The organism is Enterobacter cloacae complex sp. P12RS (assembly GCF_014895875.1).
In the GTDB taxonomy this organism is placed as follows: domain Bacteria; phylum Pseudomonadota; class Gammaproteobacteria; order Enterobacterales; family Enterobacteriaceae; genus Enterobacter; species Enterobacter bugandensis.
The window spans coordinates 1-56,298 of record NZ_JADBQO010000014.1; the positions used below are offsets into that span (position 1 = coordinate 1).

Annotated in this window: 53 protein-coding genes, 1 tRNA gene and 4 pseudogenes; 21 read left to right on the forward strand and 37 right to left on the reverse strand. The window is 56.2% G+C overall.

Features of this window, described 5'->3' with window-relative positions:
• Positions 1-85: 85 nt before the first annotated feature.
• The 5 genes from IM284_RS10120 to IM284_RS10140 all read right to left on the reverse strand — a co-directional run bounded on the left by IM284_RS10120 (position 86) and on the right by IM284_RS10140 (position 4,957).
• Entirely contained in the window at positions 86-1,465 is a 1,380-nt protein-coding gene (locus IM284_RS10120; RefSeq protein ID WP_041911699.1) for a carbohydrate porin, read from the reverse strand.
• A 138-nt stretch (positions 1,466-1,603) separates the two neighbouring features.
• On the reverse strand, positions 1,604-1,906 hold the full coding sequence (locus tag IM284_RS10125; RefSeq protein WP_028014979.1) for a PTS lactose/cellobiose transporter subunit IIA: 303 nt from the start codon (positions 1,904-1,906) through the stop codon (positions 1,604-1,606).
• Positions 1,907-1,911: 5 nt separating this feature from the next.
• Positions 1,912-3,288 (reverse strand): glycoside hydrolase family 1 protein, encoded by a 1,377-nt coding sequence (locus IM284_RS10130; RefSeq protein WP_047366886.1) that lies wholly within the window; start codon positions 3,286-3,288, stop codon positions 1,912-1,914.
• 17 nt (positions 3,289-3,305) lie between these two features.
• Positions 3,306-4,631 (reverse strand): PTS sugar transporter subunit IIC, encoded by a 1,326-nt coding sequence (locus IM284_RS10135; protein ID WP_028014981.1) that lies wholly within the window; start codon positions 4,629-4,631, stop codon positions 3,306-3,308.
• An 11-nt stretch (positions 4,632-4,642) separates the two neighbouring features.
• The gene (locus tag IM284_RS10140; RefSeq protein WP_014830072.1) at positions 4,643-4,957 is read right to left on the reverse strand and encodes a PTS sugar transporter subunit IIB; all 315 of its coding nucleotides are present in this window, start codon (positions 4,955-4,957) and stop codon (positions 4,643-4,645) included.
• Between the two features lie 293 nt (positions 4,958-5,250).
• Between IM284_RS10140 and IM284_RS10145 the strand changes: the two genes are divergently transcribed.
• Positions 5,251-6,201 carry a LacI family DNA-binding transcriptional regulator gene (locus IM284_RS10145; protein WP_047366887.1) on the forward strand — a complete coding sequence of 317 codons (951 nt, stop codon included), beginning with the start codon at positions 5,251-5,253 and terminating at the stop codon, positions 6,199-6,201.
• 44 nt (positions 6,202-6,245) lie between these two features.
• Here IM284_RS10145 and IM284_RS10150 read toward each other — a convergent pair whose 3' ends face one another.
• The 5 genes from IM284_RS10150 to IM284_RS10170 all read right to left on the reverse strand — a co-directional run bounded on the left by IM284_RS10150 (position 6,246) and on the right by IM284_RS10170 (position 12,977).
• Positions 6,246-6,542: a YicS family protein gene (locus IM284_RS10150; RefSeq protein ID WP_028014983.1), complete on the reverse strand. Its 297-nt coding sequence runs from the start codon at positions 6,540-6,542 to the stop codon at positions 6,246-6,248.
• A 121-nt stretch (positions 6,543-6,663) separates the two neighbouring features.
• Complete coding sequence (locus IM284_RS10155; protein ID WP_047366888.1) at positions 6,664-8,028, reverse strand: efflux transporter outer membrane subunit; 1,365 nt, start codon at positions 8,026-8,028, stop codon at positions 6,664-6,666.
• Positions 8,028-11,138 carry an efflux RND transporter permease subunit gene (locus IM284_RS10160; protein WP_047366889.1) on the reverse strand — a complete coding sequence of 1,037 codons (3,111 nt, stop codon included), beginning with the start codon at positions 11,136-11,138 and terminating at the stop codon, positions 8,028-8,030. The genes IM284_RS10155 and IM284_RS10160 overlap by 1 nt, the downstream gene beginning before the upstream one ends.
• Positions 11,138-12,259, reverse strand: coding sequence for an efflux RND transporter periplasmic adaptor subunit (locus IM284_RS10165; protein WP_045260816.1), 1,122 nt, complete (start codon positions 12,257-12,259; stop codon positions 11,138-11,140). Before IM284_RS10165 ends, IM284_RS10160 begins: the two co-directional genes overlap by 1 nt.
• A gap of 148 nt (positions 12,260-12,407) precedes the next feature.
• Positions 12,408-12,977, reverse strand: coding sequence for a TetR/AcrR family transcriptional regulator (locus IM284_RS10170; protein WP_028014987.1), 570 nt, complete (start codon positions 12,975-12,977; stop codon positions 12,408-12,410).
• 186 nt (positions 12,978-13,163) lie between these two features.
• Here IM284_RS10170 and IM284_RS10175 point away from each other — a divergent pair, with 186 nt between their 5' ends.
• The 7 genes and pseudogenes from IM284_RS10175 to IM284_RS10205 all read left to right on the forward strand — a co-directional run bounded on the left by IM284_RS10175 (position 13,164) and on the right by IM284_RS10205 (position 17,378).
• Positions 13,164-13,583, forward strand: a complete 420-nt coding sequence (locus IM284_RS10175) for a GNAT family N-acetyltransferase (protein ID WP_047366890.1) — start codon at positions 13,164-13,166, stop codon at positions 13,581-13,583.
• Between the two features lie 147 nt (positions 13,584-13,730).
• Positions 13,731-14,531 carry a lipoprotein NlpA gene (gene nlpA / locus IM284_RS10180; RefSeq protein ID WP_047366891.1) on the forward strand — a complete coding sequence of 267 codons (801 nt, stop codon included), beginning with the start codon at positions 13,731-13,733 and terminating at the stop codon, positions 14,529-14,531.
• Positions 14,532-14,653: 122 nt separating this feature from the next.
• A complete protein-coding gene (locus IM284_RS10185; RefSeq protein ID WP_047366892.1) occupies positions 14,654-15,433 on the forward strand; it encodes an MBL fold metallo-hydrolase in 780 nt (259 codons plus the stop codon).
• A 26-nt stretch (positions 15,434-15,459) separates the two neighbouring features.
• Positions 15,460-16,158, forward strand: a pseudogene (locus IM284_RS10190) (GlxA family transcriptional regulator); the annotation flags it as partial.
• A 2-nt stretch (positions 16,159-16,160) separates the two neighbouring features.
• Positions 16,161-16,394: pseudogene (locus tag IM284_RS23745) on the forward strand (VENN motif pre-toxin domain-containing protein); the annotation flags it as partial.
• A 15-nt stretch (positions 16,395-16,409) separates the two neighbouring features.
• Positions 16,410-16,918: pseudogene (locus tag IM284_RS10200) on the forward strand (polymorphic toxin type 25 domain-containing protein).
• Between the two features lie 4 nt (positions 16,919-16,922).
• Positions 16,923-17,378, forward strand: coding sequence for a hypothetical protein (locus IM284_RS10205; RefSeq protein WP_047366893.1), 456 nt, complete (start codon positions 16,923-16,925; stop codon positions 17,376-17,378).
• Between the two features lie 38 nt (positions 17,379-17,416).
• On the opposite strand, the gene IM284_RS10210 is transcribed toward IM284_RS10205, so the two are convergent.
• From IM284_RS10210 to IM284_RS10225, 4 genes are all read right to left on the reverse strand, one after another.
• Entirely contained in the window at positions 17,417-18,505 is a 1,089-nt protein-coding gene (locus IM284_RS10210; protein ID WP_047366894.1) for an AAA family ATPase, read from the reverse strand.
• Between the two features lie 145 nt (positions 18,506-18,650).
• Complete coding sequence (locus IM284_RS10215) at positions 18,651-19,610, reverse strand: DUF523 and DUF1722 domain-containing protein (protein ID WP_047366895.1); 960 nt, start codon at positions 19,608-19,610, stop codon at positions 18,651-18,653.
• A gap of 102 nt (positions 19,611-19,712) precedes the next feature.
• On the reverse strand, positions 19,713-20,123 hold the full coding sequence (gene uraH / locus IM284_RS10220) for a hydroxyisourate hydrolase (RefSeq protein WP_047366896.1): 411 nt from the start codon (positions 20,121-20,123) through the stop codon (positions 19,713-19,715).
• 99 nt (positions 20,124-20,222) lie between these two features.
• Positions 20,223-20,948 (reverse strand): MerR family transcriptional regulator, encoded by a 726-nt coding sequence (locus tag IM284_RS10225; RefSeq protein ID WP_047366897.1) that lies wholly within the window; start codon positions 20,946-20,948, stop codon positions 20,223-20,225.
• A 117-nt stretch (positions 20,949-21,065) separates the two neighbouring features.
• Here IM284_RS10225 and IM284_RS10230 point away from each other — a divergent pair, with 117 nt between their 5' ends.
• From IM284_RS10230 to IM284_RS10235, 3 genes and pseudogenes are all read left to right on the forward strand, one after another.
• Positions 21,066-21,590, forward strand: a complete 525-nt coding sequence (locus IM284_RS10230) for a lipocalin family protein (protein ID WP_047366898.1) — start codon at positions 21,066-21,068, stop codon at positions 21,588-21,590.
• 113 nt (positions 21,591-21,703) lie between these two features.
• A pseudogene (locus IM284_RS23355) lies at positions 21,704-21,817 on the forward strand (class I SAM-dependent methyltransferase); the annotation flags it as partial.
• Positions 21,818-21,848: 31 nt separating this feature from the next.
• Positions 21,849-22,304: an acetyltransferase gene (locus IM284_RS10235; RefSeq protein ID WP_047366899.1), complete on the forward strand. Its 456-nt coding sequence runs from the start codon at positions 21,849-21,851 to the stop codon at positions 22,302-22,304.
• Here the strand turns inward: IM284_RS10235 and IM284_RS10240 are convergent.
• The 4 genes from IM284_RS10240 to IM284_RS10255 all read right to left on the reverse strand — a co-directional run bounded on the left by IM284_RS10240 (position 22,294) and on the right by IM284_RS10255 (position 24,832).
• Positions 22,294-23,322 (reverse strand): virulence RhuM family protein, encoded by a 1,029-nt coding sequence (locus IM284_RS10240; protein ID WP_047366900.1) that lies wholly within the window; start codon positions 23,320-23,322, stop codon positions 22,294-22,296. The two genes, IM284_RS10235 and IM284_RS10240, sit on opposite strands and share 11 nt — an antisense overlap.
• 58 nt (positions 23,323-23,380) lie before the next feature.
• Positions 23,381-23,662, reverse strand: coding sequence for a SymE family type I addiction module toxin (locus IM284_RS10245; RefSeq protein WP_047366901.1), 282 nt, complete (start codon positions 23,660-23,662; stop codon positions 23,381-23,383).
• 369 nt (positions 23,663-24,031) lie between these two features.
• Positions 24,032-24,658, reverse strand: a complete 627-nt coding sequence (locus tag IM284_RS10250; RefSeq protein WP_052954296.1) for a DUF6680 family protein — start codon at positions 24,656-24,658, stop codon at positions 24,032-24,034.
• A 79-nt stretch (positions 24,659-24,737) separates the two neighbouring features.
• Positions 24,738-24,832 (reverse strand) — tRNA-Sec (locus IM284_RS10255).
• 289 nt (positions 24,833-25,121) lie between these two features.
• Between IM284_RS10255 and IM284_RS10260 the strand changes: the two genes are divergently transcribed.
• A complete protein-coding gene (locus IM284_RS10260) occupies positions 25,122-26,513 on the forward strand; it encodes a glycoside-pentoside-hexuronide family transporter (RefSeq protein ID WP_047366902.1) in 1,392 nt (463 codons plus the stop codon).
• A gap of 12 nt (positions 26,514-26,525) precedes the next feature.
• Complete coding sequence (gene yicI, locus IM284_RS10265) at positions 26,526-28,844, forward strand: alpha-xylosidase (RefSeq protein WP_047366903.1); 2,319 nt, start codon at positions 26,526-26,528, stop codon at positions 28,842-28,844.
• A gap of 110 nt (positions 28,845-28,954) precedes the next feature.
• Here yicI and IM284_RS10270 read toward each other — a convergent pair whose 3' ends face one another.
• The gene (locus IM284_RS10270; RefSeq protein WP_047366904.1) at positions 28,955-30,643 is read right to left on the reverse strand and encodes an AsmA family protein; all 1,689 of its coding nucleotides are present in this window, start codon (positions 30,641-30,643) and stop codon (positions 28,955-28,957) included.
• 119 nt (positions 30,644-30,762) lie between these two features.
• Positions 30,763-32,154 carry a xanthine/proton symporter XanP gene (gene xanP / locus IM284_RS10275; protein ID WP_014881972.1) on the reverse strand — a complete coding sequence of 464 codons (1,392 nt, stop codon included), beginning with the start codon at positions 32,152-32,154 and terminating at the stop codon, positions 30,763-30,765.
• Between the two features lie 225 nt (positions 32,155-32,379).
• Here xanP and gltS point away from each other — a divergent pair, with 225 nt between their 5' ends.
• The gene (gene gltS, locus IM284_RS10280; protein WP_047366905.1) at positions 32,380-33,582 is read left to right on the forward strand and encodes a sodium/glutamate symporter; all 1,203 of its coding nucleotides are present in this window, start codon (positions 32,380-32,382) and stop codon (positions 33,580-33,582) included.
• 2 nt (positions 33,583-33,584) lie between these two features.
• Here the strand turns inward: gltS and recG are convergent, their stop codons facing one another.
• The 5 genes from recG to gmk are packed head-to-tail and all read right to left on the reverse strand — an operon-like array spanning position 33,585 to position 39,452.
• Positions 33,585-35,666, reverse strand: a complete 2,082-nt coding sequence (gene recG / locus IM284_RS10285) for an ATP-dependent DNA helicase RecG (protein ID WP_047366906.1) — start codon at positions 35,664-35,666, stop codon at positions 33,585-33,587.
• 3 nt (positions 35,667-35,669) lie between these two features.
• Positions 35,670-36,359 carry a tRNA (guanosine(18)-2'-O)-methyltransferase TrmH gene (trmH, locus tag IM284_RS10290; protein ID WP_028015010.1) on the reverse strand — a complete coding sequence of 230 codons (690 nt, stop codon included), beginning with the start codon at positions 36,357-36,359 and terminating at the stop codon, positions 35,670-35,672.
• A gap of 5 nt (positions 36,360-36,364) precedes the next feature.
• Positions 36,365-38,479, reverse strand: coding sequence for a bifunctional GTP diphosphokinase/guanosine-3',5'-bis pyrophosphate 3'-pyrophosphohydrolase (spoT, locus tag IM284_RS10295; protein ID WP_045630233.1), 2,115 nt, complete (start codon positions 38,477-38,479; stop codon positions 36,365-36,367).
• Between the two features lie 19 nt (positions 38,480-38,498).
• A complete protein-coding gene (rpoZ, locus tag IM284_RS10300; protein WP_000135058.1) occupies positions 38,499-38,774 on the reverse strand; it encodes a DNA-directed RNA polymerase subunit omega in 276 nt (91 codons plus the stop codon).
• A 54-nt stretch (positions 38,775-38,828) separates the two neighbouring features.
• On the reverse strand, positions 38,829-39,452 hold the full coding sequence (gene gmk, locus IM284_RS10305) for a guanylate kinase (protein ID WP_010426438.1): 624 nt from the start codon (positions 39,450-39,452) through the stop codon (positions 38,829-38,831).
• 251 nt (positions 39,453-39,703) lie between these two features.
• On the opposite strand from gmk, the gene ligB reads away from it, so the two are divergent.
• Entirely contained in the window at positions 39,704-41,374 is a 1,671-nt protein-coding gene (ligB, locus tag IM284_RS10310) for an NAD-dependent DNA ligase LigB (protein WP_047366907.1), read from the forward strand.
• Between the two features lie 2 nt (positions 41,375-41,376).
• Here the strand turns inward: ligB and IM284_RS10315 are convergent, their stop codons facing one another.
• Together IM284_RS10315 and IM284_RS10320 are read right to left on the reverse strand one after the other, a co-directional pair.
• Complete coding sequence (locus IM284_RS10315; RefSeq protein ID WP_023334014.1) at positions 41,377-41,994, reverse strand: trimeric intracellular cation channel family protein; 618 nt, start codon at positions 41,992-41,994, stop codon at positions 41,377-41,379.
• Between the two features lie 206 nt (positions 41,995-42,200).
• Positions 42,201-43,064 carry a YicC/YloC family endoribonuclease gene (locus tag IM284_RS10320; protein ID WP_028015013.1) on the reverse strand — a complete coding sequence of 288 codons (864 nt, stop codon included), beginning with the start codon at positions 43,062-43,064 and terminating at the stop codon, positions 42,201-42,203.
• 125 nt (positions 43,065-43,189) lie between these two features.
• On the opposite strand from IM284_RS10320, the gene rph reads away from it, so the two are divergent.
• Positions 43,190-43,906, forward strand: a complete 717-nt coding sequence (rph, locus tag IM284_RS10325; protein ID WP_047366908.1) for a ribonuclease PH — start codon at positions 43,190-43,192, stop codon at positions 43,904-43,906.
• A gap of 68 nt (positions 43,907-43,974) precedes the next feature.
• Positions 43,975-44,616 carry an orotate phosphoribosyltransferase gene (gene pyrE, locus IM284_RS10330; RefSeq protein WP_041911672.1) on the forward strand — a complete coding sequence of 214 codons (642 nt, stop codon included), beginning with the start codon at positions 43,975-43,977 and terminating at the stop codon, positions 44,614-44,616.
• A 41-nt stretch (positions 44,617-44,657) separates the two neighbouring features.
• Here the strand turns inward: pyrE and slmA are convergent, their stop codons facing one another.
• The 3 genes from slmA to coaBC form a co-directional block, all read right to left on the reverse strand.
• Positions 44,658-45,254 (reverse strand): nucleoid occlusion factor SlmA, encoded by a 597-nt coding sequence (gene slmA / locus IM284_RS10335; RefSeq protein ID WP_028015015.1) that lies wholly within the window; start codon positions 45,252-45,254, stop codon positions 44,658-44,660.
• 118 nt (positions 45,255-45,372) lie between these two features.
• Positions 45,373-45,831, reverse strand: a complete 459-nt coding sequence (gene dut / locus IM284_RS10340) for a dUTP diphosphatase (protein ID WP_047366909.1) — start codon at positions 45,829-45,831, stop codon at positions 45,373-45,375.
• Positions 45,809-47,020, reverse strand: coding sequence for a bifunctional phosphopantothenoylcysteine decarboxylase/phosphopantothenate--cysteine ligase CoaBC (gene coaBC / locus IM284_RS10345; protein ID WP_120247330.1), 1,212 nt, complete (start codon positions 47,018-47,020; stop codon positions 45,809-45,811). Before coaBC ends, dut begins: the two co-directional genes overlap by 23 nt.
• A 174-nt stretch (positions 47,021-47,194) precedes the next feature.
• On the opposite strand from coaBC, the gene radC reads away from it, so the two are divergent.
• The 4 genes from radC (at position 47,195) to mutM (ending at position 49,387) form a co-directional block, all read left to right on the forward strand.
• Positions 47,195-47,860, forward strand: a complete 666-nt coding sequence (gene radC, locus IM284_RS10350; RefSeq protein ID WP_028015017.1) for a DNA repair protein RadC — start codon at positions 47,195-47,197, stop codon at positions 47,858-47,860.
• Between the two features lie 218 nt (positions 47,861-48,078).
• A complete protein-coding gene (gene rpmB, locus IM284_RS10355; RefSeq protein ID WP_002436699.1) occupies positions 48,079-48,315 on the forward strand; it encodes a 50S ribosomal protein L28 in 237 nt (78 codons plus the stop codon).
• A 22-nt stretch (positions 48,316-48,337) separates the two neighbouring features.
• Complete coding sequence (gene rpmG, locus IM284_RS10360; RefSeq protein WP_003024094.1) at positions 48,338-48,505, forward strand: 50S ribosomal protein L33; 168 nt, start codon at positions 48,338-48,340, stop codon at positions 48,503-48,505.
• 72 nt (positions 48,506-48,577) lie between these two features.
• Entirely contained in the window at positions 48,578-49,387 is an 810-nt protein-coding gene (gene mutM, locus IM284_RS10365; RefSeq protein ID WP_028015018.1) for a bifunctional DNA-formamidopyrimidine glycosylase/DNA-(apurinic or apyrimidinic site) lyase, read from the forward strand.
• Between the two features lie 2 nt (positions 49,388-49,389).
• Here the strand turns inward: mutM and coaD are convergent, their stop codons facing one another.
• The 7 genes from coaD to rfaQ form a co-directional block, all read right to left on the reverse strand.
• Entirely contained in the window at positions 49,390-49,869 is a 480-nt protein-coding gene (coaD, locus tag IM284_RS10370) for a pantetheine-phosphate adenylyltransferase (RefSeq protein ID WP_025758454.1), read from the reverse strand.
• A 3-nt stretch (positions 49,870-49,872) separates the two neighbouring features.
• A complete protein-coding gene (locus IM284_RS10375; RefSeq protein ID WP_047366911.1) occupies positions 49,873-50,643 on the reverse strand; it encodes a glycosyltransferase family 2 protein in 771 nt (256 codons plus the stop codon).
• Positions 50,643-51,917 carry a lipid IV(A) 3-deoxy-D-manno-octulosonic acid transferase gene (gene waaA / locus IM284_RS10380; RefSeq protein WP_028015020.1) on the reverse strand — a complete coding sequence of 425 codons (1,275 nt, stop codon included), beginning with the start codon at positions 51,915-51,917 and terminating at the stop codon, positions 50,643-50,645. Before waaA ends, IM284_RS10375 begins: the two co-directional genes overlap by 1 nt.
• A 66-nt stretch (positions 51,918-51,983) precedes the next feature.
• Complete coding sequence (locus tag IM284_RS10385; protein WP_047366912.1) at positions 51,984-52,973, reverse strand: glycosyltransferase; 990 nt, start codon at positions 52,971-52,973, stop codon at positions 51,984-51,986.
• A gap of 11 nt (positions 52,974-52,984) precedes the next feature.
• The gene (locus IM284_RS10390) at positions 52,985-54,085 is read right to left on the reverse strand and encodes a glycosyltransferase (protein ID WP_047366913.1); all 1,101 of its coding nucleotides are present in this window, start codon (positions 54,083-54,085) and stop codon (positions 52,985-52,987) included.
• 2 nt (positions 54,086-54,087) lie between these two features.
• Positions 54,088-55,215, reverse strand: a complete 1,128-nt coding sequence (locus tag IM284_RS10395; RefSeq protein ID WP_041911666.1) for a glycosyltransferase family 4 protein — start codon at positions 55,213-55,215, stop codon at positions 54,088-54,090.
• A complete protein-coding gene (gene rfaQ, locus IM284_RS10400) occupies positions 55,212-56,282 on the reverse strand; it encodes a putative lipopolysaccharide heptosyltransferase III (RefSeq protein ID WP_047366914.1) in 1,071 nt (356 codons plus the stop codon). Before rfaQ ends, IM284_RS10395 begins: the two co-directional genes overlap by 4 nt.
• Between the last annotated feature and the right edge of the window lie 16 nt (positions 56,283-56,298).

A 56,298-nucleotide genomic window follows, 5' to 3' on the forward strand; every position in this document is an offset into this window, starting at 1 on the left:
CCATGTCCCCGGACTGTACACCCACGGGGAGAGGGGGAAAACCGTAGGCCGGGTAAGCGTAGCGCCGCCCGGCATGTTGTTGACCTTAGAACCACGCCTCCCACATCGCGCCGACGTTGAAGTCGTCGAGCGTCTCGTCTTTGGTATTGTTCACGCGCGCGGTGCGTTCATTATCCACTTTGCCGCCGGTGACGTAGAAGCGCAGCATCGGACGGAACTCCGGCCCCATGGCGATAGACATGTTCTGCGACAGGGTCAGCTTCCAGCCCTTGTTGTCGCCGCCGTTGTCGTAGTCAACGTGCTGCCAGCCTGCTTCCAGCCAGGTAGAGTGAACGTCGTTCCACCAGTGCATCGGGCGCACGATGGCGTTGTAGTTCTTGCGGTTGTCGGTCTTATCGCGGCTGTTGTCGTAGTCGTGGAAGGCGAGGATGTACTCCACCTGCGTGGCCTGGGTGAATTTATACAGCCCTTCGAAGCTGGCGTAGACCGTGGTCAGATCTTCGGTTTTGTTGAACACGCTGTTGTCCGCGTTATCGGAGTAGCGGGCGATCACCTTGTTCACGCCGCTGTCGTTGGTGTGGCTCAGCACCACGCCGCCCTGCCAGGCGTTCAGGCGTTCGTCGCTTTCAACCGCTTTCGAATCAAAGCCATAGTTGGCGTACAGCTCCATGTCGATCGGGCCGAGCTTCATGCCGTGGATTTTGGAGGTCGCGGCGTAGTTGCCCTTGTCGCCCGTGCCGGAACCGCCGGTACAGGTGATGCGCGACGGGTTCGCTTCGTCTTCCATCACTTCCGGGCTACAGGATTCGACTGCCGCCACGGCAGCCACGTCAAACTGCACGCCGCCGATGTCGAAGTTCTTCACGCCTGCGCCCTGGCCGTCGTGGTTCATCCAGAAGTAATCGTTGATGCCCTGCTGCGGACGCTGGTGGAAGTCACGACCGGCCCAGAAGTAGGCATTTGGGTTGGAGGCCATAATGTTGGTCACCCCCGCGTAGGCTTTTTTCAGGTTAACCTCGTCGCCCCAGTGGTCGATCATCACGTTGATGTCCCAGATGGCGCCGTTGTCCCCTTTGAAGGCCTTGGAGAGCTGGAATTCCCCGCCGTTACCTTCGTTACCCAGACGACCAATCGCGGACGCGCCGTTGTAGGAACCGTCCACCGCCACGTATTTCTGATCGGCGGCCTGGAAGTGCGCGCCGTAGCGGGCGTAGCCGGTAAATTTAATGCCGAACGGGATCGCCATATCCGGGGATTGTGCCGCGCTTTGCGGCTCGGTCACCACGTCCGCTTTTTTCGCAACCGCCGCATCCATTTTGGCCTGACGCTCGGCCAAAGCTTTATCTACCGCTTTCGCCACAATGGCGTCGATTTGCTCCTGGGTAAATTCTTGTGCGAGTACGGAAATTGGGCAAAGCGCGGCGATAACCGCCATGGTTAATGGAAGTTTTTTAATCGTATTCATGGTTATCTCAATATAGTTTAATTTTATTCAGACAATAACCATCCCGCTCCGATCTGACAGAGTATGTCGCTATCATCAGAACAAGTGGATCTCTATTTAGGGTACAGAGGTATTACATTAACTTTATTTCGCCATAGACTATCTCTGATATAAATGAATAATTTCTTCAGACAGTTCACGCGCTAATAAGGAATTCATTAAATGATCCTGCGCGTGCACCATGATTAACGTCATCGGCTGGCGGCCTTCGCCTGCATCCTGCTCGATCAGTTTGGTCTGCATCTTGTGCGCCTGGCGCGCGTAGCCGTCGGCTTCGTGCAGCAGGCTTTTGGCCTCGTCAAAGTTGCCCTGACGCGCTGCGTGCAGCGCTTCAAAGCACAGGCTGCGGGACTGTCCGGCGTTGACGATAATTTCCATTACGGCTTCTTCTAGTGCGATCATCATTATTACTCTTTTTCAAAACTATTATTTAAGGCGGTGGCGGCAAACCACTCTCCGCTTTTCTTAATGGTGCGCTGCTGCGTCTCTAAATCGAGCTGGATAAATCCGTAGCGGTTTTTATAGGCATTGCACCACGACCAGTTATCAATAAACGTCCACATATGATAGCCAAGGCAATTGCACCCTTCGCTAATACCTTTGTGCAGCCACGTTAAATGCTCAGAAATAAACTCGATGCGGTATTGATCGTTAATCTGGCCATTTTCAATAAAGCGCTGTTCATTTTCGACGCCCATGCCGTTTTCAGAAATAAAGCAGCGAGGGTTGCCGTAATTGTCTCGCAGGTTAACCAGAATATCGTAAATACCCGGCTCGTAGATTTCCCAGCCGCGGTACGGATTCATCTTGCGGCCCGGCATCTCGTAGTTATCAAAGAACCACTCCGGCATAAACGGCGCCTGCGGGTTCACCGCGCTGTCGCGACACTTCACGCGGCGCGGCTGATAGTAGTTCACGCCGAGCAGGTCGATTTTCCCTTCCGCAATCAGGAAGCCGTCTTCCGGCTTGCAGGCGGGCAACTGATCGTAGGATTTCAGCAACGCCACCAGGTCGGCCGGATACTCCCCGCGCAGTACCGGGTCAAGGAAGCTGCGGTTAAACATCAGGTCCGCGATGTGCGCCGCCTTCACGTCCGCCGGGTTCTGCGAGCGCGGGTAGGACGGCGTCAGGTTCAGCACGATGCCGATCTCACCCGCGTAATGTCCGGCGCGGTAAGCCTGAACGGCCTTCGCGTGGGCCAGCACGGTGTGATACGCCACGGTGGCGGCCCGGCGGAAATCCACCACGTTGGGATAGTGGAAGTCGTACAGATAACCGCCCTCCACCGGGACGATGGGCTCGTTGAAGGTAAACCAGTGCAGCACGCGGTCGCCAAACAGCTCGAAGCAGATCTGCGCATAGCGGGCGTAAGCGTCCACCACGTCACGGTTTTCCCAGCCGCCGATCTCCTGCATCGCCATCGGCATGTCGAAATGGAACAGGGTGATAAACGGCGTGATGCCCTGTTCATTCAGCTCATCAATGACCTGATTGTAAAAATCGACCGCTTCCGGGTTCACTTCACCGATACCGTCGGGGATCAGGCGCGCCCAGCTAATCGAGGTACGAAAGCTGTTGTGGTTCAGCTGCTTTAACAGCTGAATATCCGTTTTCCAGTTTTGATAAAACGTGGAGGTCTGCTGCGGCCCCACGCCGTTGTGAAAACGGTTCGGCTCGCGGGCAAACCAGTAATCCCAAGTGGTTTCCCCCTCTCTTGCCCCTTCGGTCTGGAGAGCGGAGCTTGCGCTGCCCCACCAGAAGTTATCGGGAAATGCGTATTTCATGTCCTTTCCTCTTTGACTTAATTGCTTGCGGCTTCAGCGGTACCGACGGTTGCCTGGGCCTTCTGCTCTTCGTTTTTCATCAGCGTACGCTCATAGGCGCGCAGGAACGGCAGGTACATCAGCGCGGACATCACCATACAGACCAGGCACATTATCACCGGACTGAGCGCCCAGTTTGCCGCCCATGAGGCACCAATCGGCGCGGGGGTGGTCCACGGGGTTAATGACACCACCTGAGCCAGCCAGCCGAGCTTCGTTGCGCCGTACGCCAGGCAGGCATTGACCAGCGGAACAAACACGAACGGGATAAACAGCATCGGGTTCATGATGATCGGCGCGCCGAACAGAATCGGCTCATTGATGTTAAAGAAGCTCGGCACAATGCCCATTTTGCCGATGGTGCGCAGGTGCGTGGCGCGGCTGCGCAGCAGCAGGAACGCCAGCGGCAGCGTGGAGCCTACGCCACCAATCAGCAGGTAGTGATCCCAGAAGCCCTGCAGGTAAACGTGCGGCAGTGCCGCGCCTGCGGCGAGCGCCGCCTGGTTTGCGGAGAGGTTCGCCATCCAGAATGGGTTCATGATGCCGGTGACAATCAGCGAGCCGTGAATACCGGCAAACCAGAAGATCTGGCACAGCAGCACGGAGAGCAGTATCGCGGGCAGGGAGTCGGATGCGGATACCAGCGGCTCCAGCAGGTGCATGATCGCCTGCGGGATGATCATTCCGGTCTGCGCTTCAATGAACAGGTTCAGCGGGTGCAGCGTACCGATCACCACCATCACCGGGATCAGAATCTCAAACGAACGCGCCACGCCGGTTGGCACTTCCTTCGGCAGGCGGATGGTCACGTTGTTCTGCTTCAGCCACGCATAGACGCGGGTGGCGTAAATCGCGGTGATAAGCGCGGTAAAGATGCCCTGACCTGACAGATATTGGGTGGAGATCTTACCGTCGGCATACGGCGCGGCGACCAGCAGGAAGGCCATAAAGGCCAGCAGGCCGGACATCACCGGGTCGAGGTTAAACTGACGCCCCAGGCTCGCCCCAATCCCCACCGAAATGAAGAAGGTCATCACGCCCATGCTGAGGTTAAACGGCAGCATCAGCTGTTCGCGGTAGGTCTGGGAGAAATCCAGCCAGCCGCGGGCGAAGCTGTTGGTGGTATCCGCCGAGAACGGCGGGAAGATGAACACCAGCATAAACGAGCCGATGATCATAAACGGTAGCGCGGCGGTAAAGCCGTCGCGGATGGCAATCACATACTTTTGCTGACCCAGCTTTGCGGCCAGCGGGGTAATTGACTGCTCAATCACCGCGACCATGGATTGATATAACGAACTCATGTGAACACCTTTTAGTGTGCCGCTTCGATGAGCGACAGAGCATAGTCCAGTACTTTATCGCCACGCTGCATGCCGTAGTCCATCATATCGATGGGCTGCACCGGAATGCCTTTCGTAGCCGCCTTGTCTGAGAGTGTCTGTAACATGTATTTCACTTGCGGTCCGAGAAGTACCACCTGGTATTGCGGAAACTGCGTATCAAATTCGGAAACACCGTACGCATCAATCTTCACCGGCAAACCACGTTCTTTCGCGACATCGACCATTTTGCTGACCAGCAGGCTGGTGGACATCCCGGCAGAGCAACACAGCATAATCTTGAACATCGACAACCATCCTCAAAATGTAAATAGTTATTGCGAGGATGATTGGACATGATACGGAAACCGGTTTCCATTTATAAAAAGCAGAACTGTGATAACCATCAAGATCCAATGCTTATGAGGCTAATTAACCGGATGTGGGTCACATAATTTGGCTGTTTTGACATCATTTTGAGTGGAAACGGAAAATCGGTTTCCATGAAAAACGGAAACGGATATACTCCGTTCTGGCTATAATGTGAGCCGTAGCGGTTATGGAATTTGCAGGCGCGAGGTTAGCCTGCCAGGGGAAAGAGATGTCGACAATCAATGATGTATCACGTCTGGCCGGGGTGTCTAAAGCCACGGTATCGCGAGTGTTGAGTGGGTCACGTGGCGTTAAGGAAGCCAGCCGTCAGGCCGTGCTGAAGGCGGTGGATGAGCTGAACTACCGGCCTAACGTGATTGCCCAGTCGCTGCTGAGCCAGTCGACGGGCTGCATTGGGGTGATTTGCGCGCAGGAAAACATTAACCAGACCACCGGTTATCTTTACGCGCTGGAAAAACAGCTCAGCCAGCATCAAAAACACCTGCTGCTGCGCTTCGCCCATAGCAAAGCGGAAGTGATGAATGCTCTTGAAGAACTCTCCTGCGGCCTGTGTGACGACATTCTGGTGATTGGCGCCCGTTTCCCGCTGGACGTGGATATGGAAAACGTCATCCTTGTGGACTGCATGGAGGCCGATAACGCCAACAGCATTAAGTTCGATCACGCCTTTGCCGCCGAAACCGCCTGTAACTATCTGACCAGCCAGGGGCGTCGCCAGATTGCGCTGATCCACCCGCACGGCAGCGGGTTTGCCGACCAGGTGCTGCTTGGCTATAAGCACGCGCTGGAGAAAAATTTCCTGCCCTTTAATCGCAACCTCGTCTTTATGGACGCAACCTCCTCGTCCGTTGCGCTTCAGGAATTACTCAACAACGCGTCCACGCTGAACTTCAACGCGCTGCTGGTGGCGGACGAGCAGGAAGCCCAGCGGGTGATCCCGCAACTGCAGGCGTTTAATAAATCCGTACCGGACGACATTATGGTCTTTAGCCTGGCCGGATCGCTGCACCTGCCGGGTATTCCGGTGATCCCGGCGATTGAATATTCAATGGATGCCATGGCGGCGCGTATCGTAAGCTGGCTGACGGAGAAAACGCAGATGCTCGGGTCCTATGTTCTGCGCGGGGATCTCATCATTCCGGACGTGCGGAAGCGTTAAAACATTTTCCAGGCCGGGTAAGCGCAGCGCCACCCGGCGAGAACTCAATAATCTTCCAGACAATCCACCTGACCAACCGCAGCCCAGTAGGCGTCCAGGTTGTCGCGCTTCACGGCGGTGATGGCGTTTTTGATCAGCAGCTGATTGGCCTCGGACGACAAAATCATCTCCTGCCAGGCCTTATCGCTCTGCTTTTTCTGTGGCGTACAAGTTTTCTTAATATCTTTCAGGACCTGTTGCTTAATCTGCGCCTCTTTCGCCGGATCGTCCTTTTCCTGAGCATGGACAAACGCGGCGAAGAGCAGACAAACCAGCAGGCAGACCAGGTGCGCAGCTTTCATCAACAACCCCCTTTAGACGTCACAGGCTTCCCATGAAATATATCGTTACATTCAGTGTAGCGATTCCAGTCGAAAGTATGATTTTCTCTTTTCTGCGCATGAGAACCGCCCACCGATAAGGTTACTGGATCCCCCCGCCCAGCGACTGCCACAGCGTGATGCGGTTCTCCAGGTCGGTTTGCTGCAGCGCAATCAGCGATTCCTGCGCCGACCACAGCGACCGCTGCGCGGTCAGTACCGTCAGATAATCCCCCGCGCCCGCCTTATAGCTGCGCGTTGCCACATCCAGCGTTTTTTGCTCGGCCGCCACGTATTCTCGCTGGGCATCAAGCTGCTCGCTGAGCGTTTCACGGCGCGCCAGCGCGTCGGCCACGTCTTTAAACGCGCTCTGGATGGCTTTTTCGTAGGTCGCAATTAACCCTTTTTTCTCGGCTTCTGCATAACGCAGCTGCGCCAGATTGTTGCCACCGCTGAACAGCGGCAGGGTGATGGACGGCGCGAATGACCAGACCTTCATCCCGTGGCTGAACAGGGAGGAGAGCGAGTCGCTGCCGACGCCCGCGCTGGCGGTCAGTGAAATGGTCGGGAAGAAGTTGGCGCGCGCCGCGCCGATATTGGCGTTGGCGCTCAGCAGGTTATGTTCCGCTTCCTGAATGTCCGGGCGGCGCAGCAGCGCGCTGGAGCTGACGCCCGCCGGGATCAGCGTGATGGCGTTGTTGCTCAGGCTCTCCAGCGTACCGGGCAGCAGGTTCTCCGGCACCGTATCGCCCGCCAGCAGATTGAGGGCATTTTTATCCTGCATCACCAGCGTCCGGTAGCTTGCTACGCTGGCGCGCGCCTGCTGGTAAACCGCCATCGCTTCACTGACGTCCGTAGCCGCCGCGACGCCCACTTCCTGCTGGCGCTTCACAATCTTCAGCGAGTTTGCCGCGCTCTCCATTGTGGATTTCGCCAGCGCCAGGTTGCTGTTATCCGCCGCCAGCGTCACCCAGGCCGTGGTCAGCTCGCTAACCATCGTCAGGCGCGTGTTCTGCGCGGTGAACTCGCTGGCAAGCCAGGTTTCACGCGCGGCGCGGGAGAGGCTCTGGTTGCGGCCGAACAGATCCAGCTCGAAGCTGGAGACCGCGCCGTTGGCTTCGTCGCTTGTCGCAACACTGCTTGCCAGCGTGCGGCTGCGGGTGTGGCTCAGCTCGGCGTCCACCGTCGGAAACAGGGACGAGCGCGTTTCACCGTACTGTGCGCGGGCGGCGTCGATATCCGCGATCGCTTTTTGCACGTCGCGGTTGCTGTTCAGCGCCATCGTCACCACGCTTTTCAGCCTCGCGTCGTTCATCACCTGCTGCCACTGGCTCACCACGGCGGTGGCTTCGCCGTGCGCGCCGGGCAAGGTCGCCGGGACGGGAGCGTCCGGGCGTTGATAGGTAGGGTCTAACGACACACACCCTGCGCTCAGCAGGGCTAACGCTAAAACAGTGACACGAAACATTATGACCTCCGGTTCGCGTGTTTACCGGAGAACAGACGTTTCACCAGTACAAAGAATAAAGGGACGAAGAAGATCGCCAGCAGCGTCGCGGCCAGCGTTCCGCCGATAATGCCGGTACCAATTGCCACGCGGCTGTTGGCACCTGCGCCGGTTGCAACGGCCAGCGGCGTCACCCCTGCGATAAACGCCAGCGACGTCATGATGATGGGACGCAGACGCGTCTGGGCGGCACGCAGGGCGGCGCGCGTCAGGGAGTAACCTTCTGCGACTTTGGCTTCTGCAAACTCGACAATCAGGATGGCGTTCTTCGACGACAGGCCGATAGTGGTGAGCAGCGCCACCTGGAAGTAGACGTCATTACTCAGGCCGCGCAGGGAGGCGGCAAGCGCCGCACCCAGCACCCCAAGCGGGATCACCAGGATGACCGAAATCGGCACCGACCAGCTCTCATACAGCGCCGCCAGGCACAGGAACACCACGAGAATGGAAAGGGCATACAGGCTCATCGCCTGACCGCTTGCCAGTTTTTCCTGCAAAGACAAACCGCTCCACGCCCAGGTGCTGCCGGACGGCAGGCTGTTTGCCAGCTGCTCCATTTTGCTCATCGCCGTGCCGGAGCTCGCGCCGCTGGCGTTTTCGCCCTGTATCTCATACGCCGCCGAGCCGTTGTAGCGCACCAGGCTTTCCGGGCCATACTCCCAGCGCGTGGTGGCGAAGGCGGAGAACGGGGTCATGGTGCTGTCGCTGCCGCGCACATACCATTTGTTGAGATCGGACGGCACGGCGCGATAGTCGCTGTCACCCTGGATGTAGACCTTTTTCACACGGCCGCGATCGATAAAGTCGTTCACGTAAGTCCCGCCCCAGGCGCTGGAGAGGGTGTTGGTGACTTCGCTCAGGGACAGCCCCAGCGACACGGCCTTGTTGTTGTCGATATCCACCTGAAGCTGCGGCATCTGCGGCAGATCGTTGGCGCGCACGGCGTGCAGCGAGCTGTCCTGGTTGGCTTCGCCAATCAGCTGGTTACGCAGTTTCAGCAGCGCATCGCGGTCGGTGCCGCCGCTGGCCATCAGCTCAAAGGTAAAACCGTTGCTCTGGCCCAGGCCGTCCACCGCAGGCGGCGTCATCGCAAAGATGGTCGCATCGCGGATGGTGCTCAGTTCCTGCGTGGCACGCAGGGCGATGGCCTGAGCCGTGTTTGCATCGCCTTTACGCTCTGACCAGTTCTTCAGGGAGACAAACGCCATCCCGGCGTTCTGGCCGCTGCCGCTGAAGCTGAAGCCTTCAATGGTGAAGATCACGTTGGTGTTGGCTTTCTCTTTGGTGAGGAACCACTCGCGCACCTGGCGGCTGACTTCGGCGGTACGTACCGTCGTCGCGCCGGCTGGCAGGGTGTACTGCACCATGATTTCGCCCTGGTCTTCCGTCGGCAGGAAGCTGCCCGGCAGCTTAAGCATGGCGAAGCCCATCGCGCCGCAGAGCAGGGCGTAGATGACCAGCATGCCGCCGGAACGGCGCAGAGCGCGCAGCACCTTGTTCTGATAACCGCGCTCGGTCCTGCTGTAGAAGCGGTTAAACGCGCCGAAGAAGCCCTTTTTGTGCGGCGTCGTGTGGCTCAGAATCGAGCCGCAGAGCGCGGGCGTCAGGGTCAGCGCCACCACCACGGAGAGGAACATCGCCGAAATAATGGTGACCGAGAACTGACGGTAAATCACCCCGGTTGAGCCGCCGAAGAAGGCCATCGGCAGGAATACCGCAGAGAGCACCAGCGCAATGGCGACCAGCGCGCCGGAGATTTCGCCCATCGATTTCTCGGTGGCTTCCCGGGCGGGCAGCCCCTCGTCGCGCATAATACGCTCGACGTTTTCCACCACCACGATGGCGTCATCCACCAAAAGCCCAATCGCCAGCACCATCGCAAACAGCGTCAGGGTATTGATGGAGTAGCCGAACAGCGCCAGCACGCCGAAGGTACCCAGCAGAACGACAGGTACCGCCAACGCGGGGATCAGCGTCGCGCGGATGTTTTGCAGGAACAGGTACATCACCACCACCACGAGGACAATGGCTTCGAACAGGGTCTGAATCACGTCCTCAACGGAGATCTTGATGAACTCGGTGCTGTCCTTCGGGTAGGCCACGTCGTAGCCTTCCGGCATCGACTTTTTGAACTCGGCAATCTTGTCTTTCACCGCCGTCGCAGTGTTGAGCGCGTTCGCACCCGGTGAGAGCATGACTGCCATACCCGCCGCCGGGTGGCCGTTGAGCTTCGCGGTGGCGGTATAATCTTCGCTGCCCATCTCCACGCGGGCGACATCGCTGATGCGCACCACCGCGCCGTTGGATTGGCTCTTCACAATGATGTTTTTAAACTGATCCACCGTCTGCAGGCGCGACTGGGCGCGGACGGTGGCGGTCAGCTGCTGGGCGTTCGACGAGGGTAGCGCGCCGATTTTACCGGCGGAGACCTGCACGTTCTGCGCTTCAATCGCGCTCTGCACGTCGGACGGCATCAGCGAGTAGGACGCCAGCTTCGCCGGGTCGAGCCAGATGCGCATCGCGTATTCCGCCCCGAACACCTGCAGGCTCCCGACGCCTTCCACGCGCGCCAGCGGATCCTGCATATTACTCACCAGCCAGTCGGCAATATCCGAGCTGCTGGCGGTGTCGGTTTTATCGTACACGCCCATGATCAGCAGGAAGTTGCTCTGGGATTTTTCGACGGTGATCCCGGACTGCTGCACCTCGGTGGGCAGGCGAGATTCCGCCTGCTGGACTTTGTTCTGCACCTGCACCTGAGCGGTGTCCGGGTCAGTGCCCTGCTCGAAGGTGACGGTAATGCTCACCGATCCGTCCGAGCTGCTGGTGGAGGTGAAGTAGAGCAGGTTATCCAGCCCGGTCAGTTGCTGCTCGATCACCTGCGTTACGCTGTTTTCCAGCGTCTGCGCGGAGGCACCGGTATAGGTGGCGGAGATTTTGATCGACGGCGGCGCAACGTCCGGGTACTGCGCGACCGGCAGCGTGCGGATGGCCAGCATCCCGGCGAGCATGATAAGAATAGCGATAACCCAGGCAAAGACCGGGCGACGCACGAAGAAACGGGAAAACATCAGGCGTTTCCTCCGTTGGCTTTCATCTCTTCGGCCTTCACTTCCTGCCCGGCGGTGACTTTGTCAGTACCTTCCACAATCAGCCTGTCGCCCGCCTTCAGCCCGCTCAGCACCAGCCATTTGTCGCCGTAGGTGTCACCCGTTTCCAACTGACGCTGCTCGACCTTGTTGCTGGCATTGACCACCAGAGCGGTGGCGGTGCCTTTGGCGTCACGGGTGATGCCCTGCTGCGGCGCGAGGATCGCGTCGCTCATGACGCCTTCATCCACCCTGGCGCGGACAAACATGCCCGGCAGGAGCTGATGCTGCGGGTTCGGGAAGACGGCGCGCAGCGTGACCGAGCCGGTTGATTCATCCACCGCCACTTCGGTTAACGCCAGGCGGCCTTTCTCGCTGTAGGTGCTGCCGTCTTCGAGGATTAACGACACGCTTAGCGTATCGCTATTGGTGGCAAGGGTTTGCTTGCGTAAACGCAGCAGATCGGCGCTGGAACGGGTTAAGTCGACGTACATGCTGTCCAGCCCGCGAATGGTGGCGAGCGCGGTATCCTGCTGGGCGGTGACCAGCGCGCCGGGGGTGACGGAGGAGATGCCGATGCGTCCGGCAATCGGCGCGGTGACGGTGGTCCAGTTGAGGTTAATGCGCGCGCTCTCCTGCGCGGCCTTCTTTGATTCAACGCTGGCCTTGTCCTGCGCGCAGGTGGACTTCGCGTCTTCTGCGTCCTGACGCGACACGCCGTCGTCTTTCACCAGTTGCGCATAGCGCTGGGCTTTCTGGCAGTCGGCCTGCACCAGCGCCTGGGCCTGTTTCAGCGCCGCGGCGGCTTCATCAAACGCCGCGCGGTAGCTGGAAGGGTCAATTTGATACAGCGCCTGTCCGGCCTTCACGGTATCGCCTTCGGTAAACAACCTCTTCTGAATAATGCCGCCCACCTGCGGGCGCACTTCGGCGCTCATGGCGGCGGTGGTGCGGCCCGTGAGTTCGCTGACGACGGAGACCGGCTGGCTCATGAGGGTGACAATCCCCACATCCGGAAGAGGATGCTGGGGAGCAGATGTTTGCGCATTATCGCACCCGGTCAGGAGGAGTAATGCCGCGATGGAGGTTGTTATGGTTTTCATAATCTTTTTCCAGGGTGAACGATGCCTGCCCTGTTAAAGGCTCAACAGGGAGGAGGGCTATTTAAAGGCACAGCGATACCGCATCTCCGGCAAGGCCGGAAATGTTAAGTTGGGAAATTACTTATTCCCGCTAATTATTCACATGCGATTACTTCGCAGAGAAAAGCATATTTAAAATATTCTGATAGATAGGCTCTAATTGTTCTGACGGTACTTTTAAAGGCGCGAGTCGACGGTAAATCGTGCCTTCGATCATCACCGCGGTAATTTCCACGCAGCAGCGAATATGTTCATCGCTCAGATGGGGAAATTGTTTTTTCAGGTGCGCACAGGCGTTGGTAAACATCCGGGCATCGGCTGCGATCAGCATGGCCGCCACCTGCGGGTTACGGGTCGCCTCGGCAGACATTTCGAGCATCAACGCATCGTCGTCTTCGTTGAGCGTCTGACGCCAGGCGAGCGCCTGTGGCATCCCTTCCACCACCGTTTTGTCCTGCATCCCTTCGATGCGTGAGTCGATAATGCGGCGGATCATCTCTTCAATAATCGCGTCTTTGTTACTGAAATAACGGTAAATTTGCCCGACGCTAAGCTTCGCCTCACTGGCAATTTGCGACATGCTGGCGGCGTGAAATCCGCTGGCGCGAAAGCAGCGACGCGCGGCGGTGATGATTTCGTCCTGACGTTGTTTTTGTCGTTCTTCCAGCTTTGTGCTCATCGTCGTCTACCGTGCAAAAGTGAGAATGATCGTTCTCAGTATACGTTTTGGATGCGTATTGGAAAGGCTTTTTTTATTTAGTTATTGAGTGAATGTTTCTGTATTAAAAAAAAGGAGGAAATTAGGAGTTTTTATGAAGGTTAAGCTGTGAGATATTCAAATTGCGCGGAAAATAAGGAGAGGAATATGCACCTGAGCATAACAGATAATGTAACACCCGCAGAAAAAGAAGAGCTATTTGTGGGGTTAAGAGCCTATAACGGACAGTTTATCGATCTGACAAACTTTAGCGGCGACATTGGCGTTTATGTACGAGACGATAAAGGCGTCATGCTCGGCGGGCTCATTGGGGTGCGTAAAGGCGACTGGCTGAATATCGACTTTCTCTGGGTGAGCGATGCCGTGCGCGGATCTGGCGTGGGCAGCCAGCTTATCAAAACGGCGGAAGAGGAAGCCAGACGCAAAGGCTGCAAGCACGCGCTGGTGGATACCGTCAGCTTCCAGGCGCGTCCGTTCTATGAAAAACAGGGGTACCAGCTGCAGATGTCTTTGCAGGATTATCCGTACCCGGGCATGCAGCGACATTACCTGGCGAAAGTCCTTTAAGCTCTGAATCCGTAGGCCGGGTAAGCGCAGCGTCACCCGGCCATACCCGCATATAACTTATCCTTCTTATTGATTCTTTTTCGTTTTTTATTTCACCGCCTCGTTGTCGATATAGTCACTACAACATTCAGCAAAAGGAACTTTCTCGTGAAACGTCGATTGGGTGCTCTGGTTTTCGCTGGCCTGCTGCTGGCAGGGTGCGATCAAAGTGGCAGCGATGCCAAACACATAAAAGTGGGCGTCATCAACGGCGCTGAACAGGACGTGGCGGAAGTCGCCAAAAAGGTGGCAAAAGAAAAATATGGCCTGGACGTGGAGCTGGTCGGCTTCAGCGGCTCGCTATTGCCCAACGATGCCACTAACCAGGGAGAGCTGGATGCCAACGTCTTCCAGCATCGCCCGTTCCTTGCAGAAGATAACAAGGCGCATGGCTACAAGCTGGTCGCCGTGGCGAACACCTTTGTTTTCCCGATGGCCGGCTATTCCCGCAAAATCAAATCCGTCTCTGACCTGAAGGACGGGGCGACTATCGCCATTCCAAACGATCCGACCAACCTTGGCCGCGCGCTGCTGCTGCTGCAAAAAGAGAAGCTCATCACCCTGAAGCCGGACACCGGGCTGCTGCCGACGGCGCTGGATATTACCGCCAACCCTAAGCAGCTGAAAATCATGGAACTGGAAGGGGCACAGCTGCCGCGCGTGCTGGACGACCCGAAAGTTGATGTCGCCATCATCAGCACTACCTATATTCAGCAAACCGGGCTATCGCCGGTGCATGACAGCGTCTTTATTGAAGATAAAAACTCGCCGTACGTGAACATCGTGGTGACGCGCGAAGACAACAAAGACGCGGAGAACGTGAAGGCGTTTATCCAGTCGTATCAGTCACCGGAAGTGGCGAAAGCGGCAGAGACGATCTTTAACGGCGGGGCGGTGCCAGGCTGGTAAAGGTGCCGGCAGAAAACGCGGTGATGAAAATGGCCCGATTCCATCGGTAATCGCCCTTTAGCCCACAGCACCAATTGTGACGGCTGGCTATCCTCCTTATCATACCAACCGGAGGATAGCCCATGAACATTACCCAAATTCGCAATGCCACCCTGCTGATTACCTACGCCGGAAAACGCCTTTTAATCGACCCGATGCTGGCCCCGAAAGGCGCTTATCCGGGCTTTCCCGGTACGGCGCATGCCGAACGCCGTAACCCGACGGTCGAACTTCCCGTCGACGTCAATACGCTGCTGGACGCTGACGCGGTGATCGTCACCCATACCCATGACGATCACTGGGATCGCACCGCGGCAGAGCTGATCGCCAAAGACAAACCGATCTACGTGCAAAACGATCGTGACGCCGCGCTGCTGCGCAGCCAGGGATTTACCAACCTGACGATCATGACCGACGAGACCACCTTCGGGGAGGTTCGGATTGCGAAAACGTACGGCGGCCAGCACGGGACCGACCGCGCTTACGCCGTGCCAGAACTGGCGGAGCGGTTGGGCGAGGCCTGTGGCGTGGTGCTGCGTCATCCTGATGAGAAGACGCTCTATCTTGCCGGGGATACCATCTGGCGCGAAGAGGTGGCAGCCGATCTGCAAAAACACCAGCCAGATGTGGTGGTACTGAACGTCGGTTATGCTCACGTCATCGGCTTTGGGCCCATTATTATGGGACAGGAAGATGTGCTTAACGTCCATTTCCTGCTGCCGCAGGCTAAAATCGTCGCGAGCCACATGGAGGCGATTAACCACTGCCTGTTGACCCGCAGCGCGCTGCGTGAGTACGTCGAAGCCAACCAGGTGAGCGATGTGGTGAGCATTCCCCAGGATGGCGAAACCGTTATATTCTGAGTGCGTTAACGGGAAAGGAGAGACAGATGTCGCTAATCAACGTCGCGATTGTCGCGGTAGACGGGTTCAGCCCGTTCCACTACTCCGTTCCCTGCATCCTGTTTGGTGATTCGGTCTCCGGCGAAAAGCGCTTTAACGTGACGATCTGCGCCGAAACGCCGGGGTTTCTTACCTCAAAAGACGGGTTTGCCCTCAACGCTACGCAGGATTACACCGCCATCGGGCAGGCCGACATTGTTGTCGTTCCCTACTGGCAGCACGTCCTTGAACGGCCGCCTCAGGCGCTGCTCGACAGCCTGGTGTTGGCGAGAGACAACGGCGCGGAAATTGTCGGCCTGTGTCTGGGATCGTTTGTGCTGGCCTGGGCGGGGATCCTCGACGGTAAACGGGCCGCCACCCACTGGGAGTTTGAACATCACTTCCAGTCGCTCTTTCCGAACGTCCAGCTGGATATCAATGCCCTCTACGTGAATGACGGCAATATCATCACCTCTGCCGGTACCGCGGCTGCGCTGGACTGCTGCCTGTACATCATTCGCCAGCGTTTTGGCAGCGTCGTCGCCAACCAGATTGCCCGTCGGATGATTGTCCCGCCCCATCGCGAGGGCGGGCAGGCGCAGTTCATCGCCCAGCCGGTTCCGAAAGATACCCGTGACGCACGTATTAACTGCCTGATCGACTACCTGCAGCAGCACATCACCGAACCGCATAGTCTGGACTCGCTGGTGCTGCGGGAGCTGCGGGGGCCGCGTCAGGGGAGCTGGCTGCGCATGCTATAGCCAGCGTGCTCTATCCGGAAGTGAAAGACCTGTCGAAACTGAGCGAAGATCAAATGCAGACGGTCATTACGCTGGCTTCAGTATCGGCGGGGATGGCGGGTGGATTGGCGGGAGGGAGTACGGCTTCGGCAGCTGCTGGGGCGCAAGGTGGGAAGAACGCGGCAGAGAATAATGCTACCTCAAACTGGGGTGGATTAGTGCCTCCAGCAACACAACAGGATGCTTCACTGGCTTTCGATCTCGGCGGTAAAGGTGTATCTCCCGACAAAATTAACAAGGCTATTAAAGACTCTCATATTGGTCCATCAGTAGGGGATACGGCAAAAATCCATGGTGATGTAAAAGGTCAGGTGGCTGTTGGTTATGTCGGCGGGGGCTATCTGGAGGGGTCCTTTCAGAAGATAAATTCGCAATTAATGGCGGGATAACAAAGGTGTTTGGCTGGCGCGCGGATGCGTCGGCTGGATTAACTTTCGGGCCTTATCCAATTAAGGATTTCAATCCGGCTTATGATTATTCCGGTTCCATATCCGCTGGTATTTTTTCAATTGAAGGATCTGTAGGTAAAGATGGCGTTGATGGTGCTTTCAGAATTGGCGGAGGTATTGATGCTAGTACCCGACAAAGTGAAAATCACAACAACCTGCCGGAGATCGACGGCGCTGGCAGTACCGAACTCGTATCCTGGCCCTTCAAAAAGGATTAATTAAATGATTTATCTGCTCTTAGGAATTGCGCTGTTCGCATTTTTCGTTGGAACGGTCGTGTTTTTTCGTTTTAGTAAAGTGACGGGAAGAAGCGTCCAGTCACCGTTTACCCCTATGTTTTTCTTTGACGCGCTATTTTTTGGTCTGGGTAGTAAGCGAGACATGAACATCGCGGCATGTTCATTTATCTTCTTTCTAGTCAGTATCTGGGGATTAACTTATTTAAAATTAAGCACTCATTTTTGGGGGAGTCGCGAAAGTTATTTTGGTTTTGCGATCGCCGGGATTTTATTTCTGATTATGCATTGTCGCTATTGTGCAAAAAATGTCGTTATCAAAAATGATGGCCTGGCTCCCATGAGAGAGTTGATTAATCTTCGGCGGTCCGGCCTCATCAGCCCTTTTTTATGGTTAAGCCGGGCCGGATATCTGGGGTTCTTTATTGGCATGATTCGTTGAAGCGAGATGCGGAAAAACAGTCTCCGTACTCCTGGAGACTACCCCAGTCTCTCCACCCTCGTCTCCCCCTCCGCCATCGACAGCTGATACAGCGAAAACGATCTGTGCTTCTCAATCAACGTCGCCAGCTCCGGCGAGTGGCTGGTGAGCCAGATCTGCGAGTAGCGGCTGGCCTCGGCGATTAAGCTCGCCAGGGCGGGCAGCATCTGCGGGTGCAGGCTGTTTTCCGGTTCGTTTAACGCGATAAACGCCGGCGGGCGCGGGCTTAACAGCGCCACCGCCAGGCACAGAAAGCGCAGGGTGCCGTCGGAGAACTCCGCCGGTTCCAGCGGCCTGCTCAGCCCCTCGCGCTGCATCATCATGCGAAAACGCCCACCGCTGTTGTCGCTGTAAAACACGCAGCCGGGGAAGGCCTGGTCGAGGATGCGCATCAGCAGCAGCTCGTCGCCAATCTCCACGATAGTCTGAAACGCCGCCGCCAGGTTGGCGCCGTCGCTGGCCAGCACCGGGGAGCGGAAACCGACCTGCGGGGCGCGCATCGCCGAGCCGATTGATACAGAAAACTCATGATAAAAGCGCCAGTTACGAAGGGACTCGCGCATCTGCGACACTTCCGGGTAAAGGTGCGGTTCGCCGAGCTGTCCGAATACCGATTCGTTCTCGTACAGCGTGCCGCTGTGGGTCACTTTTTCATGATGCACGTTGTTCAGAAACACGGCCTGATTCCTGCGCTTCATCAGCTGTGACGAAGGACGACGGTGCTGGCCGCTCAGCCAGATGGACTCCTCTTTGATCACCGGGTCGAGCTGAAACTGTGAGGGATACGGCAGCTTCTCCACAAACCCGACCTGCAGCTCGTATTCGTAGGTCTCTGTTTCCACGGCCAGATTCATCCGCCGCAGCTGGTCGCTGCGGGTTTTGCCTGCCCAGAACACCTTCAGAATGCCGCCCTCGTTCGCCAGCGCATGGGAAAACTGCCCTTGCGCGGCGCTGTGCATCAGGTGTATCGCCTTGTAAATATTGGATTTCCCGGTACCGTTCGGCCCGAAGATGATATTGAGCTGCTCCAGCTCCAGCGACATCTCGCGGATGGAACGGTAGTTTTGTATGTGCAGGGTGTTGATCACAGGCAGGCCCCTTTTGCAGAATAAGCCTGTATATAATCACAGTCTTTAAGATGAAATGCAAAAAAGAGACGACAGTGAGGATGTCGTCTAAACGGGGTACTGCTTTGGGCCTCTATGGGTCAATGGGGCCTTCGCATTTTTTTCATCACTTGACTGCCAGACGCAGACCCAAATCATCAGGATAGGGATCAAAGTAGTTTTGCGTCATCAGATACCGGTCGGGGTATTCGGCCAGGTAGTGCTTCAGCAGCGTGATCGGGGCGAGGATAGGCAACTGTCCGTTGCGATAATGCAGGATCACGTCGCGCAGCTCGCCGCGCTGGCGGGTGTTGAGCTGGTTACGAAAATAGCCCTGAATATGCATAAGCACGTTGGTGTGATTCTTCCGTGAAGCAGGTTTTTTCAGGATGGTCATCAGCTTTTCCCGGTACGCCACGAAGAAGGCGTCCAGGTCTTCCCACTCGTGCAGCGAGGCAACGAACGGGCCGATTTCGCGGTAACCCGCCTGATGGTGCGCCAGCAGCTGAAGCTTGTAGCGGCTGTGGAAGTCCAGCAGCGCGCGGCGCGTCAGGCCATTTTTACGCAGCGTGTTGAGTTCGTGCAGCGCAAAAACGCGCTCGACGAAGTTTTCCCGCAGCACCGGGTCGTGCAGGCGTCCGTCTTCTTCAACGGGCAGCCACGGCAAGGTTTCAAGGAGGGCGGCGGTGAACAGCCCGACCCCCTCCTTGCGGCCCCGGTTGCCGTTTTCATCGTACAGCCGCACGCGTTCCATGCCGCAGCTTGGGGATTTTGCACAGACAACAAAGCCTGCGAGATCGCCGATTTTCGGCAAATAATCTGCCGCAAAGTCGGCCATTTTCTGCGTAACGTCTTCGTGAGGCGCGTGGCTGAAGCGCATCTGCGTTTCACCGTCTGTCGTGACGATCAGACGCAGCGCCGGGCGGGGCGTCGGCAGGCCGATGGCCATCTCCGGGCAGACGGGCCTGAAATTCACCCACTGGGCCAGCTCATCCATGACGAAACCCATACGCTTGTGTCCGCCGTCAAAGCGAACGGCGGATCCGGTCAAACATCCGCTAATACCGAGCACAGGTTTCGTTGTCATGGTGTAGTCCTCCCGTTCATATAACTAAAACTTACACAACATGACTAATTTGTCCAAGTATTCGCGGAACTATTTTTTATAATCCTTTAAAATCAATGCGTCTTAACTGCCCTTGTAGGTCGAGTAGCCGTACTGGCTAAGCAGAAGTGGGATGTGCAGCTTCTCGTTGGTGCGGGTCACGGTAAACAGCACCGGGATCTCCGGGAAGAAGGTATCCAGCTTTTTGCCGTGGAAATACTCTGCGGTTTTAAAGGTTACTTTGTACACGCCAGGCTGCATGTCCTGATCCTGCGGATAGAGCGATTTGATACGGCCATCGTGGTCGGTTTTGCCGCTGGCAACCTGAGTCCATTTGTCCTGCTGCTGCTTCTCCAGCGTAACGGTAACGTCTGATGGCGGCATTCCGGTTTGCTGGTCAAGAATGTGGACGCTTAGCGTGCCGGCAGGGGCGCTAAAGGCGGCAGGGGCAAAGGCCATCGAGGCCAGGATCAGCAGAGGGGCAGTTTTTTTCATGGTGTTTTCCTGTTGAGTTATTCGTCACAGGAAAACGTTAGCATCTGCGGCGTGGGAAAATATTCAACTTTTCGTGAAGATTCCCGCAGGAGAAAATTATCAGAGGATAATTACTTCAAGCGATACCTGCTGCTGCCACTGCTCCACCTGCTTTTTCCGCCCGGCGGTGAGCTTGCCGCTGGTGACCAGCAGCCATTTCCGCTCCGGGAAAATCTCCGGTGCCAGCGCGTCTGGCGGAACTGGCAGAATGTCGATGCGATGGCCCTGCCCGGTGCGCGTTAGGGCTTCGAGCCAGATCTCGCACGGGTCGTTCAGGTGCCAGCCGCTGAGCAGAATATTGTCGCCCGGCGCTTTTTTATCGCCTTCGAGGCAAAACGAGGTGTAGGCGATGATGATGCCGTCGAGGATTGCGCGCAGGGTCATGGCGGCGGCGACGTTAGCCGAGACCTGGCTGCGCAGCGGACGCAGTACGTTCGCGACCAGTTCCGGCCTTGGGTACTCGCGTCCGGCGTCGTAAATCATCTGGCGCAGGGACTCGACTTTGCCGTCCTGCAGGCGTTGCAGCATGCTCTGCTGCAGCGTTTGCCAATTGTTGGTCCGCCCCGGCGCCGGGCGTTCCAGCAGCGGTTTGACCTGGCCGATCGGGACGCCTTTTTTTACCCAGTCGAGGATTTTGAGCGCCTGCTGGACGTCCTCATCGCTGTACTGGCGGTGGCCGCCTTCCGTGCGCTGTGGCTTGAGTAAACCGTAGCGACGCTGCCACGCCCGCAGGGTGGTGGCGGTGATGCCGCTGAGTCTGGCGAATTCGCCGATGGAGTAAGCCATGTCCGTGTCCAGGGTGGAGGAATACTCTCAATATACTACGAATTTTCCCGAACGGGATGAAGCGCCGAAACGGTGCACTACACTTAACTTCCAACCGTGCAAATGAAAGGAATTCTCATGAAGCTATGGCCTGTTGTGACCGGTGTTGCGATTGCCCTGACGCTGGTCGCCTGTAAATCCCCCACGCCGCCGAAAGGCGTGCAGCCTATTACCAACTTTGAAGCCAGCCGCTACCTCGGCAAATGGTACGAAGTCGCCCGTCTGGAAAACCGCTTTGAACGTGGTCTGGAACAGGTGACGGCGACCTACGGCGAGCGCAGCGACGGCGGCATCAGCGTGCTTAACCGGGGTTTTGATCCGGTGAAGAACAAGTGGAACGAGAGCGAGGGCAAAGCCTACTTTACCGGCGAGCCGACCACCGCCGCGCTGAAGGTATCGTTCTTCGGCCCGTTCTACGGCGGGTATAACGTGATCAGGCTGGACGATAAGTACCAGTACGCGCTGGTGAGCGGCCCGAACCGCGACTATCTGTGGATCCTGTCACGCACGCCGACCATCCCGGATGCGGTAAAGCAGGATTACCTGAACACCGCGCGCAGTCTGGGCTTCCGGGTTGATCAGCTGGTATGGGTGAAGCAGTAAAAATCGTGCTTTCTTCCAGGGGCATTATTGGCTCGCCTGGATAGACTTCCGTTAAAAGCCCAACGGAGAAAGACGGCATGAACGGGCGAGCGGAGCTGCCATCCCGGTGGGGAGCGTTACAGCAGCTACAGGATATTCTCATTGCGGCAGGCGTGCCGATGGAAAACGTCACCGTGGTGGTACCGAGGAATGGGGTGATGGGGAACAGATCTCAAAGAGTGGGTTGAAATAGTTCGGTTTTCTAATCATGATCCCCCCATGAAAATAGAAACCGCACTCCCCAAACACTTTGAACGTCTGGTCGCGATCTGGGAATCTTCCGTTCGCGCCACCCATCACTTTTTACAAGAAAGCGATATTGCGGCGCTGCGCCCGTTATTGCTTAACGCCTATCTGCCTAACCTCAAGGTCGTGATAGCTCGCGATGACGCAGGCGTTATTCACGGCTTTTTGGGCGTGGATGAAAACCGCATTGAAATGCTTTTTGTGGATGACGCGAGCCGAGGGAAGGGCGTCGGGAAATTGCTGCTAAAACACGCCATCGCCGAGTTTGGCGTAAACGAAGTGGATGTGAATGAACAGAACCCGCAGGGCGTCGCGTTTTATCGCCATATGGGGTTTGAGCAGGTCGGACGCTCGGAACTGGACGGGCAGGGGAATCCGTTTCCGTTGTTGCATATGAAGCTGAGCAGAGATACCGGGATTAGCGCTTAGCCTGTTTATCCCATTTTAATAAGCCGACGATATCTTTCTCACCTTCGGCTTCTTTCAGCAGGCGCTGCTTTTTTTCAAACTCAATGTATTCTGAGCACGCCTTCTCATCAGCTGCTTTCTTACTGATTTTGCCAGCTCCTTCTAAAACGTCCCGGTCATTAAATTTCAGGAACTGATCGAGTTTGGTTTGCCAGTCTCGTAAAAATACCTGCTTGCGACGTTTGGCCTGATCTTCGGCAAAATCGAGCCACATATTAACGACGCGATTAAGCTCGCTGACCTCATCCTGAGACAGATAATTTTTTGCCGTGGTGACATCGCTTTTACGGACTTCTTCGCCCTTATAACTGGTCAACCCCATATGCGGTTGAGTGGCGTCCGCACGTTGGTGAATCAACTCAGCAGCGGTAAGACCCGTGCAGGCAAAATGCAGTTTATTTTGGATTGTCTGGAAGAATTGCGTGGTTTCTTTGAGTGATGGCTGATAGTCAGCGGCTAGCGCAAAAATCTCCCTCACGCGAAGATAGACCCGGCGTTCACTGGCCCGTATGTCGCGAATGCGTTCCAGCATTTCATCGAAATAGTCAGGCACGGCGGATGAACCCACAGGCGGGTTTTTCAGACGCTCGTCGTCCATAACGAAGCCTTTAACCAGATATTCCTGCAGCGTTTGGGTGGCCCACTGGCGGAACTGTGTACCTCGTGCGGAGCGGACGCGATAGCCGATGGCAAGAATGACGGGCAGGCTAAAGTATTGAACGTTATATACTTTACCATCGCTGGCAGTTGTTCGGTAAAACCGAACAACTGAATTTTCGACCAGCTCACCCTCATCAAAAATATTCTTGATATGCCCGCTGATCGTAGCTTTGGCTTTGCCGTATAACTCACAGATCGTGGCCTGTGAGAGCCACAACGTATCGCTTTCGAAGCGGCATTCAATGCGAACTTTTCCATCCTTGCTGGCAAACATGACGAACTCACCGGCTGGTGAATTCATTAATTCTTCATATGTCATGCTGCCTCCGAGTCATAAGGTTGATGCCGGTAAGCTCGTAGTATGCCAGAAACAGCCGCTAAGCCAGGTGGTTTGTATTTGATTTTGCGAGGCGCTTTCCATGATGCTGAGTTTGGATCGCCGCAAGCGCGTCCTCTATCTCAATCAGCTTTGCCTTCGTCCGTTTATAATCGTCCTGCAACCGCTGCTCCTGCTCGTTATACGCCACCAGAACGATGCACCCTTTCATGACCTTTACCGTAACCTGCTGTCCGGTATCAAACCCCGCCGCGCGCAGCCACTTGCCGGAAAGGATGATTTTCGGCGTGGATTTTTCGAAAACATTCGGACGGTATCCCATAATTAGCGAAAGCTCGGTTCCGGATTGGTCAGTGTCTGGGGAGAATGAGAATCTAATCAACCCTTAATAGCTCCTGAGGTTAGACGCTCCGGTTGTGTTCCCTCACATCGAGGCGTTGTTAGAAGAGGAGGTTAAAGTTGCCTCCTATATGTGTCGGAGTGGATAGGTGGCCTCATTTTAATCATGTCGCGCGAAAAAAAACGAAAGACGGGGGCAGTCTCCGCATTTAAAGATGCATATTGATCCGGCATTGAAGGAGCAGTTGGATGCAGTGGCGGCTGCGGAAGGGGTGAGTCTCGCCAGTTGGTTGAAAGAACAGGCGAGAGAGGAGTTACGAGCTAAATGTATTTCACCGAAAGCATGAACATATCAGTGTGATTCTTTATTGAAATCAGTTGTATTTTCAGAAACGACCTCATCATCCTGATTGGCCCTATTCAAGGGTGCATTAGTTATGAACATCGGTAAGGCTGTATCGCCAGAGAAAACTCTTTCTAAACCCTTTAAAATATTTGCTTGTGTTGTTTCTAAATCGCCATGAGCAATTGGCCTATAACAGTCTCTTTGCAATTGTACTTTATCAAAATCGTAATTCATTGCTTGAGAAAGAGCGTACAGTAAGTCTGTAAAGAGATCATCGGATTTAGATATCCAAATGTTAATGTCAGGGTAGTCTTGTATTTTATTTAGATGACTGTTATAACTTTTCCAAGCATGAGTAACCGTTTGTTCTTTCTTGGTTTGATATCTGACTTTAATTATTGGTATTTTTCTACCATAAAACTCTATATCGATCATATTCAAAGCTTGAACATGTTCTCTATGTAATCTTTGAGCTCTAGTAGACATTAGTGTTCTGAAAATAGAAAAGCGGCTTTGTTTTCTTTCTCTAAATTGCTCTAATGTTTTTTGTATTTGAACAGCAAGAACAGGACCTACTATAACTGCTGCTGTCATAATTATATCTTTTGATTCCATGCCAAATAATATGTTCATATAACGCTTCCCGAGTGATAGTTATAGAAATATTATATGCTTTAAGAATGGATAGTTTAAAACGTAGTTATAATAATTTTGGCGGAAGATCACAGGAGTCGAACCTGCCCGGGAACGCTGGCGCCCCCAACTGGATTTGAAGTCCAGCCACCTCACCGGAGATGACGATCTTCCGCGCCTGCATTGCTACATGGAGGCGGGGCGCATTATAGCTACTTTCAGGCATTTACCACATACCCCACACCACTTTTTTCACCTCTCTTTTGACCTGTACCCCCCTGTTTCAGCTAATTCCTAAGAAAATCCTCAGGTTAGCCTTTTGTGCTCTCCAACATTTATCGCGATCACAAAAAACAAGAAACGTAATCTGCTAACCAGAAAACGCAATACCCGCCGTTGAAACAATGGTTTAAAACCAATGCAACCGGTCTCAGCGCCCCCTACAGCGTGAAGGATAAAAAAGATGAGCGAAGTATTGTCAGTAAAAGAGAAGATTGGCTACGGCATGGGAGACGCCGCCAGCCACATCATTTTTGATAACGTCATGTTGTACATGATGTTTTTCTACACCGATATTTTCGGTATTCCCGCCGGGTTTGTCGGCACCATGTTCCTGCTGGCGCGCGCGCTGGATGCGATCTCCGACCCGTTTATGGGGCTGATCGCCGACCGCACCCGCAGCCGCTGGGGCAAATTCCGTCCGTGGATTTTGTTCGGCGCCATCCCGTTCGGCATCGTCTGCGTGCTGGCCTACACCACGCCGGACCTCAGTCTCAACGGCAAAATGGTTTATGCCGCCGTGACTTACACCCTGCTGACCCTGCTCTATACCGTGGTCAACATCCCGTACTGCGCGCTGGGCGGGGTAATCACCAGCGACCCGACGCAGCGTATCTCCCTTCAGTCCTGGCGCTTCGTGCTGGCGACGGCGGGTGGCATGCTCTCCACGGTGCTGATGATGCCGCTGGTGAAGTTGATTGGCGGCGACGATAAGGCGTTCGGCTTCCAGGGCGGGATCGCCGTGCTGTCGGTGGTCGCGTTCCTGATGCTGGCGTTCTGCTTCTTCACCACCAAAGAGCGCATCCAGGTGCCCCCGAGCACCACCTCCATGCGGGAAGACCTGCGCGATATCTGGCAAAACGACCAGTGGCGCATTGTCGGCGTGCTGACCATCCTCAATATCCTCGCCGTCTGCGTGCGCGGCGGCGCGATGATGTACTACTGCACCTGGATCATGGGATCGCCGGAGGTGTTCGTCGCATTCCTCACCACCTACTGCGTCGGCAATCTGATCGGCTCCGCGCTGGCGAAACCGCTCACCGACTGGAAGTGCAAGGTCAGCATCTTCTGGTGGACCAACGCCGCGCTGGCGGTGGTCAGCGTGGCGATGTTCTTCGTCCCGATGCACGCCACCGTGCTGATGTTCGTCTTTATCTTCGTTATCGGCGTGCTGCACCAGCTGGTGACGCCAATCCAGTGGGTAATGATGTCCGATACCGTCGACTACGGCGAATGGACCAACGGCAAACGCCTGACCGGCATCAGCTTTGCGGGCACGCTGTTCGTGCTGAAGCTCGGCCTGGCGCTGGGCGGGGCGATGATCGGCTGGATGCTGGCAGGCGGCGGCTACGACGCGGCGGCCAAAACCCAGAACAGCGCGACCATCAGCATCATTATCGGCCTGTTTACGCTGGCGCCGGCGATCTGCTACGTGCTGAGCGCCATTATCGCCAAACGCTACTACACGCTGAAAACCCCCTTCCTGACCAAAATCCTGGGCGAGCTGGCGCAGGGCGCACGCCGCAATCAGCAGGATTTTGAAAACCTGCCGGTCAGTAAAGAATTGCAGAACTAAGAGGACGAAAGCATGAAAATCAGTGATGGAAACTGGCTTATTCAACCGGGCCTGAACGTGACCTGTCCGGTTCAGGTGTTCGACGTGGAGCAGCAGGGCAATGACCTGGTGGTGTATGTTGCGCCGCGCGACGTGCGTGAGCGCACCTGGCAGCTCGACACGTTGATGTTCACGGTGCGTCTGTTTTCCCCGCAGGAAGGGATTGTCGGGGTGCGCATCGAGCACTTCCAGGGTGCGCTGAACAACGGCCCGCACTATCCGCTGAACGTTCTGAAAGACGTGAAGGTCGAGATTGAAAACAACGCCGAATTTGCCGAGCTGAAAAGCGGCAGCGTCAGCGTGCGCGTCACCAAAGGCGAGTTCTGGGCGCTGGATTTCCTGCGCAACGGCCAGCGCATTACCGGCAGCCAGCTGAAAAACAACGGCTACGTGCAGGACAGTAACACCGACCGTAATTACGTGTTCGAGCGTCTGGATCTGGGCGTGGGGGAAACAGTCTACGGCCTGGGCGAGCGCTTTACCGCGCTGGTGCGCAACGGCCAGACGGTCGAAACCTGGAACCGCGACGGCGGCACCAGCACCGAGCAGTCCTACAAAAATATCCCGTTCTACCTGACCAACCGCGGCTACGGCGTGCTGGTGAATCATCCGGAAAACGTCTCGTTTGAAGTCGGCTCCGAGAAGGTCTCTAAAGTGCAGTTCAGCGTGGAAGGGGAATATCTGGAGTATTTCGTGATCGACGGCCCGACGCCAAAAGAGGTGCTGAACCGCTATACGCAGTTCACCGGGCGTCCGGCGCTGCCGCCTGCGTGGTCGTTCGGCCTGTGGCTGACCACGTCGTTCACCACCAACTACGACGAAGCGACGGTCAACAGCTTTATCGACGGCATGGCCGAACGCGACCTGCCTCTGCACGTGTTCCACTTCGACTGCTTCTGGATGAAGGCCTTCCAGTGGTGCGACTTCGAGTGGGACCCGGTGACCTTCCCGGATCCGGAAGGGATGATCCGCCGCCTGAAAGAGAAAGGGCTGAAGGTCTGCGTGTGGATCAACCCGTATATCGGCCAGAAATCCCCGATTTTCCGCGAGCTGAAAGAGAAGGGCTATCTGCTCAAGCGTCCGGACGGCTCCCTGTGGCAGTGGGACAAATGGCAGCCGGGGCTGGCGATTTACGACTTCACCAATCCGGACGCGTGCCGGTGGTATGCTGAAAAGCTGAAAGGCCTGGTGGATATCGGCGTTGACTGCTTTAAGACCGACTTCGGCGAGCGTATCCCGACGGACGTGCAGTGGTTCGACGGGTCCGATCCGCAGAAGATGCACAACCACTACGCCTACATTTATAACGAACTGGTGTGGAACGTGCTGAAAGAGACCGTCGGCGAAGAGGAGGCGGTGCTGTTTGCCCGCTCGGCGTCCGTCGGGGCGCAACAGTTCCCGGTACACTGGGGCGGCGACTGCTACGCCAACTACGAGTCGATGGCGGAAAGCCTGCGCGGTGGGCTGTCGATTGGCCTGTCCGGCTTCGGGTTCTGGAGCCACGATATCGGCGGGTTCGAAAACACCGCTCCGGCGCACGTCTATAAACGCTGGTGCGCGTTCGGGCTGTTCTCCAGCCACAGCCGCCTGCACGGCAGCAAATCCTACCGCGTGCCGTGGGCGTACGATGACGAGTCCTGCGACGTGGTGCGCTACTTCACGCAGCTGAAGTGCCGGCTGATGCCGTACCTGTACCGTCAGGCGACGCTGGCCCGCGAATTCGGCACGCCGATGCTGCGCGCGATGATGCTGGAGTTCCCGGACGATCCGGCGTGCGATTACCTCGACCGTCAATACATGCTGGGGGATGCCCTGATGGTCGCTCCGGTGTTCTCCGAGGCGGGGGACGTGCAGTTCTACCTGCCGGAAGGCCGCTGGACGCACCTGTGGCACAACGACGAAATCCATGGCAGCCGCTGGCATAAGCAGCAGCACGATTTTATGAGCCTGCCGGTCTACGTGCGCGACAACACGCTGCTGGCGCTGGGTAACAATAACCAGAAGCCGGACTACGCGTGGAACGAGGGGACGGCCTTCCAGCTGTTTAACCTGGAGGATGGCGCAGCGGCGGTGAGCGAAGTGCCTGCGGCGGACGGTTCTGTGGCATTTACGCTGAAGGCGTCACGTCGGGGCGACATTGTGACCTTTACCGGCGCGGGTGACGCGCAAAACTGGTCGGTGTGCTTGCGCAACGTGCAGAAGGTGAGTGGCGTGAAAGGCGGCTCGCACGCGGGCAGCGAGTGGGGTGTGGTGGTGAAAGCGGAGGGGGATGAGGTGGTGGTTCAGCTCTGAGGTGGAAAATGCCCGGTGGCGCTTCGCTTACCGGGCCTAAGGTAATTATGCGCTCTGATGCCCTCACCCTGACCCTCTCCCACAGGGAGAGGGAACAAACATCAAAAAGTTTATTGCACAGGCGTTGCAACCACGCCGCCCGTCATCGTCTGCTCAACCTGCTGCTTATCCATATTCACCGCGCTCAGCTTCCCATTCACCGTTGGCTTCAGTGGCGCATTCGCCTGCACGCTGCCGCTGGCGGTCATCTGAATATTGCCGTCGCCCGTAATCGGTAACGCAGGCCAGCCCCACTGCTGCAGCACGTTGAGCGGTACGCCGCGCCCGTTCAGGCTCACCGTGGTCTGCCGCTGCGGGAGCTGTGAAACCGTCGCCGTGGCTTCCAGAATACCTTTCTCGGTAAAGGCGCTCAGGTCGCTAATGTTCACCGTGGCGGCGTTGGCATTCAGCGCCAGCGACGGACGGCGCACGTCCACGCGGTTAAAGGTCGCCGCCGCGCCGTTTAATGTTGCGCTGCCGCCCCAGACGCCCCACTGGCGATCTTTCGCCAGCTGCAGGTTTGCGCCGTAGCCGTCCAGGGAGGTGATCTGCCACGGGAAGGCGGGATCGATGTCGATCACCAGGTTGCGGCTCAGGCCGAATTTTTGCAGCGTGACGCTGTTCAGCCATTCCGGCAGCGGCTCCATCCACAGCGTTTTCCAGTTTTCAGGAAGGGTGTACTCCAGCCCGGCGATGGCAACATCGTCCAGAACCAGCGCTTTACCGTCGCGCAGCCAGTTGCCGGACGTGCGCACCATACCGCCTTCCCAGCGGGAGGTGAACTGACGCAGCGCTATGCCCTGCGGGGAAAACTCCGCATTCAGGATCGGGTCAAACAGATGCAGCGAGCCGAAGATAAACTCGCTGGCGTTCATGGACAGGCGACCTTCCTGGCTCTGCCAGTCGCCTTTGCTGAGAGTCAGGTTGCGCAGGCTTAAGTCGAGATCGGTCACCGCCCAGTCCGGGCCTTGCAGGCGGGCATCGGTGACCTCCAGACGGCCAATTTGCAGGGAGGGGATGGTAGCCAGCGGCGCGAAGAATGCTTTCAGCGTTTTGTCGCTCTGCAGGCGGATCTCGTTCAGGCGCATGGTGTCGATTATCCAGCTTCCGTCAGCGTTACGCAGGGCGGAGCCGGTGAGCGAGCCACGGGCCATATCGGCACCAATGGTGTTCAGCACCACCTCCTTGCCGTTCAACTGGCCGTCGATTAGCACGTTGGTGGCTGGTACGCCGTTCAGGGTCAGCGAGCCGGCGCTCATCTGGATCTTCGCGTTTTTACCCAGCACGTTCCCGGCTTCTGGCTGCCATGGGCTGACGCCGCCCGTGACCTTCTGTGCGCTCAGATCCCATTCAGTATTCGGGCTATTAAAGGCCATGTTGTTCAGCTGCAGACGATCGGCCTGGAAGGGCAGCGGCGCTGTTTGAGGCGAGAGATTCAGCGTGCCGTCGAACAGGGTGATAGTGCCCATGTGCAGCGGAGCAGTGATCTGACGGCTGCTCAGGCCAATATCGACTTTTTTGGCAACTAATGTGGCGGGTTTACCGTCCCGCCCAAAGGTGACATTTTCCAGAATGAGGTGGGAAGGCGATGAAAAGCGGTGATTCATCTTGTCGAAACTGAGTTCGTAGTCGGTATTCACCGTAATCCAGCTGCTGACCTGCGCCGCGCCCCAGCGGGTCTGGAGCAAAATATAGAGCGCCAGCAGCACAATAAGCAGGGCTACCAGAAGATAGACGAGTAGCTTTCCAATAAATTTCATGGTCTTCCATCCCGCGAAACGAACATAAGGGAGTTATGCACGATTTATGCGCAATGCTCAAGGCGGGAATGGTGTAATTAGATGTCACGGCAGGCATTGACTGCCTGCCGTGAGGGAGATCAGTTCTTCTCAGGCGGGAAAACGAGGTTCAGCACGATAGCGGTGATACCGCCCGCGGCAATGCCGGAAGAGAGCAGGTTTTTAACCCAGTCCGGCGCAAACTGCAGGATCAGCGGCTGCTGGGAAACACCCAGACCAACGGCCAGCGACAGCGCGATAATCATGATCGCGCGACGGTTCAGCGGCTCGCGGGAGACGATACGCACGCCGGAGGCCGCGATAGTCCCAAACATCACCAGCGTTGCGCCGCCCAGCACCGGCTCAGGAATGTGCTGCACAAAGCCGCTCACCGCCGGGAACAGGCCGAGGACGATCAGCATCAGCGCCACCACGAAACCAACGTAGCGGCTGGCCACGCCGGTCAACTGGATCACACCGTTGTTCTGGCCGAAGCAGGAGTTCGGGAAGGTGTTGAATACCGCAGAGACAAACGAGTTCAGGCCGTTCGCCAGCACGCCGCCTTTCAGACGCTTCATGTACAGCGGGCCGGACACCGGCTGCTCAGAGACGTCGGAGGTGGCGGTGATATCACCGATGGTCTCCAGAGAAGTAATCATAAAGACCAGCATCAGCGGCAGGAGCAGACCCCAGTCTATGCCCAGGCCGTAATAAAGCGGCGTTGGGACGGTGATCAGCGCGCTGTTGGTCGGCGCGGTGTTCTCCGGCAGCATCCCCAGCGCCCACGCCAGCAGATAGCCCGCTGCCATGGCGATCACCAGCGAGGCCACGCGCAGGTAAGGGTTACGCTGACGGTTAAGCAGAATGATGATCGCCAGCACCACGCCCGCCAGCAGCAGGTTTTTCGGCGCGCCGAAGGTGTGGTCGCTCATTGCCGCGTAGCCGCCACCGATGGAGGTGAGGCCCACCTGAATCAGCGACAGGCCGATAATCATCACCACCACGCCGGAAACCAGCGGGGTGATTACACGGCGAGCCAGGTGCAGCACGCGGGAGATGACCATCTCCGTGCAGCTTGCCAGCATTAGGGTGCCGAACAGCGCCGCCATCATGGTCGGAACATCCGCACCGCCGGTTTTCAGCGCCGTACCGCCCATGATCAGCGGCGCCACGAAGTTAAAGCTGGTGCCCTGAATCGACAGTAGCCCAGACCCCACCGGGCCCCAGGCTTTAATTTGAATAATGGAGGCCACGCCGGAGGCGAACAGAGACATACTGATAATGTGCTGCGTGTCCTGCGCCGGTAAACCGAGCGCCTGGCAAATCAGCAGCGCCGGGGTGATCACCGCAACAAACATTGCCAGAAGATGCTGGCAGGCGGCAAAAAGCGTCTGCGGCAGCGGCGGTCGGTCTTCAAGGCGGTAAATCAGTTCGCTATTTTGCTTCTGCGCAATCGGTTGCGCATCTGGCGATTCTATGGTGTTAACGGACATCGGCGGCAATCCCACGGTGGAAAAGCGGGCATTTTATCTGACCACCTGGTAAAAGCAAACGATTGCCAGCAAAAAAAAGGAAGAAAATCTGCCGCTGTGAGCAGGTTTTTTACAACCTATCGGAAAAAAAAATTACACTTTTTGCGCCGGGGGCTCATGACGAGCGCAAACCGGCCCAGGATAACGCCGCGTGTGTATGGAATACGCGCATAACAGGAGCCTTTTATGATTCATCTCGATACGTTGTCGACCCTTGTTGCCGCAACGCTGGTTCTTCTGCTTGGTCGCAAGCTGGTCCACAGCGTTTCCTTTCTGAAAAAATACACTATCCCTGAACCCGTCGCCGGCGGTCTGCTGGTGGCGCTGGCCTTGCTGATATTGAAAAAAAGCATGGGCTGGGAAATTGATTTTGATATGTCCCTGAAAGACCCGCTGATGCTGGCTTTCTTTGCCACCATCGGCCTGAACGCCAACCTGGCAAGCCTGCGCTCGGGCGGTAAGGTGCTCGGCGTGTTTCTGATTGTGGTGGTGGGGCTGCTGCTGATGCAAAATGCGATTGGCATCGGTATGGCAACGCTGCTGGGGCTGGATCCGCTGATGGGGCTGCTGGCGGGGTCGATTACCCTTTCGGGCGGTCACGGTACCGGCGCGGCGTGGAGCAAGCTGTTCATCGAACGCTACGGTTTTGAAAACGCGACGGAAGTGGCGATGGCCTGCGCGACCTTTGGCCTGGTACTGGGTGGCCTGATTGGCGGCCCGGTAGCGCGTTATCTGGTGAAGCACTCCACCACGCCGAATGGCAGACCGGACGATGAAATGGTGCCGACCGCGTTTGAAAAACCGGACGTTGGACGCAGCATCACCTCGCTGGTGATGATTGAAACCATCGCGATGATTGCCATCTGCCTGACCGTGGGCAAAGTGGTTGCGCAATGGCTGGCGGGTACCGCGTTTGAACTGCCGACGTTTGTCTGCGTGCTGTTTATCGGGGTGATCCTGAGCAACGGTCTGGCGCTGATGGGCTTCTACCGCGTGTTTGAACGGGCGGTATCGGTGCTTGGCAACGTCTGCCTGTCGCTGTTCCTGGCGATGGCGCTGATGAGCCTGAAGCTGTGGGAGCTGGCCTCGCTGGCGCTGCCGATGGTGGCGATTCTGGCGGTGCAGGCACTGTTTATGGCGCTTTATGCCATGTTCGTGACCTGGCGCATGATGGGGAAAAACTATGATGCGGCGGTGCTGGCGGCCGGTCACTGCGGGTTTGGTCTGGGGGCTACCCCCACGGCTATCGCCAACATGCAGGCGATCACTGAACGGTTCGGGCCATCGCATATGGCGTTTCTGGTGGTCCCGATGGTCGGCGCATTCTTCATTGATATCGTCAACGCGCTGGTGATCAAGCTGTACCTGATGCTGCCGATATTTGCCTGAGATCAGGCGTTGGAATACCGTTCGGTTTCCGGCATCCAGCGCTCAATTAACGCTGCCGCCTGTTCGGGGTAGCGTTCATGAATATGGCGCGCAAGGCGCTGAACTTCGGGGATCATGGCCTGATCGCGCAGTAAATCCGCCACTTTGAATTCAGCATTTCCCGTCTGGCGCGTGCCCAGTAGTTCGCCCGGGCCGCGTATCTCCAGATCTTTTTGCGCAATCACAAAGCCGTCGTTGCTGTCGCGCAGCACCTGCAGTCGCATCTGGGCGGTTTTTGAAAGCGGTGCTTTGTAAAGCAGAACGCAGTGAGACGCTACCGCGCCGCGGCCAACGCGCCCGCGCAGCTGGTGGAGCTGGGCAAGCCCCAGACGTTCCGGGTTTTCGATGATCATCAGGCTGGAGTTGGGTACGTCAACGCCCACTTCGATGACCGTCGTCGCGACCAGCAAATGCAGTTCCCCCTGTTTGAAGGATTGCATCACCGCCTGCTTCTCGGCAGGCTTCATGCGTCCGTGAACCAGACCCACGTTCAGCTCCGGCAGCGCCAGCTTAAGCTCTTCCCACGTTGCTTCGGCGGCCTGCGCTTCCAGCAGTTCAGACTCTTCAATCAGCGTACAGACCCAGTAGGCCTGACGACCTTCATGGGTGCAGGCGTTGCGCACGCGGTCAATGATGTCGCTGCGGCGCGTATCCGGTATGGCGACCGTCGTCACCGGCGTTCGGCCCGGCGGCAGTTCGTCGATGGTAGAGGTATCCAGATCGGCGTAGGCGGTCATCGCCAGGGTACGCGGGATCGGCGTGGCGGTCATGATCAGCTGGTGCGGGTGGAAGCCCTGCTGCAGCCCTTTTTCCCACAGCGCCAGACGCTGATGCACGCCGAAGCGGTGCTGTTCATCGATAATCACCAGCGCAAGGCCGTTGAACTGCACCTGCTCCTGGAAGATAGCGTGTGTGCCGACAATCATCTGCACCTGGCCGCTGGCGATGGCTTCCTGCTGCGCAAGACGCGCTTTGCCTTTTTGCTTTCCGGCGAGCCAGCCCACCTCAATCCCGAGCGGTGCGAACCAGGCGCGGAAATTATTGGCGTGCTGCTCGGCCAGCAGCTCTGTCGGTGCCATCAGGGCGACCTGTTTGCCGTGGGCGATGGCGCGTAACGCGGCCAGGGCGGCAACCAGCGTTTTACCTGAACCTACGTCGCCCTGCACCAGGCGCATCATCGGCACGTCGAGCGCCATATCGCGCTCAATCTCGGCGGTGACGCGCGCCTGCGCGCCGGTGGGCTTAAAGGGCAGCGAGGCCAGCAGCTTATCTTTGAGCACATCATTCGGGCTTAACGGCTGAGCGTGGAAACGCTGCGCGCCGGCACGCAGCGCCAGCATGCTCAGGTTATGCGCCAGTAATTCCTCAAGGATAAGACGCCGTTGGGCGGGGTGTTTACCGCTTTCTAAATCGCTGAGCTGCAGCGTTGGCGGCGGGCGGTGCAGGGTGCGCAGCGCCTCGGGCAGGCTCATCATCCCCTGAGCCAGTTCTGGCGGCAGCAGTTCGGTAATGGCGCAGGTATCCAGCAGTTCCAGGGCCTGATCGGTGAGCTTACGCAGCGTCGCCTGCTTAACGCCTTCGGTCGTCGGGTAAACCGGGGTGAGCGTCTCCTGCAGTTCTGGCGTGCTGAGATCGCCCTGTACGCGGTACTCCGGGTGGATCATCTCTGCGCCGTATTTCCCGCGTTTAGCTTCGCCATAGGCCAGCACCCTACGGCCGGTCGCCAGGCTGTTCTTCATCGCCGCGCTGAAGTTGAAGAAACGCATGGTGAGGATGCCGGTGCCGTCGCTGATCTGACAGGTCATCATCCGGCGTCCGCCGAAAGTGATATTGCAGTTCAGGACTTCGCCTTCAACGGTGGCGTAAATGGCGGGAAGCAGATCGCCAATCTTGTAGAGCTGAGTGCGGTCTTCGTAACGCAGGGGGAGGTGAAGCAGGAGATCCTGCACGGTGTGCAAGCCAATTTTTGCCAGCTTATTGCTTTGCGCCGCGCCCACGCCCGTCAGGCTGTTGAGCGGGATAGCATCCAGCAGGCGGCCTTTCATCGGTTACCCGGCGTACTGCATAGTGGCCCACCACTCGGCATCGGCTTCAATTTCGCCCTGCGCGTTGACGTGGGGGTAAGGCAATTTTTTCTGCTTCGCAACGCGTGCCAGCACCGGATAGCCACCTTCAAACAGCAGGCGCTGCTGTTCTTCTTCCGGCAGCATGCTGTTGCTGCGCTCGTACATCCCGGCGTTCTGACGCTGGCGCTGCGCTTCATACAGAATGAGCGCGGATGCCACGGAGACGTTAAGGGACTGGACCATGCCGATCATCGGAATGATGATGTCCCGATCCGCCAGATCCAGCGCTTCCTGGGAGATCCCGGTTTTCTCCTGACCCATCAAAATGCAGGTCGGGCGGGTATAGTCGATCTCGCGGAAATCCACGGCCTTATCGGACAGGTTTGTCGCCAGGATCTGCATCCCGCGTCCTTTCAGATGCGATACGGCATCGCCAATCGTCTGGTGAGATTTGACGGATACCCAGCTGTTACTGCCTGCCGCAGCAGAGACCATGGTTCGCATCCGGTGACCCGGCCAGACGGCGTGCACTTCATGCACGCCGACGGCATCTGCGGTACGGACGATGGCAGAGACGTTATGAGGTTTATGCACCTGCTCCATGCAGACCGTCAGGTCAGGCTGGCGTCTGGCAAGCATTTCGCAGATACGGGCATAACGTTGTGAATTCATAAAACCTAGTTTCGGTTTCGGGTGACTTTAATCACGTCCGGCATGACGCGGATCTTGCGCATAATGTTCGCCAGATGCACGCGGTCGCGAGCGGTCAGACGGATAAAGGCGCTATAGACGCGGCCGTCTTTTTCTTCCGTATTCAGGCTCTGAATGTTGGATGAGGCCGTGTTGATGGCTGCCGTCAGGTTCGCCAGGGCACCCTGGTGGTTAAACATATCCACCTTAATTTCGGTGATAAATTCCTGCGCCGTCTCTTTATCCCACTCGACCGCCATAAACTTCTCGGCTTCTTTCTGGTAGCCGCGAATGTTACGACAGGATTCATGGTGGATAACCAGCCCTTTGCCCGGACTGACGTGCGCAATAATCGGGTCGCCAGGGATTGGACGGCAACATTTTGCGAAGGTGATCAGCACCCCGTCCGCGCCTTTGATCGGCAGATGAGCATGGCCGGATGCGCCTGGAGCAGATGGCGTCGCTTCGCCCTGCTGCAGGTTTTTCGCTACCACGACGCTCATCGCGTTACCCAGACCAATTTCCGCCAGCAGATCGTCCAGAGACGTGAGCTTCATACGGTCGAGTTCACGCTGAATATGCTCCGGTGGGATCTCAGCCAGCTTGCGGCTGCCGCCCAACGCGTGGTTGAGCAGGCGACGCCCCAGGCTGACGGAGTCATCGCGCTTGAGGTTTTTCAACAACTGACGAATTTTGGCGCGCGCTTTGGAACTCACGACAAAGTTCAGCCAGGCCGCGTTCGGACGTGCGCCCGGCGCGGTAATAATTTCGACCGTCTGGCCACTGGAGAGCGGCTGAGACAGCGGGTAAGGCTGTCTGTCGACGCGCGCGCCCACGCAGGCGTGCCCGATATCTGTATGCACGGCGTAGGCGAAGTCGACCGGCGTTGCGCCCGCAGGCAGTTCGACAATGCGACCTTCTGGGGTGAAAACGTAAATCTCATCCGGGAAGAGATCGGATTTAACGCTCTCGATAAATTCGAACGAGCTACCCGCACTCTGCTGAAGCTCCAGCAGGCTCTGCATCCAGCGCTGGGCGCGGATTTGCGCGGTGGTGCTGCTTTCGCCACCGTGCTCTTTGTAAGCCCAGTGTGCGGCTACACCCATCTCTGCCATCTGGTCCATGTCTTCGGTGCGGATCTGCACTTCAACAGGCACGCCGTGCGGACCGATCATCGAGGTATGCAAAGATTGATAGCCGTTCGCTTTCGGAATGGCGATGTAATCTTTCATGCGCCCCGGGCGCGGTTTATAGAGGCTGTGCATCTGCCCCAGCACGCGGTAGCAGGTGTCAGAGTCGTGGACGATTACGCGGAACGCGTAGATATCCATGATCGAGTGAAAACGCTGCTCTTTGAGCACCATTTTGCAGTAGATGGAGTAAAGATGTTTTTCGCGACCGCTGACGCGGCACGGGATTCCCGCTTCCTGCAAACGCCCTTCAATTTCAGAGAGGATCTTTTGAATCATCTCTTTACGGTTACCGCGTGCGGCTTTCACCACCTCTTTAATCACGCGATAGCGGTTCGGGTACAACGCTTCAAAGCCCAGCTCTTCCAGCTCGGTTTTGATGTGGTGGATACCTAAACGGTGCGCCAGCGGACTGTAAATTTCGAGGGTTTCACGGGCAATGCGGCGACGTTTATCCGGGCGAAGTGAGCCCAGCGTGCGCATGTTGTGGGTACGGTCAGCGAGTTTGATGAGAATGACGCGGATATCCTGCACCATCGCCATAATCATCTTGCGGAAGTTTTCGGCTTGCGCCTCTTTCTTGTCGCGGAATTTCAGCTTATCAAGCTTAGAGACCCCTTCCACCAGCTCGGCAACGCTTTTGCCAAACAGCTGTTCCATATCCTGGTAGGTGGCAGGGGTATCTTCGATCACGTCGTGCAGCAGGGCGGCCATCAGCGTTTCGTAGTCGAGTTTCATCTCGGCCAGAATACAGGCTACCGCAACCGGGTGCGTGATGTAGGGTTCACCGCTTGAACGTGTCTGGCCCTCGTGAGCGTCACGTGCAACGAGATACGCCTGCTGAAGACGCTTAATCTGGTCTTCAGGCAGGTAGATTTGAATCAGTTGATTCAGGCTTTCAAACAGATACAAGGGCGACCCGCAGGTTTAATTAACGACGACCTTCAGCAATGGCGGTTACGGCCTGCAGTTCTGCGGCTTCCTGCTCTTGCTGCTCCTGGCGCTCACGCACGTCGAGGATCTGGTTGTTGATCAGACCTTCTTCGATTTCGCGAAGTGCAATAACGGTGGTTTTATCGTTTTCTTCCGGTACCAGCGGATCTTTACCGCCTACCTGCATCTGACGAGCGCGACGCGCGGCGACCAGCACCAGGTCAAAACGGTTACCAATTTTCTCTACAGCGTCCTGAACAGTTACGCGTGCCATACTTAAAATGCTCCACAGGTGAAGAAATGACTGGGCATGATACTGAAAGTGGGTTCAGTCTGCCAACAGTTTGGTGATTAATGCGTCATGTCGCTGCTTCTGGCGGCTCATACGCAGTCGTTCTGCGCGAAGAATGGTTTTGAGATCGCTCAGCGCGGCATCAAAATCATCATTCACAATAAGGTAATCATATTCCGCGTAATGGCTCATTTCTGCAACTGCCTGTTCCATACGCTTTGCGATGACTTCTTCACTGTCCTGACCGCGGCCACGCAGGCGGCGATCCAGCTCATCCTTCGACGGCGGTAAAATAAAGATACTGCGCGAGTCAGGCATTTTCTTGCGAATTTGCTGTGCGCCCTGCCAGTCGATGTCGAGGAACACATTCACGCCCGTCGCCAGAACCTGCTCAATGGTTTCACGCGAGGTGCCGTAGTAGTTACCAAACACTTCTGCGTGTTCAAGAAACGCATCTCTGCCGATCATCGCTCTGAACTCGTCGTGATCCACAAAGAAATAGTGTTCACCGTGCACTTCACCCGGACGCGGCGCTCGCGTGGTGTGAGAAACAGAAACCTGTGTGTCGTACAACGGTTGGGTTTTTAACAGTGCCTGAATAAGGCTGGATTTACCCGCGCCGCTAGGGGCAGAAACAATATAAAGCGTGCCTTGAGCCATGAGAGTCTTTTGTATGTGTTAACGAAGAAGTCCTACATACGGGCTTATTATACACGTCGCCGCTGTGTGACGTAGCCTTTGTCACACTTTTTCCCCTGGATTATTGAATTTTGCGTACCGTTTTCAGGTTTTATCTGCGGTTTGCAGCAATAAAAATTAACGCTGGATAGCGCCTCGCAACGTGAAAGGTTGCTATTAGCGTCGTTTCTCACGTCAGGTTATACCTCCTGCATTGCAAAGGAGAGATAGCGATGTGGCGGTGGATAAGCGGGTTAATGCTGTTGTGGTGTGGTTACGGGGCGGCGGTGTGCCCGGTGTGGTCACAGGCAAAAGCCGAAAAAGAGATTGCGTCATTAAGTGCACAAATCAAACGCTGGGATGAGGCTTACTGGAAGCTGGGGGTGAGCGAGGTCAGTGACGAAGTGTATGACCAGCTCAACGGCCGTTTAACCCAGTGGCAGCGCTGTTTCGGCAACGATTTTGCTGAGAGCGCCCTACCTGCGCTGGAGGGAAACGTAAAACATCCTGTTGCCCATACGGGGGTACGTAAAGCAGCCAGCAAAGAAGCGCTGGGTCACTGGATGCACGGCCGGAAAAATCTCTGGATGCAGCCAAAAGTCGATGGCGTGGCGGTGACGCTGGTGTATCGCAACGGAAAGCTAGCGCGGGCCATCAGCCGTGGTAATGGGCTAAAAGGCGAGGACTGGACGGCCCGCGTGCGTTTGATCCCGTCCGTGCCCAAGGAGGTATCCGGCGCGCTTGCAAACAGCGTCTTACAGGGGGAGCTTTTCTGGCTACGCGAAAACCACGTCCAGCGGCAGATGGGCGGAATGAATGCTCGCGCAAAAGTGGCGGGCGCGATGATGCGACAAAAGGACAACGCGCTTCTGAGCCAGACAGGAATATTTATCTGGGCTTGGCCGGATGGACCGAAGGGAATGGAAAACAGGCTTTCTGAGCTGTCCAGCGCAGGCTTTTCCCTGACGGCGCGCTATACGTTGCCCGTACAAGCGGTTGATGCTGTTGAAAAACAGCGTTTGGCCTGGCAAAACACGGCATTGCCCTTTGCCACGGATGGCATAGTGGTTCGGTCTGCGGAGTCACCTACAGGGGAAAGTTGGCTGCCCGGCGAAGGCAACTGGATTATCGCGTGGAAATATTCGCCTGCGGCACAGGTCGCAGAGGTCAGGAATATTCTTTTTTCCGTGGGGCGCACGGGCAAAATTTCTGTCGTGGCGGCACTTGAGCCTGTGCAGTTGGACGATAAACGGGTGCAGCGAGTGAGTCTCGGTTCGGTTGGACGCTGGCAGAGGCTGGATATTGCCCCGGGCGATCAGATCCAGGTCAGCCTGGCAGGGCAGGGTATCCCCCGGTTTGATAAGGTGGTCTGGCGAGGGGCGGACAGACAAAAACCTGAGCCTCCGGCCTCGCGTTATCACTCCCTGAGTTGCTTTTATGCCTCGCCGGAGTGTATGGAACAGTTCTTTGCCCGGCTGACGTGGCTCAGTTCAAAGCAGGTATTCAACATTGAAGGATTAGGTGAGTCAGGCTGGCGCACACTCTGGCAGGCGCATCATTTTGAACATCTCTTTTCGTGGCTGCTATTAACGCAGGAGCAGCTGCAGTCGACGCCGGGATTCTCTGCCGCACGCGGGCTGGCGCTCTGGCATCGCTTTAATCAGGTGCATGAGCAGCCTTTTATCCGTTGGATTATGGCGCTGGGTGTTCCGCTGCCACAGGCCTCGCTGAAGGCGTTGGAAGATGTGTCGTGGCAAAAGATGAGTGAACGCAGTGAAAAGGCCTGGCAGGCCTTGCCGGGTACGGGTGCGGAGAAGGCGCGGCAAATCGTTGCCTGGCTGCACGCGCCAGAGATCGATGTGCTGGTCAGGTGGCTTGCTCAGCAGCACATCAATGGGTTCTGAGATCAGTGGGCGCTGTGCTTATAGTGAAACACGGGCAATCCGAGCTTCAGACGCAGCGCCAGCATGCGGGCCGTAAAGCCAAACAGCAGCGTGGAGATCACCACCACGTCGTGGTTTGAAACGTAATGCTGCAGGGCAATGTAGAGCACCGCTGCGGCGAAGGAGATGCCGGCATACAGCTCTTTTTGGAAGACCAGAGGAATGCGTTTGCAGAACATATCGCGCAGCACGCCGCCGAAAACGCCCGTCACCACGGCAGCAATGGTGGCGATAACCGGGCCTTCCCCCATATCGAGCGCGATTTGCGCGCCGATGATAGAAAAGACGATCAGCCCCAGTGCATCAAGCACCAGGAACAGGCGGCGCAGATGGGGCATAACGGGTGCCACGATGGTGGTTAATACGGCAGCCGTTGCGACGATAATCACATACTCAGGATGTTTCACCCAGCCGAGCGGGTAATGGCCAAGCAGGATATCGCGCACGGAACCGCCGCCCAGCGCGGTTGCAGTGGCAATAATGATCACACCGAAGGTGTCCATCCGGCGACGCCCGGCGGCGAGAGCGCCAGTCATGGCTTCGGCGGTGATACCAATAAGATAAAGAATGTGAAGCAGCATATACCCTCCGGTGTGAACGCGGAAAGGTTAGCGATTTGTGCGCAAGATCACGATTGAGATTTTCTAAGGCGATTGGGTTTCACCTATAAAATTTAATCAATACATGTTGAATATCTTTGATACTTGGCTGCTGAATTAGAAAAGAGGTGGAAATTCGGATTAGAAATAATAATGGATGGCGTCAGCCGACGCCATCCAAAAAGCGATTACTCAATATTCTGGATCTGCTCGCGCATCTGCTCAATCAGAACCTTGAGTTCAATCGCTGAGTTGGTCACCTCAGCGTTGATAGACTTAGACGCCAAAGTGTTCGACTCGCGGTTGAACTCCTGCATCATAAAGTCCAGGCGGCGGCCTACAGCTTCCTTCTTCTTCAGGATGTTATAGGTCTCTTTCACGTGCGCTTCCAGACGATCCAGCTCTTCGGCAACATCGATACGCTGCGCCATCAGCACCAGCTCTTGTTCCAGACGGGTGTTTTCCAGCTGAACTTCTGCTTCTTCCAGCTTGGCGACCAGACGCTCGCGCTGCCACTGCAGCACTTCCGGCATATGGGCGCGAACCTTCGCCACTTCAGCGCTGACGCCTTCAAGGCGCTGCTCAATCATCGCTTTCAGCGCCTGACCTTCGGTTTCGCGGGCAACGATAAAGTCATCCAGCGTGCCGTCGAGGGCTGCCAGAATTTCTGCGGCAATCGCGTCCAGATCCTGCTCGCCGGCGGCCATCACGCCAGGCCAGCGCAGAATATCAACGGGGTTGATTTCGCCTTCATCGCTCTGCATTTTGACCCAGTTCGCCGCATTCACGAGCTGTTTTGCCAGCTTCTCGTTGAGGATCAGTTCGCCCTGCGCGCTGGCATCGGGTTCAAAGCGCAGGTTGCATTCCACTTTCCCGCGGGTCAGACGCGTACGGATACGCTCGCGCACCACAGGTTCAAGGCTGCGGAACTGTTCCGGCATACGGAAATATGTTTCCAGATAGCGCTGGTTTACCGAACGCATTTCCCAGGTAGCGCTACCCCAGCTACCCTTGATTTCACGCCGGGCGTAGGCGGTCATACTGCGGATCATAGACATTCCCGTTTTTAAAGGAGAGATGGGGGGATTATAGCTTTCGGGGGCTTCTCAGGATAGGAATAAGCGTCCTTTATCCGTATAATGCGCAGCCACATTCGTTTCAAGCCGGAGAATCCATCATGCGTCCATCAGGTCGTAGCGCCAATCAGGTGCGTCCCGTCACCCTGACCCGTAACTATACAAAACACGCTGAAGGCTCCGTGCTGGTTGAGTTTGGTGACACCAAAGTGCTTTGCACCGCGTCCATCGAAGAAGGTGTTCCGCGCTTTCTGAAAGGTCAGGGCCAGGGCTGGATCACCGCCGAGTATGGCATGCTGCCGCGCGCGACCCATACCCGTAACGCCCGTGAAGCGGCAAAGGGTAAGCAGGGTGGACGTACCATGGAAATCCAGCGCCTGATCGCACGTGCGCTGCGCGCCGCCGTTGATCTGAAAATCCTCGGTGAATTCACTATTACCCTGGACTGCGACGTGATTCAGGCAGATGGCGGCACGCGTACCGCGTCCATTACCGGTGCCTGTGTGGCGCTGGCCGATGCCCTGAACAAGCTGGTTGCAGCCGGTAAGCTGAAAACCAACCCTATGAAAGGGATGGTCGCGGCGGTTTCCGTGGGGATCGTTAACGGTGAAGCGCTTTGCGATCTGGAATATGTTGAAGATTCTGCCGCCGAGACCGACATGAACGTGGTGATGACCGAAGATGGTCGCATCATTGAGGTGCAGGGGACGGCGGAAGGTGAGCCGTTCACCCATGAAGAACTTCTCTCCCTGCTGGCGTTGGCCCGAGGGGGAATCGAATCCATTGTAACGACGCAAAAAGCGGCGTTAGACAATTGATTTTAAAGGCGACCAATGAGTCGCCTTTTTTTTGCCTGTAAGACAGAAAAAACCAAAGGAGCGAATCCATGAAATCGTATCAGCGCCAGTTTATTGAGTTTGCGATTAATAAACAGGTACTTAAGTTTGGCGAATTTACGCTGAAATCCGGGCGTAAGAGCCCGTATTTCTTCAACGCCGGGCTGTTTAATACCGGGCGCGATCTGGCACTGTTAGGCCGCTTCTATGCCGAAGCGCTGGTGGATTCCGGGATTGATTTCGACCTGCTGTTTGGCCCTGCGTACAAGGGCATTCCGATTGCAACTACCACGGCGGTGGCGCTGGCGGAGCACCATGACCGTGATGTGCCGTACTGCTTTAACCGCAAAGAGGCCAAAACCCACGGTGAAGGCGGTAATCTTGTGGGCAGCGCGCTGCAGGGCCGCGTGATGCTGGTCGACGACGTGATTACCGCAGGCACCGCGATCCGTGAATCTATGGAGATTATCCAGGCCAACGGTGCGACGCTGGCTGGCGTGCTGATTTCTCTTGATCGTCAGGAGCGTGGTCGCGGCGATATCTCTGCTATCCAGGAAGTAGAGCGTGATTACAGCTGCAAAGTGACCTCTATCATCACTCTGAAAGACCTGATTGCGTATCTGGAAGAGAAGCCAGAGATGGCGGATCACCTGGCGGCGGTGCGGGCGTATCGCGAAGAGTTTGGCGTGTAATTGAATTGCCCGGCGGCGCTACGCTTACCGGGCCTGCGGTGCTACTGCAGCTGCGCTGCCACTAACGGCCAGCGGGCGTCAAAATCGTCCGTTGGTCGGTATTTGAATTCGCTGCGCACAAAGCGGGAGAGCATGCCTTCACAAAACGCCAGAATCTGGCTTGCCAGCAATGTCTCATCCGTATTGTATCCTTCGCCTTCACGCATTTTCTTCTCGCGCAGCACCTGGCGCAGCTGCGCTTCAATACGCTCAAAAAGCTGATTGATGCGGCCCTGCAGCCTGTCCTGCTCAAACATCAGCGCGTGGCCGGTCAGGATACGGGTTAAACCCGGATTGCGCTCCCCAAAGCCCAGAATTAACAGCACAATCAGACGAAGACGCGCGGTGGTATCTTTTTCATCTTTCAGAATCAGGTTAATGCGCGTGATCAGACTGTCTTCAATAAACTCGATCAGGCTGTCGAACATTTTTGTTTTGCTGGGGAAATGACGATACAGCGCCGCCTCAGACACGCCCACAGAGGCGGCCAGTTTGGCGGTGGTGATGCGTTGACTGCCATCGCTGGATTCAAGCATCAGAGCCAGAGATTGAAGTATTTCTTCGCGACGATTCCTTTTCGCGGTTTGTTTTTCTGCCATGTTACAAAATACCCCTGAAAATAAGCACTTGCCAGGCTGGCATCCACACAGCGACCGCAAACTGACGTTTGCGGTTTGTTATTGCGTTATGGCGCTGCGAGATACGTGTGTCGGGCGGTTATTTGCGCCCGGAATGGCCGAAGCCGCCTTCGCCACGGTCGGTGGCATCAAAGTCTGCCACCAGTTTAAATTCTGCCTGTACCACCGGTACAAAAACCATCTGCGCGATACGCTCGCCAGGTTCAATGGTGAAGCTGTCCTGACCACGGTTCCAGACGGACACCATCAGCTGACCCTGGTAGTCGGAGTCGATCAGGCCGACCAGGTTACCCAGCACTACGCCGTGCTTATGGCCCAGACCCGAGCGCGGCAGGATGACTGCCGCCAGAGACGGGTCTGCAATGTGGATCGCCAGGCCAGTCGGGATCAGGGTAGTGGCACCGGGAGCCAGTTCTACGGCGTCATCGAGACAGGCGCGCAGGTCAAGTCCGGCAGAGCCGGAGGTGGCATAGGTTGGCAGCGGGAATTGCTCGCCAACACGCGGGTCCAGAATCTTAACGTCGATTTTTTTCATCATAACGGGTAACGATCTCGTCCAGTAATTGTTGGCCCAGGAGTTCCTTGCGCTCAAGCGGTAAGATTTTATCTCCATCCTGCCAGAAAAGGTGCAGTGCGTTGCTGTCGCTATTAAATCCTTGCGTGGCCAGCGATACGTCGTTCGCGCAAATTAAATCGAGGTTTTTGCGGGTACGTTTTTGCCGGGCATATTCTTCCACATTATTCGTTTCTGCGGCAAATCCAACAACGTAAGGACGATGGCTTTTTAGTGCGGCGACACCGGCAACAATGTCCGGGTTTTTCACCATTTTCAGTGTTAATTCATCGCCTTGCTTTTTGATTTTAGACTCGGCGATGGTCTCGGCACGATAGTCTGCCACGGCCGCACAGCCGATAAAAATCTGCTGGCGTTGCGCATGAGCCTGCACGGCGGCTTCCATCTCCAGCGCGGTGGTAACATTAATACGCTGTACAAAAGGTGGCGTAGGTAACGAGACCGGGCCGCTGACCAGCGTGACGTTAGCGCCGCGTTTTGCCGCTGCGGCAGCAATCGCAAAGCCCATTTTACCGGAGCTGTAGTTGGTGATGTAACGCACCGGGTCCAGCGGCTCGCGCGTCGGGCCCGCGGTAATCATGATGTTGAGATGTTGCAGGTCGTTGACAGGTGAAAAATGGGCGGCGGCCATATCCACAATCGTCAACGGGTCGAGCATACGCCCCGGGCCAACGTCGCCGCAGGCCTGGCTACCGCTGTCCGGGCCCCAGACAAGCAGGCCGCGCGAAGCCAGCGTCTCCAGATTATGCTGGGTGGCGGCATTGCGGTACATCTGCTGGTTCATGGCGGGCACAACGGCGACGGGCGCAGGCGTCGCGAGGCAAATGGTCGAAACCAGATCGTTCGCCATACCAGCCGCCACGCGGGCAATTAAATCTGCCGTGGCAGGGGCAAGAATCACCAGATCGGCCCATTTCCCAAGCTCAATATGCCCCATCGCGGCTTCGGCGGCCGGATCGAGCAGGCTGTCAGATACCGGGTATCCTGAAACCGCCTGCAGGCTCAGAGGGGTGATAAAGGCTTTACCGCCTTCGGTTATCGCGACCCGCACGTCCGCCCCGCGCTCGCGCAGACGACGCACCAGCTCAGGCGCTTTATAGGCAGCAATGCCGCCGCTCACGCCAAGAACGATTTTTTTACCGGCCAGGCTCATCATGATTCTTTCCTGTTGGGTTTCACCAGAGAGCGGGCATTTTACCACAATCCCAAATAGGGGGGTGATGAAGTCCTTTATGCACTTTGCGAGGCGCTACGCAAGAACGAAACCTCAGCGTCGAGCCCCGGATTTGCCTGTGGCAGCATAATGGCAAACAGAAGGAGGCCGGGCATGGAAGAGACTGAACTGCTGCTACCGCGCGAAAAAATGCTGCGTCATGGCGTCGCGTTATTAAAAGACGAGGAGTTGCTGGCGCTCTTTTTACGTACAGGTACGAAGGGAAAAACGGTATTTACGCTGGCGAAAAATCTGATAGACCATTTTGGTTCACTACATGGTTTGCTGACAGCCGAACTGGAGGCGTTTACGCACGTAGAAGGCATTGGCGTCGCGAAGTATGCCCAGTTACGGGGTATTGCTGAACTTGCCCGGCGATTTTATAACGTACAGATGGAGGAGCAAGATCCGATCCTTACCCCTGACATGACCCGCGAATTTTTGCAAAGCCAGCTATCTGGCCTGGAGCGGGAGATCTTTATGGTGATCTTTCTCGACAACAGGAACCGGGTACTGAAGCACAGCCGCCTGTTTTCGGGTACACTGAGCCACGTTGAGGTACATCCGCGTGAAATTGTGCGTGAAGCGATAAAAGTGAATGCAGCGGGGGTGATCCTCGCGCATAATCACCCCTCTGGCTGTGCAGAACCGAGCAGAGCTGACAAAGAAATCACCGAACGCATTATCAAATGCTGTCAATTCATGGACATTCGTGTTCTGGACCATCTGATAATTGGCCGCGGCGAGTACATTTCTTTTGCAGAACATGGCTGGATTTAGGCTATTTCTCGCGATCCATCGGGATCTTTGTCTGTTCGGGACTTGAGCACACCGCCGAGTCAGCGTATACTACGCCACCTTTGAGAATCTCGGGTTTGGCATTTGGGCCTGGCAATCGAGAGTTCACTTAGAACTACGCGATGACCGGGCTGTAAAGCCTGACGAGGCGCCGATACCCCATACGAAGCTCGAGCTAATTTGATTTTTGGAGAATAGACATGTCCCGAGTCTGCCAAGTTACTGGCAAGCGTCCGGTGACCGGTAACAACCGTTCCCACGCACTGAACGCGACTAAACGCCGTTTCCTGCCGAACCTGCACTCTCACCGTTTCTGGGTTGAGAGCGAGAAGCGTTTTGTCACCCTGCGTGTATCTGCTAAAGGTATGCGTGTAATCGATAAGAAAGGCATCGATACAGTTCTGTCTGAACTGCGTGCCCGTGGCGAAAAGTACTAAGTACTTAAAGAGGAAATAAATCATGGCTAAAGGTATTCGCGAGAAAATCAAGCTGGTTTCTTCTGCTGGTACAGGTCACTTCTACACCACCACGAAGAACAAACGTACTAAGCCGGAAAAACTGGAACTGAAAAAATTCGATCCAGTTGTACGCCAGCACGTACTGTACAAAGAAGCTAAAATCAAATAATTTTAGCCTCCTTGTATTGAAAAACCCCGCAACTGCGGGGTTTTTTGCATTCTGCATCTCAACGGAGGAACCATGCCTGAATTACCTGAGGTAGAGACCAGCCGTCGCGGCATTGAGCCCCATCTGGTCGGCGCGACTATTCTTCATGCCGTCGTTCGCAATGGACGACTGCGCTGGCCGGTGTCCGATGAGATCCACGCGTTAAGCGACAAACCCGTCCTTAGCGTGCAGCGCCGCGCGAAATACCTGCTGCTGGAGCTGCCTGACGGCTGGATCATTATCCATCTTGGAATGTCCGGGAGCCTGCGCATCTTGACCGAAGAATTGCCTGCGGAAAAACACGATCACGTCGACCTGGTAATGAGCAACGGCAAAGTGCTCCGCTACACCGATCCGCGGCGCTTTGGCGCGTGGCTGTGGACGAAGGAGCTGGAAGGACACAACGTGCTGGCGCATCTGGGCCCTGAGCCGCTTTCAGACGCGTTTAATGCGGACTACCTGAAAGAGAAGTGCGCGAAGAAAAAGACCCCGATCAAGCCCTGGCTGATGGATAACAAGCTGGTGGTCGGCGTGGGGAATATTTACGCCAGTGAATCGCTGTTTGCGGCCGGGATCCATCCCGATCGGCTGGCCTCGTCGCTGTCCGCGCAGGAGTGTGAGCTGCTGGTTCGGGTCATTAAAGCAGTGCTGCTGCGCTCGATTGAGCAAGGCGGGACCACCCTGAAGGATTTTCTGCAAAGCGACGGTAAACCAGGCTATTTTGCCCAAGAGCTGCAGGTGTATGGCCGTAAGGGCGAGCCATGCAGGGCATGCGGGACGCCGATTATTGCCACGAAGCACGCCCAGCGCGCCACGTTCTACTGCCGCCAGTGTCAGAAATAGAACTACTTTAGCTTTTCCATCAGCGCCTGGTGGACGTTATCCGGCAGGAAATGGGTAACGTCCCCGTGATGGCGCGCCACCTCTTTTACCAGCGTGGACGAGATAAACGACCACTCTTTTGACGGCATCAGGAATACGCTTTCCAGCTCCGGCATCAGGTGGCGGTTCATGTGCGCCAGCTGCATCTCATACTCGAAGTCTGCCACCGCGCGCAGGCCACGAATCAGAATATTGGCCTGCTGGGCGCGGGCGAAGTTCGCCATCAGATCGCTGAACCCGACAACTTCAACATTCGGCAGGTGCGAAATGGCGTCGGTGGCAAGTTGCACGCGCTCGTTGAGATCAAACATCGGCTTTTTGCTGGGGCTGGCGGCAATCGCCAGGATCACCTTGTCGAACATGCACGCTGCACGGGTAATGATGTCAAGATGACCGTTAGTGATCGGATCGAAGGTACCCGGATAAATCGCTTTTGTGCTCATGGCTCACGTTTTCTCTGAGTAGCCGCGGCAGAGCGCCCACAGCTCGGTGTATTTGTTGAAAGTATACTGGGCATTCACTACCGCCAGTAACCAGCCCTGCTTACCATCCAGCACGCCGCCGCGCAGCAGCAGCGTTTTCAGAAACGCGCCCAGCGTGTGGGTGAAGATTCCTGTCAGCAAGGCCTTCTTGCCGCGCTGGTGGCGTTCCTGCGCCCATGCGGTGGCATAGTTGAGCTGCTTTTGCTGGAAGCTGGCGAAATCACGGCAGGTCAGATGCAGCAAATCACCCGTCAGGGGGATGACCTGGGCGCCGTCGCAGGCCAGTGACTCATGGACAAGATTGTCGTTGTACTGAAAGCGCCCGCGCTCGTAGAGTCGTATTACGCGATCCGGATACCAGCCGCTGTGGCGCATGAAGCGGCCAAGGAAGTAGTTGCGACGCGCGATGCTGTATACAGCGCCAGGCTGGGGTGAGGAAAGCACCGCCTGAATGGCCTGCTGGAGTTCTGGGGTGACGCGCTCGTCGGTGTCGATCATCAGCACATAATCGCCCGTGGCGTGACCCTGCGCGCGCTGGCGCTGAATGCCGTAGCCCTGCCAGTCGGTATCGGTAAAGACTTTTGCGCCCGCAGCCCGGGCGATGTCCACCGTGTTGTCCGTGCTTCCGGAGTCGAGGATAACAATTTCGTCAGCCCAGGCGACGGAGGCCAGGCAGTCCGGAAGCAGGTCGGCGGCGTTTTTGGCGATCATGACGACCGACAGACGCGTAGACATTAGTGGCTCCGCTGAGGCAGATAAGGTTGCAGAAGCTGCAGCAGACGGGTGAGTGCGCCCTGGTTCTGGTGCAGCACTTCGACGGCGTGGCGACCGTACCACAGGCGGTAATCTTCATCCGTCAGAAGGGTCGATACTTCTTTGACGACCGAGTCCGCATCGGTCACGGTAATTAAACCATCGGCCTGCTGCAATTTAGCGCAGATATCTTTGAAGTTAAACGTGTGTGGACCCATCAACACAGGAATGGCGTGGGCTGCCGGCTCGAGCGGGTTATGGCCTCCGCGCTCCACCAGGCTGCCGCCAACAAAGGCGAGGTCAGCAATGCCGTAGAGCAGCATCAGTTCGCCCATCGTATCGCCAATCACCACCTGGGTACTGCCGGAAGGGATCTCTCCGCTGCTGCGCAGGGTGAAGCTGAAGCCGCCTTTCTGCACCATTTCGCGGGCATCTTTAAAACGTTCGGGGTGACGAGGCACCAGAATCAGCAGTAGGTCCGGGAAGGTTTCCAGCAGCTTACGGTGCGCCTGCAGGATAATCGCCTCTTCGCCCTCATGAGTACTGGTCGCTATCCAGACTTGGCGACGCGGAGCCCACTGGCGGCGCAGCGTGATGGCGCGGGCGGCCAGTTCAGGGGTAACGGAAATATCGAATTTCAGGCTGCCGGTCACGGCAAGCTGGTTGCGCTTCAGGCCCAGGGAGATAAAGCGCGCCGCGTCTTCTTCGTTCTGCGCGGCAATCAGCGTGATTTTGCTCAGCAGGCGGCGCATAAATTTGCCCAGCTTGCCGTAGCCTTTCGCCGAGCGCTCTGAAAGGCGCGCGTTGGCAATCACCAGCGGAATTTTACGGGCATGCAGAGCGGAAATCATGTTCGGCCACAGCTCGGTTTCCATCACGATCACCAGCTTCGGGCGAACGGTATTCAGGAAACGATTCATAGCGCAGGGCAGATCGTAAGGGAGGTAGACGTGATGAACATCTTTGCCAAACGCGGATAACGCGCGCTCTGAGCCGGTTGGCGTCATGGTGGTGACGGTAATCGGCAGAGACGGGTAGCGGTGGCGCAGAGCGCGAACCAGCGGGATCGCCGCCAGCGTTTCACCGACAGAAACGGAATGCAGCAAAATACCGTCCGGGGCGACTTTATTGCGGCAAAAGCCATAGCGTTCAGCCCAGCGTTTACGATACGCAGGCGCTTTACGGCTACGAAGCAACAGTCTCAGCCACACCAGTGGCTGAATGATATAGAGCAGGGCGGTATACAACAATTCCAAGCGATTATCCGTCTTTTTAGTTTCGGCGGGCAAATTCTAAGCATTTAAGCCAGGTAAAGCTATCTCTTATGCCAGATACCGTTTTAAACGGAAGTAGCGTCGGCCCAGGCGCCAGCGCAAACGCGGGCTTTTGGCACTTTTCCAGATAAGCTTCCAGATCCCGGTGTCGAAGAACTCTTTGATAATCATTGTTTTCTTTGTCTCATCCTTCATGTTGTCGAAGGTATGAATGATCCCCAGCCCCTCTTTGGCGATTTGCCAGTGGCAGGCGGGGATATTTTTCACTTTATCCGGGTAACGCTGGTTAATGGCATCAAGCATCTGCAGGATTTTCATGTAGTGGCGCGCGGAGCGGATCAGCGTGTCGTCATTATCCGGCGTATGCGATACCGAGGCAGAGTGAATGTAGTAGTCATAAAAGCGTTCACTGGTGTACTGAACGCGCTCTGCGGTAAGCAGCACCTCGGTGGTCCACGGGATATCCTGATGGCGCAGCCCGGGTTCGAAATGGAAACTGTGTTTACGAATAAAATCGTGGCGATAGATATTAAGCCAGGTCACGTGCAGGAACTTACGTGAATCCAGCGCCATCTTTAACCATGCCGGGCCCGTCATAACGCCCGTTGAGGCGAGTTTATCCTCGGGGAAGATAGGTCGAGACGGTTTCTTATCATTTTCCCAGACGTAGTTGCCGTTGCAGGTGGCGACATCCAGATCCTGCGTGACGGCCATATCCAGCAGACGCTGGTACATGCCAGGTTTGAAGACGTCATCAATATCCGGGAAAGAGAGATACTGACCGGTTGCAACGGCCAGGCCGGTATTCCGCGCAATGGAAACGCCCTGGTTTTGCTGTTCAATCACCTGCATCTGCGGCAGTTTTTCACGCCAGCGTTCGACGATCTGCATCGAGCGGTCAGTCGAGCCATCATTGACAATAATGACTTCCATGCTGTCGATGCGTTGATTCACAAGGCAGGTAAAGAACTGATCCAGAAAAGCTTCGCCGTTATAAACGGCAACCACCACGCTTAACAATGGCGCTGAATTTTGCATAAGAAACCTGATTATTTTTGATTGTCGACCAAAGCAATGTACTGCTGGCAAATGGCATTGATACCGAACGACGCAATCGTTGCATCGCCAACGACCGGCGGGGCGGTATAAATATCTACCAGGGTTTTTGCCAGTAACGCGTCATTTAGCTCTGCCAGCCCGCGCGCTAAGGCGCCGGTGAGGATTTCTGCGGGGCCACCCGGACAATTGGTACTGACCGGTGGCGTCTGGCAGATAATGGATTCCACCAGCACATTACCAAAACCTTCGCAGTCAGAACTTAACACTAAGAGGCGTGCCCCTTTAATCCAGGGGTAGGGATTGGAGTCGAAGGGACGGAAAACCGTCTTGTCTTCAATACCCAGGTCGCGGGCAAGCTGTTTGAGCTTTTGAATTTTGGCTTCGGAACCATTGCCCATCATGACAAGCGTAGTGTCGAGCTGACTCTGTGCGAACGCGCGTAAAAGACGGTCGTGACGTTTGTGTTCATGGAAGCGGCCGACATGGATGATGTAATCCTTCCCTTGCATCTCGAAGGGGGCATCCGCCAGACGCTGAATTTCAGGGATATCAAAAGGATTGTGGATAACCGCTTTACGCCGGAGTTTCAGAGCCAGGGTCTCGGAAAGGTCTTTCAGCACGGCGCCTGAGACGGCGACAACGTTTCGGTTTTCGTAGGTATGACGAATTTTAAGATGCTTAAACCAGCGCGAAAGCCCGCTGCGATGGCGAAGATAGGAGAAAGAGAACATGCCATGCACGCAGAACCAGACTTTTTCACGCTCCAGCGCGCGGCAGTGCGCCACAATGCGGTCAGTTTTGTGCAGATGAGAGAACACAACGTCAAATTTTCCGCTGCGCTCAGCCCGCTCAATCGCCTGATCCAGCAGGCGGGCTCGGCGTGGGATCTCCGTCAGCTTGCGCCACGGTTTTTTGCAGGTATCCTGAACCACCTGATAATCAATGCCTTCCGGGATGGCGTAATCACACACTTTCCGCAGAGAGAAAAGGGAGACCTGATGCCCCATTTCCGTTAATCCGCTGGAAAGTGTAAGAACTGTTTTTTCAGCTCCCCCACCGGGTAAACCATCAATAATCATTAGGATGCGCATTTTTAATCCAGTAATTTTTGATAAAGCGAAATAAGCTGACTTGACAGTTTTTCGGGGGTGGCGTCTTTTACCCGTTCACGTGCCGCTTGCCCCATCGTGTTATTTTTTCCCAGAGAAGGAGTGGCTGCAATTGCCTCCTTCAATGTGTTGATATCCAGGGCGTCACAATAAAATCCGTTCTGGCCTTGCTGAATAAATTCAGCGCCTCCGCAACTCTCTGAAGTAATGACGGGCAAGCCGCAGGCCATCGCTTCAAGAATGACGTTTGGAAAGGGATCATACAGCGTTGGCAACAGTAAACCATCGGATAGCTGATAAAAAGGCAGCGTTTCTTTCTGCATTCCCAGGAAACGGATTTGCCCTTCGCAGCCCAATGAACGGGCGAGGTCACGATAACGATGTTCTGCTTTATCCTGTCCAACCACAATCAGCCAGGCTGAAGTTCCTGCGATAGCGCGTATGGCGCTGGCCAATCCTTTTCGTTCAAATCCCGATCCTACAAAACAGAACACCACGGCATCGGCTGGCAAACCAAATTGCTGACGCAGCGCGGCACGCTGTGCTTCCTGGGCTGGAACGAAGCGGCTGGAATCAATTGAATTATAAATCACATGGATCTTTTTTGCGTCAATATCAAAGTCTTCGACGATTTCGCGTTTGATCATCTCCGCATTACAGATAACCGCTTTCAGCTCTGGCGCCTGGTACATTTCACGCTCGGCGTGCATCACGTAGCGGTGATAGCGGTCGACCATCAGCATTTTCGCGCGCCAGGCGGGCAGGATGCGCGCACGCTGTAGCAGCCAGCGGCGATGAACGCCATCGCCAGCGCGGTAGATATCACAGCCCGGAATCCGCTCGTGGCTTTGCACAATATCAAACTGCTGTTGCTGCCACAGCGCGCGGGCAGCATGGGCAAACCCGCGTTCGCGGCTAATTCGGCCCCATTTGCGCGGGTCGCAAATATGGATATGCCAGTCGTCCTGTCTCTCGCCCTGCCATTCACGCGTAATGACGTTGAGTTCAAGATTCTGATTGCTCAGCGCGGTGAGCGCACGTGAAACGAAGCGCTCCGCTCCGCCATCAGGGCGATACTTTTGGCGAACAATCGCCAGACGATGGTGTTTCATGACAAATATCTCCTTGCAGCGGAGACGACAGCATCAACAGGAATGGCGTCGAGATAGCGTTCTTTCGTTTTGGTATCAATAGCGTCGGGATCGGGAAGGGGACCGTAGTCGCCAGCCCAGATGACTTCACCGTTGACTTGCCATGGAGACCAAAACGTCAGTTTGGAAGGGCCAAACAGCGCCACGCAGGGCGTCTGCAGCGCGGCGGCCATATGCATCGGAACGGAGTCAACGCCAATAAAAAGACACGCGTGGTCGATGAGTGAGGCCAGCTGGCGCAACGTTAGCTGTCCCGCCAGCGAGACGACCCCCGTTTTCGGTGAGGCGGCGAGTATGCGATCTATCATCGCCAGCTCTTTTTTATCCGGCCCGGCCGTGAGTACAACGGTATGCCCATCCTGCTGCAGCGCGGTGATGGTTTGCGCCATTTTGCTTTCATCCCAGCATTTGAAGAACCAGCGTGATGTCGGCTGAATGACGATGTAGTTATCGCCCACTCCTTTTTGCACCAGTTGCTGGTGGGCGTGGTGCCAGTCTTCTGCGCTGTAGGCCATGGCAACAACTGGCTCAGGCGCGACCTGTAATGGTGACAGAATGGAGAGATTTTGTTCGACGGTGTGCAGGGATTTGTGATTTGCAACAGAGACTAAATCGCTATGACAGAAACGCCAGAATGGATTGTTGCGTTTGTTAAAGGCGAATCCGAGGCGAACCGGCGCACCAGTGAAACGGGTGACGATAGCGCTACGCCACTGATCGGCAAGATTTATCACCAGATGATAATGTTGCTTTCGTAACGCGCAGAGTAACTGCCACTCCTTTTGAAGGTGCTTTAGCGTGCCCAGCTGCTTCCATTTACGATCGATTCCATAAATAGTGCCAATCGTCGGGTGCGCGGCGAGCATATCGCGCGTTTCTTCATACAACAGCACGTCAATTTGCGCTTGTGGCCATTTTTGACGTAATGAATCAATGACGGGGGTGGTCAATAACATATCGCCATGATGGCGGAGTTTGATCAGTAGAATGCGCAAATCAGGCGTGTCAGGTAAGTTATTCATCATCATCTTATCGGCGTTGTAC

Excerpts from the sequence above, each read along its gene's own strand:
- IM284_RS10185 (WP_047366892.1), top strand. The coding sequence starts at position 14,654 with ATGAACATTACCCAAATTCGCAATGCCACCCTGCTGATTACCTACGCC.
- IM284_RS10215 (WP_047366895.1), bottom strand. The coding sequence starts at position 19,610 with ATGACAACGAAACCTGTGCTCGGTATTAGCGGATGTTTGACCGGATCC.
- IM284_RS10375 (WP_047366911.1), bottom strand. The coding sequence starts at position 50,643 with ATGTCTACGCGTCTGTCGGTCGTCATGATCGCCAAAAACGCCGCCGAC.
- IM284_RS10125 (WP_028014979.1), bottom strand. The coding sequence starts at position 1,906 with ATGATCGCACTAGAAGAAGCCGTAATGGAAATTATCGTCAACGCCGGA.
- IM284_RS10160 (WP_047366889.1), bottom strand. The coding sequence starts at position 11,138 with ATGTTTTCCCGTTTCTTCGTGCGTCGCCCGGTCTTTGCCTGGGTTATC.
- IM284_RS10135 (WP_028014981.1), bottom strand. The coding sequence starts at position 4,631 with ATGAGTTCGTTATATCAATCCATGGTCGCGGTGATTGAGCAGTCAATT.
- xanP (WP_014881972.1), bottom strand. The coding sequence starts at position 32,154 with ATGTCCGTTAACACCATAGAATCGCCAGATGCGCAACCGATTGCGCAG.
- IM284_RS10235 (WP_047366899.1), top strand. The coding sequence starts at position 21,849 with ATGAAAATAGAAACCGCACTCCCCAAACACTTTGAACGTCTGGTCGCG.
- rpmG (WP_003024094.1), top strand. The coding sequence starts at position 48,338 with ATGGCTAAAGGTATTCGCGAGAAAATCAAGCTGGTTTCTTCTGCTGGT.
- slmA (WP_028015015.1), bottom strand. The coding sequence starts at position 45,254 with ATGGCAGAAAAACAAACCGCGAAAAGGAATCGTCGCGAAGAAATACTT.
- rpmB (WP_002436699.1), top strand. The coding sequence starts at position 48,079 with ATGTCCCGAGTCTGCCAAGTTACTGGCAAGCGTCCGGTGACCGGTAAC.
- IM284_RS10205 (WP_047366893.1), top strand. The coding sequence starts at position 16,923 with ATGATTTATCTGCTCTTAGGAATTGCGCTGTTCGCATTTTTCGTTGGA.
- IM284_RS10150 (WP_028014983.1), bottom strand. The coding sequence starts at position 6,542 with ATGAAAGCTGCGCACCTGGTCTGCCTGCTGGTTTGTCTGCTCTTCGCC.
- recG (WP_047366906.1), bottom strand. The coding sequence starts at position 35,666 with ATGAAAGGCCGCCTGCTGGATGCTATCCCGCTCAACAGCCTGACGGGC.
- pyrE (WP_041911672.1), top strand. The coding sequence starts at position 43,975 with ATGAAATCGTATCAGCGCCAGTTTATTGAGTTTGCGATTAATAAACAG.
- IM284_RS10315 (WP_023334014.1), bottom strand. The coding sequence starts at position 41,994 with ATGCTGCTTCACATTCTTTATCTTATTGGTATCACCGCCGAAGCCATG.
- IM284_RS10140 (WP_014830072.1), bottom strand. The coding sequence starts at position 4,957 with ATGTTCAAGATTATGCTGTGTTGCTCTGCCGGGATGTCCACCAGCCTG.
- trmH (WP_028015010.1), bottom strand. The coding sequence starts at position 36,359 with ATGAATTCACAACGTTATGCCCGTATCTGCGAAATGCTTGCCAGACGC.
- IM284_RS10260 (WP_047366902.1), top strand. The coding sequence starts at position 25,122 with ATGAGCGAAGTATTGTCAGTAAAAGAGAAGATTGGCTACGGCATGGGA.
- IM284_RS10175 (WP_047366890.1), top strand. The coding sequence starts at position 13,164 with ATGCACCTGAGCATAACAGATAATGTAACACCCGCAGAAAAAGAAGAG.
- rfaQ (WP_047366914.1), bottom strand. The coding sequence starts at position 56,282 with ATGATGATGAATAACTTACCTGACACGCCTGATTTGCGCATTCTACTG.
- IM284_RS10145 (WP_047366887.1), top strand. The coding sequence starts at position 5,251 with ATGTCGACAATCAATGATGTATCACGTCTGGCCGGGGTGTCTAAAGCC.
- ligB (WP_047366907.1), top strand. The coding sequence starts at position 39,704 with ATGTGGCGGTGGATAAGCGGGTTAATGCTGTTGTGGTGTGGTTACGGG.
- coaD (WP_025758454.1), bottom strand. The coding sequence starts at position 49,869 with ATGAGCACAAAAGCGATTTATCCGGGTACCTTCGATCCGATCACTAAC.
- IM284_RS10320 (WP_028015013.1), bottom strand. The coding sequence starts at position 43,064 with ATGATCCGCAGTATGACCGCCTACGCCCGGCGTGAAATCAAGGGTAGC.
- IM284_RS10230 (WP_047366898.1), top strand. The coding sequence starts at position 21,066 with ATGAAGCTATGGCCTGTTGTGACCGGTGTTGCGATTGCCCTGACGCTG.
- IM284_RS10390 (WP_047366913.1), bottom strand. The coding sequence starts at position 54,085 with ATGCGCATCCTAATGATTATTGATGGTTTACCCGGTGGGGGAGCTGAA.
- IM284_RS10395 (WP_041911666.1), bottom strand. The coding sequence starts at position 55,215 with ATGAAACACCATCGTCTGGCGATTGTTCGCCAAAAGTATCGCCCTGAT.
- IM284_RS10225 (WP_047366897.1), bottom strand. The coding sequence starts at position 20,948 with ATGGCTTACTCCATCGGCGAATTCGCCAGACTCAGCGGCATCACCGCC.
- IM284_RS10170 (WP_028014987.1), bottom strand. The coding sequence starts at position 12,977 with ATGAGCACAAAGCTGGAAGAACGACAAAAACAACGTCAGGACGAAATC.
- radC (WP_028015017.1), top strand. The coding sequence starts at position 47,195 with ATGGAAGAGACTGAACTGCTGCTACCGCGCGAAAAAATGCTGCGTCAT.
- uraH (WP_047366896.1), bottom strand. The coding sequence starts at position 20,123 with ATGAAAAAAACTGCCCCTCTGCTGATCCTGGCCTCGATGGCCTTTGCC.
- rph (WP_047366908.1), top strand. The coding sequence starts at position 43,190 with ATGCGTCCATCAGGTCGTAGCGCCAATCAGGTGCGTCCCGTCACCCTG.
- IM284_RS10165 (WP_045260816.1), bottom strand. The coding sequence starts at position 12,259 with ATGAAAACCATAACAACCTCCATCGCGGCATTACTCCTCCTGACCGGG.
- IM284_RS10270 (WP_047366904.1), bottom strand. The coding sequence starts at position 30,643 with ATGAAATTTATTGGAAAGCTACTCGTCTATCTTCTGGTAGCCCTGCTT.
- IM284_RS10385 (WP_047366912.1), bottom strand. The coding sequence starts at position 52,973 with ATGCAAAATTCAGCGCCATTGTTAAGCGTGGTGGTTGCCGTTTATAAC.
- IM284_RS10240 (WP_047366900.1), bottom strand. The coding sequence starts at position 23,322 with ATGACATATGAAGAATTAATGAATTCACCAGCCGGTGAGTTCGTCATG.
- IM284_RS10250 (WP_052954296.1), bottom strand. The coding sequence starts at position 24,658 with ATGAACATATTATTTGGCATGGAATCAAAAGATATAATTATGACAGCA.
- IM284_RS10120 (WP_041911699.1), bottom strand. The coding sequence starts at position 1,465 with ATGAATACGATTAAAAAACTTCCATTAACCATGGCGGTTATCGCCGCG.
- gmk (WP_010426438.1), bottom strand. The coding sequence starts at position 39,452 with ATGGCTCAAGGCACGCTTTATATTGTTTCTGCCCCTAGCGGCGCGGGT.
- coaBC (WP_120247330.1), bottom strand. The coding sequence starts at position 47,020 with ATGAGCCTGGCCGGTAAAAAAATCGTTCTTGGCGTGAGCGGCGGCATT.
- IM284_RS10155 (WP_047366888.1), bottom strand. The coding sequence starts at position 8,028 with ATGTTTCGTGTCACTGTTTTAGCGTTAGCCCTGCTGAGCGCAGGGTGT.
- mutM (WP_028015018.1), top strand. The coding sequence starts at position 48,578 with ATGCCTGAATTACCTGAGGTAGAGACCAGCCGTCGCGGCATTGAGCCC.
- gltS (WP_047366905.1), top strand. The coding sequence starts at position 32,380 with ATGATTCATCTCGATACGTTGTCGACCCTTGTTGCCGCAACGCTGGTT.
- dut (WP_047366909.1), bottom strand. The coding sequence starts at position 45,831 with ATGATGAAAAAAATCGACGTTAAGATTCTGGACCCGCGTGTTGGCGAG.
- rpoZ (WP_000135058.1), bottom strand. The coding sequence starts at position 38,774 with ATGGCACGCGTAACTGTTCAGGACGCTGTAGAGAAAATTGGTAACCGT.
- IM284_RS10130 (WP_047366886.1), bottom strand. The coding sequence starts at position 3,288 with ATGAAATACGCATTTCCCGATAACTTCTGGTGGGGCAGCGCAAGCTCC.
- IM284_RS10245 (WP_047366901.1), bottom strand. The coding sequence starts at position 23,662 with ATGGGATACCGTCCGAATGTTTTCGAAAAATCCACGCCGAAAATCATC.
- yicI (WP_047366903.1), top strand. The coding sequence starts at position 26,526 with ATGAAAATCAGTGATGGAAACTGGCTTATTCAACCGGGCCTGAACGTG.